Here is a 57,671-nt window from a genome sequence, read left to right on the forward strand (position 1 = left end):
CTTGGAGCGGTATGCACAGAATAGCCAGTAAATGCCCCCAGCGCTGAAAGAATGCTCTCATAGTATCCCCCTGATTTCATTATGCATTGTGAAACTATCGGTTAATGGATGCTTCATAGATATATGACGTTGAAGAGTCGCCGCACCCCTGCAGCTTTAAACTCTTGAAATACTATAATGGACAGATGAAGGTATAAGCCATACCTGATTTTAGGGAAATGCAGTCAGGATAAGTCTCTTTTTTGTTACTTTTATATTTTTATCCATGATAGGAGTATTCATTGTGCTCGTGATATGTTACAACTACATTGGTATATATGTTCATATAAAGACGAAAAAAAAGCAAATGAAATGAGGTAGGCAAATGTATGGTTAACCCGCAATCCGAGCCAAAACATTCCTTTTCTGAGCGAAAACCTGTGCTCACCGTCGTGATTATTGAGCTAATTCTCCTGTTAGCCGTATTTGCTGCAGGGGCTATTGCCACGATAAAACAACTCGACTACACTTCTCCCGTGCTCATTTCCTTTACACCTATCGCAATTGTGCTGATCATCTATCTGACGTTAAGACGCAAGTGGGGAGAGACCGGATTTCGATCTTTGAGAAGTATCCCAGCTGGGCACGCAAAGTATTATATTCCACTACTCCTTGTACTGGGTACAATTTCTCTGAAAGGATTTGGAGAGCTGAGCTTGTCACGGGTGGTCTTTTTTATCTATTTTACCTTGCTCGTGGCCTTTGTTGAAGAAACGATCTATCGGGGGCTTATTTTCAAAACATTGCTTCGAAAAAGTGCAGTGGCCGCAGTCGTCACCTCCAGCATCTTGTTTTCAATTACACATTTGCTGAATGCATTGTCTGGTCAAAATATGACGGATACGATCATGCAATTGGTCTATGCGCTGCTTCTGGGAGCTGCACTGGCATTATTAATGCTGAAGAACGGAAATATCGTACCGCTTATTTTGTTTCATTTCATACATAATCTGATTCAATTCCTCGGGAATGACCTGGAGGACACAGGAACACTTCCCTATGATCTGTTTATACTTGTAGTACTGATTGCATATTGTGCCTGGTTAGTATGGAGCAATCGAACCCATTCGACGATTCCTTCCAATACAAGTGAGCAGGACAATACGGTTGTTCACTAAAGGTATTGCTTGGAAGTAGTATCCTAACGTTTCCCGTCAGCAGTGGGATCATGGTATACTTCAGTCTGGCGGGAAGACAGTTATGTTCGTGATACGAGGTCTGTCTATCCGTACATTAGATTCAAACAGTAGGTGATATAGTGGAGAAGACAGCACAAGGCGTAGCAGAATGGATGGTACAGGAGATTAAATTCACAGGAACACTTCATCAGGAAGCTGCCATAGAATATGTGAAGACCCATTTTGGCGAAGAGTTTGTTTTTGTGAACGAGAACGGCAATACATCATTGTCCAAGGAAGTGAAGAAAGCTTTCCGTAAGCTTCATCGTGGGCAGATTGCCTGGGATCGGGATGCATTTATGTGGGCATGGACCTAATATGTTAAACTGTAATGATATGATTCATTGAATGTGTTGGATATGCATGTCAGAATATTATATAAAAAATGTATAAGATGGATTAGATCTGCATATCCTTTCATAAGACCGTACACAAGTGACCAGTCACATAAGCGTGATAAACCCTGTTGCCACGCGAGTTAATAACATGTATTTCCAAAGCTGTTTGAAAAGAAAATACAAAGATTTGCTTTTTGGCTGAAATAGAGTTATAATAAAAACAAGTTGTAGAGAGTGGAAAACCTAATTCATATATTGTAAAGGGCGATCACTTATAGGTTTATGACTGGTACCTTTTTCAATGTGTGAATTTTTATTTGCTTGCTGCAAAGAACAAAGGAACATGTTAATCTTTATTTGGAGGTGTAATTCACATGCAAAACGGAACAGTAAAATGGTTCAACGCTGATAAAGGCTTCGGTTTCATCGAAGTTGAAGGCGGAGAAGATGTATTCGTACACTTCAGCGCTATTACAGGCGAAGGCTTCAAAACGCTGGACGAAGGTCAACGCGTGCAATTTAAAATTGTACAAGGAAACCGTGGTCCTCAAGCAGAAGAAGTTGTAAAACTGTAATTAAAGCATAGCTGCCTTTAACATGTTATAATGGTAAAGGCAGCTTCTTTTTTTTGATTAGTTATATAAAAGTCGACCCAATAGTTGTCGAGGCAGAAGTTCGGTGGTACGTAAAACTTCCGCTAAGTGTAGGCTTCTGTGAAATAACGTCGGTTAGATGTTTTTCCATAACAAAGGGGGTAGAAGTCATGTATAATCGCAAAAAACCGTTGGAAGAGATTCCACAAGCTGATGCGGCAATCTGGGAATGTACGAGTGATACGTGCAAAGGATGGATGCGGGACAATTTTGCGTTTGATAACGTACCTACTTGTCCGATATGTGCTTCTGAGATGGTCAGCACGACTAGGATGCTACCATTGCTTGAGAATTCGAATAGTAATCTAAAAACGATGCCTAAAGGAAATCGGATTTAACATAGCTTACCCGCCTCTAACGAGGTGTTTTTTTTTAAGATCAAACAGACACCCTCTGCGAAGGTAAGGGTATTAAATATGAAGTTCCCGGCATTCGTTTTAGCGAATGCCTTTTTTTGTCTCTTCATTTACAGAATGAATACTGTAATTGACGTGTATCGTATGAAAAAGATAAAGACCCTTTTTGCTATAAGCAAAAAGGGTCTTTGTTATGCTACAAATTTACCATGATCAGATTTGAGTTTAGATGAACAGGAATGGCAGCAGGAACAGTGTTGCTACCAGAGCCAGTTCGATCCCTGCTCCATAGCCATAACCCCGACCGTATCCATATGGACCGTATGCCGAGGATTTAACTTTCTTTGATGCAACAGCGTTTTTCTTGCTGCCTTTTACCAACTGCTGTTTGGACTTGACTGAACATAGCCGTGGTCCCTCGAAACATCCGTTCAAATAAACTTTGCCATCACGACATTGGCTGAGTGTACCATACATATGCTTACCGTCTTTCATAACAAGACAAACGGAACGTCCAACGTGCGGAGAAACCGTTTCTTCACATACCCGATTAATTCTGTACATGCAAATCCTCCTCATTAGATGCGGTTGCCGCTTGAATTCAACGGTTTGTATATCATAGTAGAGCGAAGAGGAATTGGTATGGACGAGTACCCGGAAAATCGAATAGGGAGGAGCCGTTTTTAAGTCTGTTCCATACACTGGGAGAAGTGAGGAGGGGATGTTGCGTGGATTATCATGACATGCTAGCTCGTTTAGGGGAAGGGAGTGCCCATCCTGGAGGATTTTTGGCAACACTGAAGTTGCTTGATAGCTTATCTCTGCCATTGGGTAGTCATATTCTTGAGATAGGATGTGGCACTGGGAGGACTGCGTGTTACCTGGCTAAAAGTGGATATCAAGTAACAGCCATTGATCTTCATCGCAATATGTTGGATAAGGCAGTTCGACGAGCAAGACGAGAGCGAGTGGATGTTCGATTTATTCAGGCTGATGTAACATCGTTGCCTTTCCCGGAAAACCATTTTGATATGGTATTTGTGGAGTCGGTTACGATCTTTACCCCATGGCGGAGTGCACTTAATGAGTATAGAAGAGTGTTGAAGCCCGTTGGACTTTTGGTAGATCGGGAGATGGTTCTATCCGGCCAGAAGACCGAATTGATGTTTCGCAGACTAAAGCAATTTTACGGTATACGAACCTTGGTAACGGCGACAACATGGAGAAAACGCCTAAAACAGTGTGGCTTCACTAAGATAGAGGTCAAAGAACATTCACGTTCTATGGGAAAATGGGGCGTAGATCATGATCCACATCGTGAGATCGATATGAATTGGTTCGAGGATGAACAAATGCAGCGAATGAGCCAGACCAATGATCGGTTGCTCGCGAAATACGGCAAAAATTTGGGGTATGCCGTTTTTCAGGCCAGAGCACCGTTGGAGATCGAAAAGGAAAAATAGGAAAAAGGCAACTCCACAATAGTTGTGGGTTGCCTTTGGTTTGTTACAGACAGAACGTACTACAGCATATTGTTATCGATAATGCGCCAGTGGTGTTTGAGCAGGGCTTCCAGTTGCTTCTTATCTTTAGCTCGAAAAGCACTTAAAATTTGTCGGTGCTCTTCATTAACTTCGAGCAGTACCTCAGATAGCTTTGGTTTATTATCACTAACATACGACTGCCGGATGAAGCTGTTCTTCAATGTGTTTAACATCTCGATGACCGTGGCGTTACCACATCGCTGAATGTACAGGTTATGAAACTGATATTGGTTCTTGTTGTAGGCAGCAAGATCAAGCTGGCTGATATCTTCATCCATTCGGACAACGAGAGTTTCCATTTCCAAAAGTTCAGAGGGTCTGAGGTGGTCTGCTGCAAGTGTGGCAGCGAGTGCCTCCAGCACACCAATCGCTTGGGAAAACTCCAGTTTTTTGCCTGCATCAAAAGGAGTGACAATAAATCCCCTGCGTGGGATGTATTGCAACAGATTGTCTGAAGCCAGCTGGAAGAGGGCCTCCCGAGTAGGTGTCCGACTGATGTCCAGCTTTTTGCATATTTCAGCCTCGTTGATCTTCTGGTTGGGAAGCAGCGTTCCGTCCTGAATCTTCTGGGCAATGTAATCGTATACGTGATCTTTCAAGGATCGGTATTTGGGTACCTCCATACCGAATCCTCCTTTCTATGTAAAGTTAATAATTAGATGGGTGTGAGGCCGTGCTGGGTGCGCCGTTCAGGAGTTTCAAGTTTTAATCATCTTAACACCGAGGGGGAAGTTGGGCAAGCAAACTTCATATTTCAGAGGATGTAAGTGTCGTGTTATATATATCACATTTTATGGAATTAAAGCGTATAAATGTTTAAATAATGATTGTGATAACTCAGAATGTTTGTTAGTATTACTTACATATAAGTCCATATATTGTCTTATATATATTGTATACAAATTGATCTTTATGCTACTAATTCCAAAAATGAATAGGGGTATGATTTGTGAAAAAAGTACTATTGCCATTGATGCTGCTGTTACTGGTTGTAATCATGTCCGCATGTGGTCAGGAAAAAACGACAGGGAACGGATCAGATGCTACATCGTCTTCTGGAAGTAGTTCTGCGGAAAAAAAAGTAATTGTACTTGGGACCAGTGCGGACTATGCACCCTATGAGTTTCATAAGAACATTGATGGTAAAGATACTATCGTAGGTTTTGACATCGAGATTGCCAAGGCAATTGCGGCTGATCTCGGGGCTGAGCTGAAGATTGAGGATATGGACTTTGATGGCCTTCTTATGGCCCTGGGTACAGATAAGGTTGATTTTGTAATATCGGGCTTAACCCCTACCGAAGAACGAAAGAAAAATGTTGATTTTACGGATATCTACTATTACGCAGAGCAGGCTGTACTTGTTAGAGAAGGAGACGATGCGGCATTAAAGTCAGTTGATGATCTATCGGGTAAGCAGGTTGGTGTACAGAAGAGTTCCATTCAGGAAGGGATTGCTCAGGAAATAGAAGGAGCAAAGCTAACATCTCTGGCCAAAATACCTGAACTGATCTTGGAGCTGCAGACGGGGCGGGTAGATGCGCTCATTTTGGAGAAACCGGTAGCTGAACAGTATGTGAAGAACCAGGAGGGGCTTATTGTTGCGGGTGTGGAGATTGAACAGGCAGAAGATGAGGGTGGTTCGGCCATCGCGGTGAAGAAGGGTAATCAGAAGCTGCTGAATCAGATCAACACTACATTGGAAAAGCTCAAAACGAATGGAGATATTGAACGTTTCGTCATCGAAGCTAATGAGATGCTGGGTGAATAAACCGGACGAGTGAGGGATATGCCGTGAATTTAGATTTTTCATTTCTATTAGATCATTGGCAGGATTATGCACGAAGCGCGTGGGTTACGCTTGAGCTTTCCTTCTTCGGTGTTCTGTTTGGGACGTTGCTTGGTGTGATCATGGCATTAATGCGATTATCCCGAATATGGCCAATTAAATTGGTGGCTTCGGCGTATATTGAACTCATTCGAGGCACGCCGATGCTGGTACAGATTCTTATTATCCATTATGGCCTGACAGTTGTAGGTGTGAACTTGCCGGCATTTATGTCGGGGGTGGTAGCTCTAACGATGAATAGTTCGGCTTATATGGCGGAGGTATTCAGGGCCGGGATTCAAGCGATTGATAAAGGGCAGACAGAGGCTTCGCGCTCCCTTGGCATGACTCATGGTATGACACTTCGCTATATTATACTTCCACAGGCCTTTCGTAACATGCTTCCAGCTATCGGTAATGAATTCATTATTATCATTAAAGATTCTTCGCTTGTCTCCATGATCGGCATAGCTGAAATTATATACACAGCCAGAACGATTCAGGGTGTTACGTTCCAGCCGCTGGCTCCGCTGCTTGTTGCCGCTGGCCTCTACTTTATAATCACATTTACACTGGCCAACTTGCTCTCTTGGTTGGAACGTAGACTGTCTGCTTCCCGATAACTATTGATGGAGGATTCGGTTCGAAGAAAGGCTGGGAGTAGGCTACTGTGGAAATAGTGGGATATAGTCGTAAATGGTGGTGGTATCGCATACATTGATATTGTATTTTGTATACAATATTTTGGAAAGGTGTTGGGTATGTATGTCAGATTCCAAAATGTTAATAGATTGGTCGGAGCGTTATGCTGCACCTAATTATCATCCACTCCCTATTGTGATTGAACAGGCGGAAGGGGTATGGGTGGAAGACCCAGAAGGCCGCCGTTATATGGATATGTTAAGTGCATACTCTGCATTAAATCATGGTCACAGACACCCTGTAATCATACAGGCGCTCAAGGATCAGGCGGATCGGGTTACGCTGACATCACGGGCATTCCACAGCAGCTCAGCTTCTCTATTTTATCAGAAACTCTCACATTTCACGGGGAAATCCAAGATTCTCGCCATGAATACAGGAGCGGAAGCGGTGGAGACCGCGGTAAAGGCGGTACGTAGATGGGCTTATCGTTGCAAAGGTGTACCGGAGAATCAAGCCGAAATTATCGTATGCTCTGGTAACTTTCATGGAAGAACTCTGACGGTTACGTCATTTTCTTCTTCAGTGGAGTATAAAAAAGATTTTGGACCGTTCACACCTGGATTCCGGATTATTCCCTATGGAGATATTGAGGCGCTGAAAAAGGCCATTACGCCAAATACGGCTGGTTTTCTTGTAGAGCCTATTCAGGGCGAAGCTGGAATCGTTATCCCGCCTGATGGATATTTGGCTGAAGCCTTTGCTCTGTGTAAGAACCAGAAGGTGTTGACTGTGGCTGATGAGATCCAGACCGGATTTGGAAGAACGGGTCGCCGTTTTGCTTCCGACTGGGAAGGGGTTGAGCCGGACATCTGGATTATGGGCAAAGCGCTGGGGGGAGGGGTCATGCCAATCTCGGCTATCGCTGCTGATGCGAAGATACTGGATTTGTTTGAGCCGGGCTCTCATGGCTCTACGTTTGGAGGGAACCCACTCGCCTGCGCCGTGGCTATTGCGGCTCTGAATGTTCTTGAAGATGAGAAGCTTGCGGAGCGATCGGAACGTCTGGGGAACTATTTTATGAAAAAGCTTCGTGATATTCGCAGTTCGGCCATCCGGGACATCCGGGGTAAGGGTTTATTTATTGGTGTTGAACTGCATGAATCAGCACGACCTTATTGTGAGCGATTGATGTCTGCGGGTCTACTGTGTAAAGAAACCCATGAAACAACCATTCGTTTTGCTCCACCGCTGACAATTGAAGAGTCCGAGATTAATTGGGCGCTGGAGAGAATTGAGCAGGTTCTGATCGATAATGAAGGAGCTGACCTACATGAAAAATGATGATGATGTCTATGGTGGGATAAAAGATACTTCTATTGTTGCGGATAATACGGATCAGAAAACTGCGCGGCGTAATGTAACCATCATTAAGGTTCCTTTTGGACTCGGGGGAGCAAGAGGCGGCGCGGAGTTGGGGCCGGATGAGTTGATTACAGCTGGACTGAAGAGGGAGATCACGAGTCTTGGGCTAGTTCTTTCCAAAGAAGTACGAGTAGATTGTCCTTCCGAACCGGCTGCCCCTACTGAGCGGAATCGTGTAAAACACTTGAATGAGGTACGTCAGGTTAGTGAGAAGGTGTGTCATGAAGTATCGACTGCGGTAGAAGAGGGGGGCTTTCCCCTTATACTTGGAGGAGATCATAGTGTGGCGATTGGCACTTTGGCCGGATTAACAGCCCACTATTCCAATTTGGGTGTGATCTGGTTTGATGCACATGCAGACTTGAATACGGAAGAACGCAGCTTGTCCGGTAATATGCATGGGATGAGTGTGGCTGCTTCCTTAGGGCATACTGCATACAATCTGTTGCACATTGTTGGAGCAGGCGCGTTTATTGATCCGTCCAAATTGGTCTATATTGGTCTACGTGATCTGGATGAGTATGAGAAAGAGCAGATTAAAGGATTGGGAATCCAAGCATTTACGATGCATGATATTGACCGTATGGGAATACAACAGGTTATTGAACAAGCGATAGCTACAGTGGGGAAAGAGACAGATGGTATTCATGTCAGCTTTGACATGGATTGTCTGGACCCGCGGGAAGCTCCGGGTGTAGGCACCCCAGTACCGGGTGGCTTGAATTACCGAGAGGCACATTATGCATTGGAGATACTTGCTTCCACCAATCAAGTTACGTCGATGGAGCTGGTTGAGGTGAATCCGTTGTTTGACCACAATAGACATACGGCAAGACTTGGTGTGGAACTAATCGCTTCTCTGCTGGGTAAGCGCATATTATAGGTACTAAGAAGCGAAGCGGAGTGTGTAAGCAGTGCCTAAGAAATGAGTTTATTATTTATATAGAAGGAAAAGAAAGCTGGGATCTCCGAAAACCAGGGCTATCCACAATCAATTGTTCACTGCATCGCAGTGGAAGTGGCTTCCCTGGTTACGTTGAGTGGGTAATTATATAAGAAGCTGCCTAATGAGGATGCTTAGAATCATTTCTATAGTTCGGGAGCGCTTCAGATTACACATTGTGTCGATGGGGTAGGTGATTATCAATTTTCAAAAAAAGCTTGCAATGTAAAACTGTACATGATATATTCTAATTCCGGCCAAGAAAACACGAGATACACGGTGCGGCAAACGAATGAATGAGCTTCGAAAGAAACTTAAAAAAAAGAGCTTGCAAAGTTGGTTCGGACATGATATTATATAAGAGTTGCTGAAGAGAACGACATTTGGTAACAAAACAAGTTTGATCTTTGAAAACTGAACAACGAGTGAGTAAACATTCTGCTTGCAGAATGAACGCGAAAGTTGAAACAAGCCTTGGCTTGGATCGACTGGAGCACAATTGAGATTTTTAATCTCGTCAGATTCAAAATGAGCTTATCGCTCTTTTCAATACTTTATTGGAGAGTTTGATCCTGGCTCAGGACGAACGCTGGCGGCATGCCTAATACATGCAAGTCGAGCGGAGTTGATAAGAAGCTTGCTTCTTTGAGACTTAGCGGCGGACGGGTGAGTAACACGTAGGCAACCTGCCCTCAAGTTTGGGACAACTACCGGAAACGGTAGCTAATACCGAATAGTTGTTTTCTTCGCCTGAAGGAAACTGGAAAGACGGAGCAATCTGTCACTTGGGGATGGGCCTGCGGCGCATTAGCTAGTTGGTGGGGTAACGGCTCACCAAGGCGACGATGCGTAGCCGACCTGAGAGGGTGATCGGCCACACTGGGACTGAGACACGGCCCAGACTCCTACGGGAGGCAGCAGTAGGGAATCTTCCGCAATGGGCGAAAGCCTGACGGAGCAATGCCGCGTGAGTGATGAAGGTTTTCGGATCGTAAAGCTCTGTTGCCAGGGAAGAACGCTTGGGAGAGTAACTGCTCTCAAGGTGACGGTACCTGAGAAGAAAGCCCCGGCTAACTACGTGCCAGCAGCCGCGGTAATACGTAGGGGGCAAGCGTTGTCCGGAATTATTGGGCGTAAAGCGCGCGCAGGCGGTCATTTAAGTCTGGTGTTTAATCCCGGGGCTCAACCCCGGATCGCACTGGAAACTGGGTGACTTGAGTGCAGAAGAGGAGAGTGGAATTCCACGTGTAGCGGTGAAATGCGTAGATATGTGGAGGAACACCAGTGGCGAAGGCGACTCTCTGGGCTGTAACTGACGCTGAGGCGCGAAAGCGTGGGGAGCAAACAGGATTAGATACCCTGGTAGTCCACGCCGTAAACGATGAGTGCTAGGTGTTAGGGGTTTCGATACCCTTGGTGCCGAAGTTAACACATTAAGCACTCCGCCTGGGGAGTACGGTCGCAAGACTGAAACTCAAAGGAATTGACGGGGACCCGCACAAGCAGTGGAGTATGTGGTTTAATTCGAAGCAACGCGAAGAACCTTACCAGGTCTTGACATCCCTCTGATCGATGCAGAGATGTATCTTTCCTTCGGGACAGAGGAGACAGGTGGTGCATGGTTGTCGTCAGCTCGTGTCGTGAGATGTTGGGTTAAGTCCCGCAACGAGCGCAACCCTTGATCTTAGTTGCCAGCATTTCGGGTGGGCACTCTAAGGTGACTGCCGGTGACAAACCGGAGGAAGGTGGGGATGACGTCAAATCATCATGCCCCTTATGACCTGGGCTACACACGTACTACAATGGCCGGTACAACGGGCTGTGAAGCCGCGAGGTGGAACGAATCCTAAAAAGCCGGTCTCAGTTCGGATTGCAGGCTGCAACTCGCCTGCATGAAGTCGGAATTGCTAGTAATCGCGGATCAGCATGCCGCGGTGAATACGTTCCCGGGTCTTGTACACACCGCCCGTCACACCACGAGAGTTTATAACACCCGAAGTCGGTGGGGTAACCGCAAGGAGCCAGCCGCCGAAGGTGGGATAGATGATTGGGGTGAAGTCGTAACAAGGTAGCCGTATCGGAAGGTGCGGCTGGATCACCTCCTTTCTATGGAGAATCGTTTCCTGTAACGGAAACATTCAAATAAAAGTCTTCAGGAAGCATGCTTCCGAAGCGAGCTTTACTTCGTAAAGCGTTTAACTCACTCGTTGCTCAGTTTTGAGAGCTCAAACTCTCAAACAGCTTGCTTTTGCATGGAGCTTGTTCTTTGAAAACTAGATATCGAAACGAAAGTAAATGCGAATTAGAACATTCCTTTTTAGCTGAACTTGTGTAAACAAGTTTCAATAAAAACGGTAGATTGCTGGAGCGAGTGATCGAAATGGAGCGACTTTTGGATTTGCGCAAGCAAACCAAGCGGAGCGACAGCTCGAACACGAGCGCAATGGTTAAGCTACTAAGAGCACACGGAGGATGCCTAGGCGCTAGGAGCCGATGAAGGACGTGGCGAACAACGAAACTGCCTCGGGGAGCTGTAAGCAAGCTTTGATCCGGGGGTGTCCGAATGGGGAAACCCAGCTGGGGTAATTTCCAGTTACTCATAACTGAATACATAGGTTATGTAGAGGCATACCAGGGGAACTGAAACATCTAAGTACCCTGAGGAAGAGAAAACAATAGTGATTCCGTCAGTAGCGGCGAGCGAACGCGGAGAAGCCCAAACCAGAGAGCTTGCTCTTTGGGGTTGTGGGACGTCTCACATGGAGTTACAAAGGAACCGGTTAAGCGAAGAGGTCTGGAAAGGCCCGCCAAAGAAGGTAAAAGCCCTGTAATTGAAAGTCTGTTCCCTCCGAGACGGATCCCGAGTAGTGCGGGGCACGTGAAACCCCGTATGAATCCGGCAGGACCATCTGCCAAGGCTAAATACTTCCTAGCGACCGATAGTGAAGCAGTACCGTGAGGGAAAGGTGAAAAGCACCCCGGAAGGGGAGTGAAATAGAACCTGAAACCGTGTGCTTACAAAAAGTCAGAGCCCGTTTTAGGGGTGATGGCGTGCCTTTTGTAGAATGAACCGGCGAGTTACGTTCCCGTGCAAGGTTAAGGTGAAGAGCCGGAGCCGCAGCGAAAGCGAGTCTGAATAGGGCGATGTAGTACGTGGACGTAGACCCGAAACCGGGTGATCTACCCCTGTCCAGGGTGAAGGTGCGGTAACACGCACTGGAGGCCCGAACCCACGCACGTTGAAAAGTGCGGGGATGAGGTGGGGGTAGCGGAGAAATTCCAATCGAACTCGGAGATAGCTGGTTCTCCCCGAAATAGCTTTAGGGCTAGCCTCGGAAAACAGAGTCGTGGAGGTAGAGCACTGATTGGGTGCGGGGCCCGCAAGGGTTACCAAGCTCAGTCAAACTCCGAATGCCATAGACTTACTTCCGGGAGTCAGACAGTGAGTGCTAAGATCCATTGTCAAAAGGGAAACAGCCCAGACCATCAGCTAAGGTCCCCAAGTGTGTGTTAAGTGGGAAAGGATGTGGAGTTGCACAGACAACCAGGATGTTGGCTTAGAAGCAGCCACCATTGAAAGAGTGCGTAATAGCTCACTGGTCGAGTGACTCTGCGCCGAAAATGTAACGGGGCTAAACACACCACCGAAGCTATGGCTTGATGCTTTGCATCAGGGGTAGGGGAGCGTTGTATAAGGGTTGAAGGTGTACCGTAAGGAGCGCTGGACATTATACAAGTGAGAATGCCGGTATGAGTAACGAAAAGATCAGTGAGAATCTGATCCGCCGAAAGCCTAAGGGTTCCTGAGGAAGGCTCGTCCGCTCAGGGTAAGTCGGGACCTAAGGCGAGGCCGAAAGGCGTAGTCGAAGGACAACAGGTCGAAATTCCTGTACCACCGTAAGCCGTTATGAGCAATGGGGGGACGCAGTAGGGTAGTGACGCGGACTGATGGATGTCCGTCTAAGCAGTGAGGCTGATGTGTAGGCAAATCCGCACATCGTAAGGCTGAGCTGTGATGGGGAGCGAAAATTGTAGTAGCGAAGGTCATGATCTCACACTGCCAAGAAAAGCCTCTAGCCAGGTGAAGGTGCCCGTACCGCAAACCGACACAGGTAGGCGAGAAGAGTATTCTAAGGCGCGCGGAAGAACTCTCGTTAAGGAACTCGGCAAAATGACCCCGTAACTTCGGGAGAAGGGGTGCCCCGGTAGTGTGAATAGCACGAGGGGGCCGCAGTGAAAAGGCCCAAGCGACTGTTTAGCAAAAACACAGGTCTGTGCGAAGCCGTAAGGCGAAGTATACGGGCTGACGCCTGCCCGGTGCTGGAAGGTTAAGGGGAGTGGTTAGGAGCAATCCGAAGCTGTGAACCGAAGCCCCAGTAAACGGCGGCCGTAACTATAACGGTCCTAAGGTAGCGAAATTCCTTGTCAGGTAAATTCTGACCCGCACGAATGGCGTAACGACTTGGGCGCTGTCTCAACGAGAGATCCGGTGAAATTTTAATACCTGTGAAGATGCAGGTTACCCGCGACAAGACGGAAAGACCCCATGGAGCTTTACTGCAGCTTGATATTGAATTTGGGTACGATCTGTACAGGATAGGTGGGAGCCTTTGAAGCGTGAGCGCCAGCTTGCGTGGAGGCAACGTTGGGATACCACCCTGATCGTATCTAGGTTCTAACCTGGTACCGTAATCCGGTGCGGGGACAGTGTCAGGTGGGCAGTTTGACTGGGGCGGTCGCCTCCTAAAGAGTAACGGAGGCGCCCAAAGGTTCCCTCAGAATGGTTGGAAATCATTCGAAGAGTGCAAAGGCATAAGGGAGCTTGACTGCGAGACCTACAAGTCGAGCAGGGACGAAAGTCGGGCTTAGTGATCCGGTGGTACCGCATGGAAGGGCCATCGCTCAACGGATAAAAGCTACCCTGGGGATAACAGGCTTATCTCCCCCAAGAGTCCACATCGACGGGGAGGTTTGGCACCTCGATGTCGGCTCATCGCATCCTGGGGCTGAAGTAGGTCCCAAGGGTTGGGCTGTTCGCCCATTAAAGCGGTACGCGAGCTGGGTTCAGAACGTCGTGAGACAGTTCGGTCCCTATCTGTCGTGGGCGTAGGAAATTTGAGAGGAGCTGTCCTTAGTACGAGAGGACCGGGATGGACGTACCGCTGGTGTACCAGTTGTTCCGCCAGGAGCACCGCTGGGTAGCTATGTACGGACGGGATAAACGCTGAAAGCATCTAAGCGTGAAGCCCCCCTCAAGATGAGATTTCCCAGTATGTAAGACCCCTTGAAGACGACGAGGTAGATAGGCTGGGGGTGGAAGTGCAGCAATGCATGGAGCTGACCAGTACTAATCGGTCGAGGGCTTATCCAAATATGCAAGTGATAGTTCGCATGTTTCGTTTCGAATCTAGTTTTCAGAGAACGAACTCTGAAATGTAAGCACCGCGTTTGGTGGCGATGGCGGAGGGGTTCCACACGTACCCATCCCGAACACGACCGTTAAGCCCTCTAGCGCCGATGGTACTTGGACCGCAGGGTCCTGGGAGAGTAGGACGCCGCCAAGCGATTTCCCTTTGGGGTATTTTTTTTGCCCCCCTTGTCAAGGAATAAGGGATATATATTAGGGCCCTTAGCTCAGTTGGTTAGAGCGCACCTCTGATAAGGGTGAGGCCGGTGGTTCGAGTCCACCAGGGCCCATAGCAAGACCACAACAAAAAAAACCAGAGTATGGGGCCATAGCTCAGCTGGGAGAGCGCCTGCCTTGCAAGCAGGAGGTCAGCGGTTCGATCCCGCTTGGCTCCACCATTCCCTGATAGCTCAGTTGGTAGAGCACTCGACTGTTAATCGAGTTGTCACAGGTTCGAGCCCTGTTCGGGGAGCCATATGGAGAGGTGTCCGAGCTGGCCGAAGGAGCACGATTGGAAATCGTGTAGGCGTCACAAGCGTCTCGAGGGTTCGAATCCCTCTCTCTCCGCCAGATAATTTTTTTAGCAAGGCCCGTTGGTCAAGGGGTTAAGACACCTCCCTTTCACGGAGGTAACAGGGGTTCGAATCCCCTACGGGTCATAGCAATACCTATTGCTTTAAAAAGGGATGAGAATCCCAAAGGTTCGTCGGAGGATATACCTCGTGAGCAGCTGCTTCGCAGTCTCGAACGAAGTGAGAGTATCCCCTACGGGTCATATTATGGAGGCTTAGCTCAGCTGGGAGAGCATCTGCCTTACAAGCAGAGGGTCGGGGGTTCGATCCCCTCAGCCTCCACCATATTATCTTTTTAACGACGCGGGGTGGAGCAGCCCGGTAGCTCGTCGGGCTCATAACCCGAAGGCCGCAGGTTCAAATCCTGCCCCCGCAATTCACTTTCCTCGAGAAAGTATTATGGAACCGTGGTGTAGTTGGCCTAACATGCCTGCCTGTCACGCAGGAGATCGCGGGTTCGAATCCCGTCGGTTCCGCCATTTTTAATTAAATATACACCATGCCGGTGTAGCTCAACTGGTAGAGCAACTGACTTGTAATCAGTAGGTTGGGGGTTCAAGTCCTCTCGCCGGCACCATTTTTAGTATTTACATCTGAATTTGTAATTGAATGTATATTATAGATGCAGTTGTTAATACTAAGATACTCTTAGTGGATGAATGGCTTACTCTATGGCGATCGTGGCGAAGTGGTTAACGCACCGGTTTGTGGATCCGGCATTCGGGGGTTCAATTCCCCTCGATCGCCCCATGATTTTTTTAATGGGGATTAGCCAAGCGGTAAGGCAACGGACTTTGACTCCGTCATGCATAGGTTCAAATCCTATATCCCCAGCCATTTCATTATTTTGAGTCATTAGCTCAGTTGGTAGAGCACCTGACTTTTAATCAGGGTGTCGAAGGTTCGAGCCCTTCATGACTCACCATTATATTTTGCGGTCGTGGCGGAATTGGCAGACGCGCACGGTTCAGGTCCGTGTGGGCTAACCCCCCGTGGAGGTTCGAGTCCTCTCGACCGCACCATATGTTTTGCGGAAGTGGCTCAGCGGTAGAGCATCGCCTTGCCAAGGCGAGGGTCGCGGGTTCGATTCCCGTCTTCCGCTCCATATTTGCGCCCTTAGCTCAGCTGGATAGAGCGTTTGACTACGAATCAAAAGGCCGGGAGTTCGAATCTCTCAGGGCGCGCCATTATTTTCATAAGTATCGGGATGTAGCTCAGCTTGGTAGAGCACCTGGTTTGGGACCAGGGGGTCGCATGTTCAAATCGTGTCATCCCGATTTTTTTTATTATGCGGGTGTAGTTCAATGGTAGAACTTTAGCCTTCCAAGCTAATAGCGTGGGTTCGATTCCCATCACCCGCTTCCTAGATATATTGAAAGAGCTCTTGCTTATTGCAGGGGCTCTTTTTGTATTAGTCATTTAAACTCTTAATTAGTGAACTCTAAATTAGCTTACTGTATAAGTATCTTAATTCACTTAATTCAAGGAACGACAAAAGCTCCGCTTTCTACGATGCACGCAGGAAGAGGAGCTTGCGATGTTTCATTAGTACGATGAGGAATAATTAGTATCTTTCAAGAATCGTCTGTGTCTTCAAGCCATCGGCCGGAATTAGCCAGTTGTTGTTCTCCAGCAATTGCAGCAGTTGGGTACGCAGGCCCGATACGGCTACAGCATCATCTGTTTTGAAAGAGACCTCTACGATATTTTCAGTACCTGTACCTGCTGCATTACGGATCGGCCATACTTCGAGTGTAAGTTCTTGACCATTCCATGTACCTTCATAACGTTGGAATGTGATCGGGCCATATGCACGGGATTGCGTCAGCTGTTGCTTGCCCCAGTTGGAGGCAGACCAGTTTTTCAATTTGCCAGGGAGCTTGTCCAGTAACATGTTCAAGGCTTCTTGCTCTGTAGGAAGATGAACACCTGTTGCATTGGTATCGACCTTTTTCGTGTTGGAGAAGCTTAGTGTTTGTTTGCCATATCCCCAATCGATCTCAGCCTCGTAATTATCATCCGATTTATCGAATCCTTCTTGGTTAGCCAATGTCAGCGCTGCGTTGATATCACCATTGATGACAGGGTATCGTTTTTTGTAGGTCAGTTCGTAGTTGTTTTTATCATCCTTCTTGCGAAAACGAACATTCCATCCTTGCTCATCCAGTCCGAGCGCATTGGTGTCAAAGTACTCTACGTTAATGTTTCTTGGCGTGGAACTCAGGCCGAGGGTCTGAATGACTTCACTGCGTGGTGTCCCATCTGTATTCAATACGAGTTCCGGCTTGGCTAGAAACTTTACTTCATAAGCAGGAACAGCATTGGCAGCAGCTGAAGCCTGGGGTGCTCCCAGAAACGTCAATCCACTTCCCAATGTTACGATGCTCAGCATGAATGAGGCAGTTACCTTTTTCCACTTTTTCAAAACCAATCACTCTCCTAATCTGGATTAACGTACAGCTCCCACTTTATCGTCCGAGTATCTGAACGCGATTAACGGGGAACGCACATTGCGTTAACCCTGCATAGATTTGATGAATGGCAAACGATAGTTTATAGAGGATCAGGGGAATTCGCTATGGAAACAGGGAAGCCGTAGCTCACCTCTCGCAGCACTTCTTTGAAGCGATTTACTTGAACTGAAGGATGGCGGTCCTTGTTATGTACGGTATATATATGGCGCGGTGCCTGCTCTCCCGGAATGGGAAGAACCTGAATGAGCCCGTGCTGCTCCTCCCACTGTACTGCCATTCGTGACATGAACGAGACAGGCCCCCCAATTAACACAAGCTGTTTGATGGCTTCCAGGGAATCCATCTCCACCGTACTCCTCAAACGAATGTCATGTTGCGCGAGCCATTGGTTGGTTAGTCGCCGAGTACTGGATTCGTTGCCATGTAGGGCAAATGGGATCTGAGCAATATGCTCAGGCGTCAATGGTTCCTTCTGGGCCAACCCATGCTGTGGAGAGCAGATTAATACCAAGTCATCCTCACATAACGTCTCAGCTTGCAGCGCGGGTCCGACAAACGGCTCAGAAGAGATCACCCCCAGATCAATCTGATGCCGAATTAACATCTCGCGAATAACGGGTGATGGTTTGACGGATAAGACGATACGAATGCCCGGAAATTCCTGAGAAAAGGTGTTAAGTATGCTGGGCAACAGATATGTAGCAGGTACATAGCTTGCCCCAATGTGCAGAGTGCCCCGATATAGACTGTCATATTCTTTTACTATCCGCCTTGCCTCTTGGGTCAGGGCATTGATTTTGACGGAATAGTGGAGCAGGGCTTGTCCGGCCTCCGTTAGAAAGGTCTTCCCACTGCGCGATTCGAATAATCGCACGCCCATCTCTTCCTCCAATGACTTCATATGAAATGTAACGGTTGGTTGTTTGATCCCCAGTAATTCTGCCACGCTTGTCATGTGATGATGCTTATCGATTAGTTCAACAATTTGCAGTTTGATCAGATTCAATGTCCCAACACTCCTCTCACTTCTACTAACCCCAATATATAAGATGATCTAATGTTTTTCATAAAGACGGAGAGTACAGAACCAATCTGAAGAAGCGAAGCCAAAAGCTTTCTGGAAGAAAGCTACTTCGGAAGCATATGCTTCGCCTTTATCCCCGGATTTCTCCCTTTAAAAAGGGAGTATAAGAAATCTGGGGATAACAGCGATCGGAAGATGGTGCTGTTATCGAAGCGAAAACATGAAAATTAATTTAGTTCACCTACTATAGATTTAATCTATGAACATCAACAGAATTCATCTAAAAAGTTAATTCCAATTTTACATACAAGACATACAACTCGCGAAAGCGGACGTTAGACTGAGAACAGTGCAAGAGAGGAATTAACAAAAGAGATCAAGTAACAGAAGACAGGCAGGGATGCTTATGAAATTAGAGATAACGGGAATTCAGAAATCATTTAATCAAACACCCGCACTGCTGCCGACAGATCTAACGCTTGAACATGGCAAGTTCACGACACTGCTTGGCCCATCAGGCTGTGGCAAAACAACACTACTCCGCATGTTGGCCGGGCTGGAACAGCCGGATGCGGGGGAGATACGTGCAGATGGTGAGTATATCTACTCTGCGGCGAAGCGGATTGATATACCAACACACAAGCGTAATCTGGGCATGGTGTTTCAGGATTTTGCATTATGGCCGCATATGACCGTATATGAAAATGTAGCGTTTGGCCTGAAGGCCGGAAAACAGAAATTCGATCTGCGGCAAAAGGTGAACGAAGCCCTTGGCATGGTTCGCCTGCAAGGTATGGAAGATCGTTATCCGCATCAGCTGTCTGGTGGACAGCAGCAACGGGTTGCTTTTGCCAGAGCCGTAGCCGTCAGACCTGGTGTGATCCTGTTCGATGAGCCACTAAGTGCACTGGATGCTGTACTTCGGGAAGAGATGCGGATTGAGATGATGTCCTTAGTACGGGATATGGGACTGACTGCGCTGTACGTCACGCATGATCAGATTGAAGCGATGTCGATGTCGGATGAGATTGTGGTGATGCAGAAGGGGCGGATATTGCAAAAAGGAAGCCCGGAAACGATCTACTCAGCGCCAAGTGATCCGTATGTCGCTTCGTTTATCGGAAAGTCCAACTGGCTCACGCCTAATCAATCGATGGTGCGTCCAGAGCATGTCACCTGGAACAAAACAGGTCATGACGATCTGTGTTATCCGGGAACTGTACTCAGCGTCAGCTATGTAGGTGAACGCTATGAAGTGCGGGTGCAGATGGAAGGGCTCGGCGTATGGACAGCCTATATGAACCAGAGAGTACGCGTAGGGGAGAAGGTTCAGCTCAATGTTGCTCCCGAGCGGATATGCCGCATGGATGGACAGGATGGCGAAACTGTGAATCACCGAGAAGTGATCGCAGCAGCTAATTAGGGATGAATATGTGTGAATGCAATCAAAAGCACTACAGGTTGAACAACTTAATCAGGAAACCAGGGGAGATGGATGAATATGTTGGGGATGAAAACACGGAAAAAGAGTGCAATGCTGTTATTAACTGCGGTAATGAGTATCAGTTTGTTCGGATGTAGTACGGGGAACACAACCACAGGCAATGCGGCACAACCCGCGGGTGAAGGAAACACAGCAGCGGCGGCGGAAACAACGAAACCGGCTGGCGGCAAGTTGGTATTGTACAGTGCTGGCCCACAGAAACTGGCCGATAACATCGTGAGTGGATTTACAGACAAAACAGGGATCGAAGTTGAAATGTTCCAGGGAACAACAGGCAAAATCCTGGCTCGTATGGAAGCTGAGAAATCCAATCCGGTAGCAGACGTTGTAATCCTGGCCTCCTTGCCTTCAGCACAGGCTTTGAAAGCCGATGGTTTGACGATGCCTTACCCCGAAGCAGCCAATGCGGACAAGCTGAACAAGGACTGGTCGGATGCAGAAGGCAACTATTTTAGCAGCAGTGCTTCCGCACTGGGTATTGTGTATAACACCAAACTGGTATCTACCCCGCCAACAAGTTGGGCAGATCTTGCTACGCCTGCGTGGAAAGATGCCGTGAACATTCCCGACCCTACATTATCAGGATCAGCACTCGACTTCATCACAGGATACCTGAGTGCGAATGGTGAAAAGGGATGGGATCTGCTGAGTGCTTACAAAGCCAATGGAGTAGCGATGGCGGGAGCCAATCAGGAGGCACTTGATCCCGTTATTACAGGTGCCAAAAGCATCGTAGCCGCAGGTGTGGACTACATGGCGTATTCCTCCAAGGCAAAAGGTGAACCACTGGATATCGTATATCCGGAAGAAGGCACGGTAATCAGCCCAAGACCGGCAGCAATTCTAAAATCCAGTCCGAATGTAGAGAATGCCAAAGCGTTCATCGACTACTTGTTGTCTGACGAAGCACAGAAGCTTGTTACAGATGCTTATCTAATCCCGGGCCGCGAAGATATTGAAGCGACTAACCGTGCCAATGTGAAGGATATCCCACAACTTAAAGTGGATTGGAACTGGATGAGCGAACATGGCGAAGAGACAGCAGCGCGTTTTTCCGAGACGTTTAAATAAGAGTACTTTTGCATAAATCCAAAGAACGTCTTTCAATAAGCAAGGTATAGATCGAAATACTTCATTCTATTCGTCTAAATCATACCTGCTGTCTGTGGAAAGTCATGTGAGGTGAACGTAGTGAAACCTGTTGTTATGGACAACAACCGTATTTTTCGGAGAGTGGGCGTGATTCTGGCCCTCTTTCTGCTGACCATAAGTATTGGCGTGCCGCTCTTGCTGATTTTCTGGCAAAGTGTCTATGTGGACGGACAATGGGACTGGATGGCACCGATTCGCACAATTACGGGACATCATCTGTCGGGTGTACTGCTGAATTCCGTCTGGCTTAGCATCTGCGTGGTGGCGGTAACTACATTGTTGGCACTGCCGCTCGCCTGGATGATGGCAAAGACCCGGATGGGAGAACATCGCTGGGTCGATGTAATCCTGATGATTCCATTCATGACTCCGCCGTATATCGGCTCCATGGGATGGATTCTGTTTATGCAAAAAGGGGGATACCTCCAGCAGTGGATACCCTCTTCTGCAAATTGGAGTGAAATGTTCTTCAGCTTCTGGGGTATGGTGCTCATCATGAGCTTGCACCTGTTCCCCTTCCTGTACTTGCTGCTTCGGGATGCATTGATTCGCATCGGCGGCAATCTGGAAGAAGCGGGGGCTGTGCACGGTGCACGTGCAGCGTACCGTTTCAGACGCATTATTTTACCCTTATTGTTGTCGTCCTACGGCATGGGGATCATGCTGGTCTTTGTCAAAACGATTGCGGAATTCGGTACACCGGCAACCTTCGGGCGCAAGATTGGCTATTATGTCATGACCTCTGAAATTCATAAGTACATCTCCAGTTGGCCGATTGATTTCGGCAAGGCGACTTCGCTGGCATCTGTGCTGCTGTCCGTCTGTCTGGTGATGTGGTATATGCAGTCTGCCATGAGCCGGAAGTTCACGTATCGTCTGGTGGGTGGCAAAGGGCAACGTTCGAAGCGATATTCTCTACGCGGCGGAGCAGGATGGTTGTGCGGGGTGTATCTTGCGATCCTGTTGATCCTGTCGGTAGGTATTCCGTATTTCTCCATCATTGCCGCTTCGACCATGAAGCTGCGGGGATCGGGAATTGCTTTTGATAATCTCACCTTGGATCATTACAAAGAGCTCTTATCTTGGGGATCAGTGAGTATGAAGGCCATCGGGAACAGTCTCGGTCTATCCCTCGCGGCTTCAACCGTTGCTGTTGTTATTGGTACGGGTTTTGCGCTCGCGATCGGCAGATCATCTTCATTCATGCAGCGTGTGATTGACTTGTTCAGTCTGTTGCCTAATACGGTGCCGGGTATCGTGATGGTAGTGGGTCTGATTCTCTTCTGGAACTCACCCTGGATGCCTGTCACGTTGTATAACACCTATGGCATGGTTGTTCTCACGTACGTTGTTCTCTTCTTGCCTTACACCGTGCAGTATGTAAAATCGAGCTTTACCCAGATTGACGGAACATTGTTCCAGGCTGGGCAAGTGTTTGGCGGGAAGCCGCTGTATATTCTGCGGCGAATCCTGATCCCATTGATTCTGCCCGGCATGCTGGCGGGCTGGATGATGACCTTTACGATTGCTACCCGAGAGCTGGTAGGTTCGTTGTTGATTCTCCCGCCGTCCATGCAGACGTCGGCGACGTATATTTTTGCCCAGTTTGAACAAGGTCAGGTATCACTCGGAATGGCGATGGCCGTTGTGACTGTAGGCATGACGGTGCTGATGCTGCTTGGAATCGAAATGCTGAATTCAAAGAGAAAGTGGAATGCATCATGATCAAACTGAACGTATGGGGCGGTGCAGGCGAACATGGACGTTCCGCCTATCTCCTGAGCGGGAGCCGGTTCCACCTTTTGCTGGATTGTGGTGTCAAAAAAGAAGGCACGGGCCAGTATCCGCTGATTGATCCGGAGATTGTACCACAACTGGACGCGGTCCTCTTGTCTCACGCCCATGAAGATCATTCCGTCGCCATCCCACTGCTGTATAAGATGGGCTACCAGGGTGAAGTGTGGACGACAAGGGAGACGAAGGAGCAGTTGGGTACGTATTTTCGGGCATGGCGCAGCAGCATGGAACGTGCAGGACATGTAATACCATATGATAAAGCTGATGAGCAGCGTATTCGATACAGGTTTCTGGAAAACGAAGCAGACCGGGGCCATTGGTTTGAAATCATACCTGGGGTGGCGGCAGTCTGGGGGCGTAGCGGGCATCTGGCGGGTTCGGTCTGGTTCGGTCTGGAGATGGAGGGCAAGCGGATTCTGTACTCCGGTGATTATACGTCCGAGTCCATGCTTCTACAGGATGACGATGTGGCTGACGGATTCCGGTGGGCAGACCTGAATCGCGATAGCTGTGTATGGGTTGTTCCTGCTCCGGTTCAAAGCCTTCAGGATATGTCCAACTCCAACGCGCCCAATGTAAAAACGGATGCGAACAGCGAACAGGTCAGCGAAATGGTACTTGGTCAAGCTATGGGACAGATACTGGTTGATCAATCAGCATATGCTCAGACCCTTGCTGATACAGGATCTACCGGATCAGAGACAGCACTAGGCTCATCTGCATTGTTACACAGCCACAACCTTACCGAACAAATGCACATGAGAGAGCGTATGGATGCCATAGCATCCATGTCTGACTCATCCCAGGTTAAGCTTGATCTGGCGATCGTAGATGCTGCCTATGGTACGGACCAGGATACGCAGGCCGATAAACTGCAGCAACTGGAGAGCGCGATCAGCAGTACGCTTGCTCGGGGTGGCAAGGTTTTATTGCCTATGCCTGCGGTGGGCCGCGGCCAGGAGATTATTCTGTGGGCGCAGCAATGTTTTCAGGACATCCCCATGATTGTGGAACAGAAACTGGTGCATGGGATGACACAGTTACATCGTGTTCCCTATTGGCTCAGGACGGAAGAGCGGATTGGGGAAGTTTCGCCTGCGGACAGCATCGATCATTTTCTGAGCGGAGAAGGTTGGGCAAAGACATCTACCGAAGAAGAGCGTCTGCAGTTGCTGGAACAACATCATGTTTCCCTATGGTTTGTGCCGGACGGCATGATGCAGTCCTCGCTTGCACGTTGGTACTATGAGAAATGGGCATCGGATGAGAAAAATCTGATTCTGCTCACCGGGCATGTTGCCGCCGGAACATTTGCCGATGAGTTATTGAAAAATCCAGAGGCACATGGCGAATGTGAAGTTAGGAAATTGCGTTACAAAGTTCATCAGGGTTGGAGGGATGTGGAGCAGATGTTGGGCCGGATATCGGCACGGCATACCGTGCTTGTGCATACTGACCTTGCGGAGACGGAACGGTTGAGACAAGGTTTGCTTGATGAATATTCATCTGCGCAAGCTGATATCCAGGCGTTGTCTCCAGGAGATGAGTTATCCTTTTAATAGTTGCACATCTGATTTTAGTACATCCGAGGCGCCTTTGTGCGCCTCTTTTTGTCTTTTCAATTGAAATGTATTGCAAGATAGACATGTCTTATTGAATCGATATATTACCTGATTTGGTGAGGATATGGACTTGATATTTTCCTTGCCCTGTAGTGCCTTTGGAGGTGTGTTTGTTATCACTAATCTGCTGCAAGTCGAGGGAGTGAGAACGTCTTCCACTTCGAGATTCCATGGTCCAGTTCACATTCGGATTTTCTTCCATTACGTTCAGTGTTATATTACCGCTCGTTGAAACAAGGTGAATGTTGGAGAGAATACGGTCCGCATTTATGTCAATCGAGCCACTAGTCCCGTCAACCCATATGTTGGATTGGATATGGTTGATCTGGACTTTTCCGGATGAACTGTTAATACGCAGATCACCTTCATAATGAAGTGGGACTCTAACCGTGATTACAGGTGTGTTCGCCAGATTAAAGATCCGAACCATATGTTTACTTGCAGAGATCCTTACGTCTCTGTGTCCGCGGACCATATTAAAAACGGGTTTATGATCATATGCGTTACTTGATACTTCCAGAGAGGTAATATCGGGTACAGTCTCCACGGTTATTGGAGTACTCCCATTATCTATTGAGATGAGGTCAATGGAATTCAGGGATGCCTTTTGTGTGTCGGTAATGGCGCTACTGGATAAGCTACAGGATGTTAAAACAAAGAGCAGACAGAAGCATAAGGAAATAACTTTTGTCATCAGATCACCTCCGGTATGAATTTGAATTTTGTATGACTTCATGTTATATGATGACGTAACGTCAGGATCAAGGTGTTTTCCGAAAAAATAGGGGTTGAAGTTGACGTAACGTCATTATGTATAATGGTCACGAATTCAGTTATATAGGGCAAAGGAGGGGAATAATCATGAAAACGGAAGATATTCTCATATATAGTTGTGTTATTATCGGTGCAGGTATAGGACTAATCATGAATCATGTATTTCCAGGTGTGTTAATTGGGCTGGGGGTAGGCTATCTGTTGAAATATACGATGATAGACGGGAAAAAGAAAAATGATATATGAGCTGTAGGAGGTGTATAACGCATTGTATATTCATATTCATGAACTCGCGCACAGAACGGGAATGACAGTGAGAACATTACGATATTACGACTCGATCGACCTCTTAAGTCCTTCCTCCAAAACGGAAGGGGGGCACAGATTATATGTGGAAGACGATTTAAAGAAGCTACAGCAGATTCAATTTTTCAAAAATATGGGCTATTCGCTAAAAGAAATTCGGGAGATGCTCACCGATGAGTCATGGAATTGGGAACAGTCTCTAAGGAATCAACTTTCCTATATTATAGAAGAACAACAGCGGTTGAATTCTATGGCCTCATCTCTGAGAGAAATGTTAAACAGCCTTATAATGGAGCAAGGTAATAAGCAAGATACGCTTGAGAAGCTGATTCAGCTCTCCAAGCCAAATATGGACAGGCTACGATCATATAAAGAAAACAGCTTTAGCCATGATGAGCTGGAATTATGGGAGAAACTGCCCCGCATGCAAGGTAATGATCCCGATTCTCTGGAATGGATTGCACTGATTGGCCAGTTGAAAAGTCAGATGAATAATGCCCCTAATGACGATAAAGTCCAGAATGTAATTCGTCGTATGCTGGAGAAGCAGCAGGAACAATTTGGGGGAGAAGACGCTTTTTTGGATAAACTGTGGGATGCCAGAAAATCTACTCAAGCATCCAATGAGCTTGGATTTTATCCGTTGGAGCCAGAACTGCTCAATTATATGGAAGCGGCTTATGATATTTTTATGGACAAGAGTGGACCTACTCATGAAGGCTGAATTACTGTTTTATATTGGGGGACTTGCACTACTGGATACATTAAGTCCTGCGCTGATCGGTGTAACGTTATATTTAATGATTCAAGAGAACCGGCGTTTTGGCTCACGGCTCATGATCTACGTAGTGACCGTCATGTTTTTATACTTGGTTCTGGGCGGTTTACTGATGGTAGGATTGGAGCTGTTACAAGCAATCTTCACGTCATTTTTTCAACATAAAGTTGTGAGCTGGGCCCTTTTGATCGTAGGAGGAATACTCTTTACAGGGAGTTTCTGGGTCAAACCGAAGGCAGGTGGAAGAAAGAAATATCAAGTTCCCCGTTCCACGGGGTTCAAGGGATTACTTGTCATGGGCATCTCTACATTTTTGTTGGAAGCAGGAACCGCTCTTCCCTATTATACTGCGGTAAGTCTGATGATCACGGAGGGACTTCCAATAACGGGATGGATACTCATTCTTATTGGATATAATCTAATCATGATCACGCCACCCCTTGTGATCTATGTGTTGCATACATGGCTGGGTTCCAGGATACAGGGGATCGTGGAAAAGCTGCAAAGAAAACTGGAGGAACAGTCCGGGTCAGTTCTCTCCTGGATGATGTGCATTGCAGGGCTGGTTCTGATCTTTAGTGTGCTCGATTATATATAGTGTCTACTGACGAATGAACAGGTTTTCGCTGAGGGCGAGAGCCTGTTTTGGCGTGCCGATCTGTCTACAAATCGGAAAACGTAGGAAAAGATACATAGAGAGTGGTTAACCTTTATCGTATGTAATTTAATTTCACATATAGTTTGACTTGTGAAATTTTATATCATATACTGGGTAAAATGTTGGCAGATGACGTGATCATCGGGTCTTGCAGGAGGTTGGAAATGGATGGATACAGGCAGCTATCCGATGTGGGAGAAGTATCGTTTGAAGCAGGAGCATCTGGTCATCGGACTAATGTCAGGGACATCTCTGGACGGAACGGATGCAGCGCTGGTGCGTATTCAAACCGATATGAGCGGTGCATTACAGGAGATCGAGCTGGTTGATTTCGTCTGTGTGCCGTATTCGAATGAATTAAGAGACGTACTGATCCGGTTATGTTCACCGGGGACTGCTCGTGTCGACGAGCTGACAGCCGCGCATTTTGGTGTATCGGAGTGGTATGCGCATAGTGTTACGGAATTGATGCAGTCTGCCGGTATCTCAACGCAGCAGGTGGATGTGATTAGCATGCATGGACAGACGGTATGGCATGCTCCTGTAGCATCTGCGTTTCCAGGTCCATCGGGAGCAAGTATTGAAGTGGTATCGACATTGCAGATCGGTGAATGTGCTGTCGTTCGAGAACGGACAGGACTGCCAGTGATTGGCAACCTGCGAGCAAGGGATATGGCGGCTGGTGGGGAGGGTGCTCCGCTTACGCCTTATGCGGATGCTCTGATGTTCCGCAGTCCGACGGAAGGGCGGCTAGTGCAGAATATCGGCGGTATTGGAAATGTAACGGTGCTTCCATGCGAGCCATCTACCGAAGGTATTTCGGCTTTTGATACGGGACCGGGCAATATGGTGATGGATGCCATTGTGCGGCAAGCAACGGACGGGCGGCAGCATTATGATCCGAGTGGAAGCATTGCCGCACAGGGGAAGGTCGATCAGGGTCTGGTAGACCTGTGTTTGGAGGATGAGTATTTCAAACGACTCCCGCCGAAAAGTACCGGGCGGGAAGTATATGGCGCCGCGTATGCAGTGAGACTGATGGAGATGGCCGCAGCACGTTCCTTAACGCTGGAAGATACGCTGGCTACTGCCACCTGTCTGACCGCGGAGACCATCGTACGTGCAGTGAAGGATTTTATCCTGCCCAAAGTGCACATATCGGCCATGCTCGCCTGCGGTGGTGGCACTTCAAATGCCACCTTAATGGAGATGATCCGTCATAGACTTCCAAAGGAGATCCGTTTGGAACGAACAGCAGATTACGGCATACCGGATGATGCTCGGGAAGCCATTGGATTTGCTTTACTTGGCCATGAGGCACTTATGGGCAGAACCAATACACTCCCGGCAGTAACCGGCGCGAGACATGCCGTAATCTCAGGCAACCTGACACTTTAGTAAGACCTGACCTTCGAATGGAGTTCAGTTATGGAAGGACAAGGAATTCAATTAGACGCGAGTGAAATTATAAGATAAAATGCTTGTACATGAATGCAGTATGGAAAGGAGGAGCGAATGGAGAGCATGAAAGGTGGACTTGTACGTTTACGCGCATTAATGGATGACCTGACCCCATCGGAGCGGAAGATCGGAGCTTATATTCTCGATCACCCACAAGAAACCGTCCAGTCCTCGGTGGCACAGTTATCCGAACGTAGCGGGGGCAGCCCGGCAGCTATTATTCGTCTCTGCAAATCGCTCGGGGTAGCAGGTTTCCAGGAACTGAAGCTTAAGATTGCTGGAGATTTACAGACGGATGAGCAATATAATTATACGGAGATTCGTCCCCAGGACTCCATGGAGAGCATTATTCAGCATGTGTCCGCAAATAATATTCAGTCAGTGAAGGATACGGTTCATATTCTGGACCCACGTCTGGTGGAAAAGGCTGTGGACGTGCTTCATCGGGCAAACCGGATTTTTTTCTATGGGGTAGGGGCCTCGAACCTGATTGCGCTGGATGCACATTACAAGTTCATGCGAATCAATCGCACAAGCTTTTCGTTTGCCGATCCACATATGCAGATTTCGTCTGCAACGACGCTCCGCGAAGATGACGCGGTGGTATGTATCTCGTATTCAGGAGAGACATCGAATGTAATCTCCTGTCTGAAGCATGCTCACGAAGGCGGTGCAGCGACAATCAGCATTACCAAGTGGGGCAGCAATACACTCAGCAGTATGGCGGATGTGCCTCTGATGATTACGTCCACCGAAAGTGATATTCGGAGTGGAGCAACATCGTCACGGATTGCCCAGTTGAACGTGATCGACATTTTGTATCTGGCGATTGCCAGTCGCGACTATAACCAGTCGGTGGAATATTTGGAGAAGAGCCGGCAGGCTATTCTGGAGCATAAATGAAGTAGAATCATATGAATCCCCTTTCTGTTTATCATACAGGAGGGGATTTTTTGATGCCAATAATATCTGCTTTTCGTATAAAAAAAAGCCCAAAAAGAGCCCAGACTGATGTCAGGCTCTTTCAACTTCAAGGACTATGAGCCCTGCTTGGTTCAGGAAGGACCGGCAATGGCGCTGCGGACAAATCCGTCAGCCAGATCCAGTCTTCGCTGTGCTTCCACCGCATCCACACCAGCCATCAGCATGACGATTGCCGTTTTTACATGACCGTCTGCACCGGCAAAGGCCTGTTCAATATCTGCCTCATTCGCTCCGGTTGCCAGATGGATCATGCGTTTGGCCCGATGGACAAGCTTTTCGTTCGAAGGATTCAGATCGACCATGAAATTACGGTAAACCTTGCCCAGACGAATCATGGCAGTAGTGGTGAGCATGTTCAGTATCATTTTCTGGGCGCTGCCTGCCTTCATACGTGTTGATCCCATGACAACCTCCGGGCCGACAACGGCCTCGATGCTCACATCTGCCAAAAGGGTCATCGGCGTACCTGCGTTGTTACTCAGGCTGATCACCGTAGCTCCAATCTCCCTGGCGTGTCTCATCGCACCCAGCACATACGGCGTTCGCCCACTGGCTGCAATGCCAACCACGACATCGTTTTTGTCTAATCCATGTTCATCAAGGTCCGCCGCTCCCAACTCCTCACTGTCTTCAGCACCTTCAACGGGGTCCTTCACTGCCCGGAATCCTCCTGCAATAATACCCTGCACCATGGAGGGAGGGGTTCCGTAGGTAGGCGGACATTCCGAAGCATCAAGTATCCCCAATCGTCCACTGGTGCCTGCACCTACATAGAATAGCCTGCCGCCAGACTGAAAGGCCTCCAAGATCCGATCCGCCGCTTGGGCAATGACCGGAATCAGGGGCTGAATAAGCTCTGCAATCCGTTGATCTTCCTTATTGATCAGTTCCATAATTTCTGCCGATGGCAATTCATCTATATGATCCGTTAGTGGATTGGGTTGTTCCGTTACTAATGAGTTCAGCATGTGATTCATCTGTACGGCCTCCTTCTCTCTTTTAGAATGATACATTCAGGGAACGGCATCTTCTTGCCAATAGTGCTGCACCTACCGATGGAGTAGGGGCATCTTCACGATATACAAATTCCAACTCTCCATAATATCCCGATAACTTCTGGATAAATGTATTCCGGAAAAGTGCTGCATATCGAAACAGCGACCCGGACAGGACAACCTGAGTCGATGCAAATTCGGGATGACGGGCAATCAGCGCTTTGGCGGTATCCGCCAATTGTGCGGCCTCATCGATGATCAGTGCCCGGGCAGCCTCGTCCCCGGATTCAGCTGCCTCTATAGCAAGGCGGGCGATGGATGCTGTCTCGCTTTTGCCCCAATTCGTCTGATAGACCAGCGACTTTAGCTCCGATATATCCGGAAGGTTCAGTTTCTTTAGAAGAAGCGGGGTTAAACGGGTTGGAGGAAGAACACCATCATAGCTCTGCATGACCACTTGGAGTGCACGTTGTCCAATACGATAGCCGCTCCCTTCATCTCCTAGCAGATGACCCCAGCCTCCTGCACGGTATCGTTCTCCTTCTAGCGTGAATCCGTACACGATGGACCCTGTTCCAGAGATGCACAATACACCGTGAGTATGTCCGAGAGAGGCCATCAGGGCAATCTCTCCTTCGGATACAACCCAGACAGGGCAGCTTTCTGATCCCTGTCGATTACGACTCTTCATATAGTTATTTACTGCGTCGGCTATAAGTTGCCGTTCTTGCACGGTATCTACACCTGACATACCGAGGCATATACCTTCACAATTTGTCGATAGATCACTTTTTAGATTGAATAGCTGTTCCAGCACTCGTTGCAGTTCGGAAAGGGCCTGTTCCAGGGGTACGCTGTGAGGGTTCGTGGGACCTCCGCTGAGCCGGGCGAGAATCTCGCCAGATTCAGAAATGATTGCTGCATCAGTATTGGTACCGCCTCCATCTACGCCAACATATACTCGCAAAGTGGCTCACCTCGATTGCTTGAGTTTTCTTTTTACATAGTATAGAGGCATAAAATGAAAAAGTAAAATTAAATTTTATATTAAAAAATAATGTTGAATTTTTATTTCAGAGCTCATATAATGAACTCAATCTACAATTTTGGAAGGAATTAATACTGTTAATGTCAACTAAGTTGACGTTATATTGCATTTAAGAGATTAATCCTGCGTACGTTCAGGTCTAATCCATAAGGGAGGTGCATTTTCCTTACTGCCACGCTCAGTAGTCTGTTAAGCCGTTTAAGGATGGATGATTTCAAAAGGGGTAGCATGGTTAGGCAATGCAATTATCGGGAGACGACACGCGAAGGAGATGAAGGGATGAAAAAGAAGGGTCTAGTGTGGGCAATGTTGTTGATGATGGTCATGGTTACTGCCTGCGGGAATAGCGGGGGCGCTGCTTCAGATGATCCCAATGCAGAAGATACGGTGACCGTATGGACGTATCCAGTACATGGAACATATGAAGATGAACTGAAGGATCTAATCGTTGATTTCAATAAGGAACACCCGAACATTACCGTGAAGACGGAAATGCTCTCCTGGGCGGAAGGGCCCAAAAAATTCGATGTCGCTCTGAATGCCGGGAACCCGCCGGATCTTTACTTTCATAGTGTAGACGGCACGTATGTGAATACAGGATTGGCACTTGAGCTGGACAGCTACCTGACACCTGAGATCAAGGACGATTATCTGCCAGGAACGCTTGAGTTAGGCCAGATTCAGGGGAAACAATATGGAATGCCTTTATATCAATTCCAATGGGCTTGGGGTGGTAACAAACGGATCCTGGAGGAAGCGGGCATTGACTGGAAATCGATTCAGCAAAATGGCTGGACCTGGTCCGAATTCAACGATGCCGCAGCCAAATTGACCAAAACGCTCGATGGCGGGGCTAAGCAGTATGCGTTGGTTACGGATGGTACTTCGCTCGATTTCATTGAATTGTTATCCAGGAACAACGGCATGATCGATGTTCTTGATAAAGACGGCACGTTCCAATGGAATGATGGTCGCATTCTGGATACTCTCTCTTTTATCAAAAACCTGATGGATCAAGGGTATATGCCGAAGGAAACGGCAGCTCTCGCTCCAGCGAAACGGACGGATATGTTCTACGCAGGGGAAACGGCGATCATCTCCAAAGCGATTCCTTATTATGATGTGATGATTCAGAACCGCAACAAGGATATCGATGATGGCAAGGTACAGGGGGAAAAGATTGATTTTGTCCTGTTGCCTGTACCGCATAACGATGATCAACCTGCGGCAACAACGATGGGCGGCGAAGGGTATGTAGCCTTCAAACAGAAGAAGGACAAAGGCGAGCAACATGCCAAAAATACGTTCCTGGTGATGGAAGCGCTCAGTGGTGCCAAAGCAGGGAACTCCGCCAATGAATTGGCTCTCCCATTCGTAAGACAGTCCCAGGTGGATCTGTTTAAAGGAAAAGAACTTGGTCAAGCCGATAATCTGGCTGCTGCGAAAGTCATGGCAGAGGATATTGCGATGCCGGTTGTACTGGAACTGGATATCGACAAAGCATCACAGCAAAAACAATTCAAGGAACAGGTAGTGAAGCCTAACATTCAGGCGCTGTTCTCGGGTGAGAAAACACCTGAGCAGATCGCAGAAGACTTCAAGAACAAAGGCCAGCAGATGTTCGGACAATAACGTGGACAATCAAGCATAATGTATAACCACACTGATTAGGAGAGGAGGATTCGCCATGCAGACCGCCCTTGCGCCAAAACCGTCTGCGCCCCGGACTTCCCGGGCTGCCCGGTTTTGGCGAGATTACGGGTGGGCGTATTTGTTCATTTTGGCGCCTGTCCTGCTGTTTCTCATTTTCACACTGTATCCCGTACTAACAGCTCTCGTGATGAGCTTCCAGAAATACAACATTATGAATTCGACGTGGGTTGGATTGGATAACTACGAGCGACTGGTGAAGGATGAGACGTTCTGGAAGTCGATTAAAAATACGGTGATCTTCACTGTAGGTACAGTCCCAGTCAATATTCTCATTACATTTGTACTGTCCTATTTCATCTATCAGATGAAAAGTAAATGGCAGACTTTTTTCAAAGCTACGATGTATCTGCCTGCGGTAGCCTCCGGGGTAACGATCTCCATTGTATGGCTGGCGATCTTTGATCCAACCGATTCGGGACTGCTGAACCGCTTCCTCAGCCTGTTCGGCCTTGACCCGGTGATCTGGCTGGGCCAGTCGGGAACGGCACTCTTTTCCCTCATTCTCATGAACTGGCTCGGATCGCACGGGGCGGGCATTATTCTGTATCTGGCAGCCATGGGCGGTATTCCGAAATCGCTGTACGAAGCGGCGGATATTGATCATGCCAGCGGCTGGACCCAGTTCAGCAAGATTACATGGCCGCTACTCAAACCAACAACGCTGTATCTGCTCGTTACAGGTGTGATCACGTCTTTCCAGGTGTTTATCTCGGTATATCTGATGACACAGGGTGGACCAAACTTTGCGACAACAACGATCGCTTATCTGATCTACGAGACGGCATTCAAATTCTATGAATTTGGATTGGCTTCGGCACAGTCGTTCGTATTGGCGATTATCATCATTGTCATTTCCGTCATACAGTTCAAATATTTCTCCAGCGATATTGAGTATTAGAGGTAGTTCAACTGAAAACCGACCTTTTTGAACACGTACGATTAGAGCACGTTGCATTAAGCATCCGGGGGTGAATGAAATCCATGAAATCAACACAGAAAAAGACACTGCTCGTTGTTGCATCCATTCTGCTGGTGGTCTGGGCATTGGTGACGGTCATTCCGATGTACTGGATGCTCGTCGGTTCGGTGCAGGATAGCGCGATGTCGGCGTCGTTTAAACCACAGATGATCCCGGAGCAGTTGTCGTTATCGCCATATGAGCGCTTTTTTGCCAAAACTGATGCCTGGCGCTGGCTGTACAATTCGCTGCTCATCTCGATCATACTGACCGTAACCAATGTATTCTTCGCCTCCCTGGCGGGATATGCATTTGCCAAACTGAAGTTTCCGGGTAGTCAGGCGGTATTCTGGACCCTTCTGGGGACCATGATGATTCCAGCACAGGTGACGTTAATTCCTTTGTACATTCTGATGGTCAATGTGTTTGATCTGGGGGATACGTATACAGCTATTATTCTGCCTGCTGCCGTCAGCGTAGGGAACATATTCCTAATGAAACAGTTCATGTCAACGCTGCCCACATCACTGATCCATGCGGCGCGTATTGATGCATGCAGCGAGTTCGGCATCTTCTGGAAAGTGATCCTGCCGATGGCGAAGCCGGGGATCGCGGTGCTGGCGATTTTCACGTTTGTCGCTTCGTGGAACGAATTCTTCTGGCCGTTCCTGATTACCAATTCGAATGAGATGCGTACGATTCAAGTGGGGCTGGCCTCGTTCGTGTTTGCCGAATCAACCGATTTCGGCGCAATGATGGCGGGAGCAACAATAGGTGCGCTGCCCATGATCATTCTATTTTTCTCACTGCAACGTTACTTCCTTCAGGGCATTACGATCGGTGCGGTAAAAGGTTAATTCCTATATATGTTCAACTAGACATTTACACAATAACGGAGAGGACAGAAATAACCTGAAGAAGCGAAGGCGTTCGCCTTAAAGCTTTCTAAAAGAAAGCTACATCGGAAGCATAAGCTATCACCGGATTTCCCCTTTCTATAAAGGAATTAAAGAAATCTGGGGGTAACAGCGATCGGAAGGTTGTTCTGTCATCGGAGTGCCAGTGTAAATAATCGTTAGTTGAACTTATATAGTTCAGGACAAGCGACAACGTAAAGGGGGATCTACCTATGGCACGCGTGGAGTTTCGCCAAGTGCGCAAAGAATTCAAAGACGATCATAAAGGAACGTTCACGGCTGTGGCCGGCTCGGACTTTGTTATAGAAGATAAGGAATTCGTAGTGTTTGTGGGTCCTTCGGGCTGTGGCAAGACAACGTCACTGCGGATGATTGCCGGACTTGAAAAGCAAACAAGCGGTGATATTGTGATTGGTGACCGGCTCGTTAACGATCTGCATCCGAAGGATCGGGATATCGCGATGGTGTTTCAGGACTATGCACTCTATCCGCATATGACCATCCGTGAAAATCTATCCTTTGGCCTGAAAAATCTGAAAAAGCCAAAGTCCTATATTGATGAACAGGTACAGAATGCGGCCTCCATTCTGGGACTGGAAGCGATGCTGGAACGCAAACCACGTGAGCTGTCTGGTGGTCAGCGCCAACGTGTGGCAGTGGGACGTGCGATCGTCCGTGATCCACAGGTGTTTTTATTCGACGAGCCACTGTCCAATCTGGATGCCAAGTTGCGGGTGCAGATGCGAGTGGAATTGGGAGAACTGCATAAACGTCTTGGTGCGACGATTGTGTATGTGACGCATGATCAGGTGGAGGCCATGACCCTTGGAGAGCGCATCGTGGTTATGAATCATGGCGATATTCAGCAGGTGGCTTCACCGAAAGAACTGTATGCGAGTCCGCGGAATATGTTCGTTGCCGGATTTATCGGTTCCCCGGCAATGAACTTTATTGATGCACGGATTGACGGTACACAGGTTGTCATCGAGGGGGCCTCATTCACTTTGCCAGCGGATGTACTTGCTCGTCTTGAGAGTTATCAAGGCAAGCCGGTAATTATGGGGCTGCGCCCAGAGCATATTTTTGGTGATGATGTCGCTCCGAATATCCCGACAGACCATATGCTGCAGGCGCGGGTTCAGGTTGTAGAGCATCTGGGCTCCGAGAATTTGGTGTATTTCCATTCCGGTACCCGTACGGTTACGGCCAAGGTACACCCGGAAACACATGCTTATGTAGGAATGGACAAAAATTTTGTGCTGGACTTGCGTAAGGCACACTTTTTCGATCCAGAGACAGAGCTTGCGATTGGACGGGAGTAATAGACCGGGCCGGGTGAAGAGGAACGGTAAGAAAGGGGAGAACAAAGAATGCGTAAGCTGAGTGAAGTGTTGGTCAAGTCGGGCGCAGAAATCTATCGGGACATTATTTCAGTGGCTCTGTACAGTGTCGTTAGCTCCATCGTATTGGTTCCCATTCTGATGTTTGCTCCGCTGCCGATTGCGGTGCTGCTTCTGGCCTTGATATATATGCCCCTCCTGTTCGGGGTCTGTTATGCCATGCATCACAGGCTGGAACGCATGGAACGCCGCAATGGGCTTAAGGATATCTGGCTCGGAACGGTGAAGGGAATAATCCCGGGAGGATCAGTGGGTGTGCTTTTCGCAGTGCTTGGTTTCATTCTATGGTCAACCTGGTGGTATTACGGTGGACAGGGTGGGATTACAGGTACAGCGGTAGGCGTATTCCAGACGTTCTTTGTTCTCATGGTTGTGATGTCACAGTTCTATACCTGGCAGCTTGTTTTACAAAAAAACATGGGCATCCTTCAGGCGATGGGGGAAAGTGTAAAGCTGTTCTTCCGTCACCCGGGGTACACGATGAGTGCCTGTTTTCAAGCCATGTGCCTGACTGCTTTGCTGATGCTGACTGTTGTTGGTTTCGGAGCACTGTTTGGAGGTATGTTTGCTATCTATCAGCATAAGGTGGCTCTCAATGTGCTGGAGCCTGAAGAGGAACCTGTCGTAACAGGCGGTAATGATCACCAGCATACAGGGTGGATCAGCCAGGGGAATGTGTAATGAGCCAGATGAATGGAACCGGGCAGATGCCGGCTGTAAAAACGGGGGTTGACCTTCTGTCGAGAGGGTTATCGCATCCATGGTTAACAGGTGCTCGAATCGGTCTAATTACGAATCCGACTGGAATTACAGCGGATTTTGTATCGACCATAGATGTGTGCGCGGGACTGGCTAATGCCGAGCTTACAGCGCTCTATGCCTGTGAGCACGGACTGGATGGAGAACTTCAGGCGGGTGTCAGATTCGGAGACATGCATCATCCACGTCTGGACATTCCGGTGTTCAGTCTGTATGGGGATCACAAGAGACCTACGCCTGCAATGCTGGCAGGAGTCGATACGGTCCTGTTTGACATTCAGGATGTGGGCGTCCGTTATTACACGTATGCCTCAACCTTGTTCCATATGATGGAAGCCTGCGCTCTATCAGGCAAACGAATGCTGATTCTGGACCGTCCCAATCCATTGGGAGGGGACGTCGTGGAGGGCGGTGTGCTGAACGCTGGGTATGAATCACTCGTGGGTGCCTGGCGTGTACCTATACGTACCGGATTGACGGTAGGTGAACTCGCCCTGATGGTCAACAGCGAGATGGATGTACCTTGTGAATTGGACGTGGTTGCCATGGAAGGATGGCAGCGCGCTATGGAGTTTGCGGATTGTGGGCTTCCCTGGATGCTGCCCTCTCCCAATATGCCCACGCTGGACAGTGTGAGGGTATATGCGGGTACGTGCCTGTTCGAAGGCACGAATGTATCGGAGGGCAGGGGCACGACCCGCCCATTCGAGTGGATTGGGGCACCCTGGGTTGAGGGGAAGCGTTTGGCGGAACGATTTCGGGAATACAAGCTGGAAGGTGTGCATGTGCATCCAGTGTACATGTCGCCAACATTCTCCAAACATGCAGGTGAACTGTGTGGTGGCGTAAGGATCTTTGTAACGGACAGCAGGAAATTCCGGGCGGTAGAGACGGGGCTAGTGCTTGTGCATGAACTGGTGTCACTCTATCCGGAGCAATTCTGCTGGCTGGAGCCGCCTGAGCCGGGTTCGAGGTACTTTATCGACCTCCTGACAGGGGGGAAGGTCGTCAGGGAGACCATTCATGACCGTACGGAATTCGTTTGTTTAATGGAAGCGTGGAAGGTACAGGCAGCAGAATGGAAGGAGCGGCGAAAGCCGTTTTTGTTATATCCATAAACGGATGTTGGTTATCGGAGGGAGGCATGAAATGATTGGGCAAAAAAAGTTATACCAGTCTCGTCTGAAACAGATGACCTTGCGTGAGAAAGTTGGGCAAATGCTGCTTTGTGGCTTCCATGGCACTGAAGCTACTGGCGATGTGGAATCCTTTCTCAGAAAGTATCCAATCGGTGGCGTGATCTATTTTGCGCGCAACGTAGAGTCGCCAGAGCAGGTAGAACGGTTATCTTCGGGGCTACAACAGATTGTCAAAAGCAGCGGACATGTGCCGCTCTGGATATCCATTGATCAGGAAGGTGGCATGGTAGCTCGAATTACTGAAGGAATCGCTCTGATGCCTGGACAAATGGCCATCGCCGCTGCCGGTTCCATCGACGATGCGTATCAGGCGGCATATATCAGTGGGTTGGAGCTGAAATCCATGGGCATTAATATGAACTTTGCTCCAGTACTGGATGTGAACAATAATGCGGCCAATCCGGTCATTGGTGTACGATCATTTGGTGAATCTCCACAATCCGTTGCAGAATATGGGGCCAGGACCATTGCGGGAATACAGGACGCCGGGATTGCAGCGACAGCCAAGCACTTCCCGGGTCATGGGGATACGGACACCGATTCTCATCTGGACCTGCCGATCATCACTCATGATCGTGATCGGGTAGAGCGCCTGGAGTTGATTCCATTCCGCGCCGCCATCGCCGAAGGTGTCGATGCCATGATGTCAGCGCATATTTATTTCCCTGCACTGGAGCCAGAAGGTCTGCCCGTAACGCTATCGCATACCGTATTAAGCGGTCTGCTTCGCCAGGAACTGGGTTATCGGGGCATGATCGTGACAGATTGTATGGAGATGGATGCCATTGCGGTGAACTATGGCACGGTCGATGCAGCTGTGATGGCGGTAGAGGCCGGAGCGGATCTGGTATTAATTAGCCATACGGCCAAACTTCAGGCAGAGGCATTTGAAGCGTTGCTAGCAGCTGTGGAGAGCGGACGGATTAGCGAAAGTCGTATCGATGAATCAGTGACCCGCTTGCTGATGTACAAGGCGAAACATGGGTTGCTGGAGAATGAATTGCACGGTGCAGGCGATGAGGAAGTGATTAGTACATTCTCAAATATGTCCTCCCCGGATTCATCAAAGGATCTTTCACATTCCGGCGCGTCTGAGCGCAACAGTTCATTACACCAAGAGGTTGCCCGCCGAATTAGCGAGAACAGTATTACGCTGGTACGCGATCAGCTGAATATGCTGCCTTTGAAGCCGGAACGCACGCTGGTCATAACGGTTGCCACGTCCGTGACGACGATTGCAGACGAACAGCTGAGTCAGACGTTCACCTTGGGCTCAGCTTTATCCAAGTATGGTCTGGATGTTGTTGATCGGGTGGTTACGCCCGAGGAAGTTGCCATTCGTTCCGCACGTCTGCTTCAAGCAGCGGAAGAGGATGGGGTTCGACAGATTGTGGTAGGTACCTACAATGCGGGAAGTCCTTCCGGTGATCCACAGTGTCGACTGATCGGCTGGTTGCAGCAACTGGGCAAGCCATTGGCAGTGGTGGCATTGCGAAGTCCCTATGATCTGCTCGCGATTCCGGGTGCACAAGTCTATGTAGCGGCTTACGAGAGCCGGCCACTTGCCATGGATAGCGTTGCTCAGGCGCTGATGGGACACATTCCTTTTGCAGGGAAGCTTCCTGTGACGATAAAGTAGACGGATGTTGAACGAACGGATGGATGGTTGCCTGGCAATGATGAGAATACGAGTTGCTCTGCCTTTTGCAGGATGGGAAAGAGATGAATGCTGGTTGAGTGAAGTGGAATCATGGGCCGTAAAAATAAAAACATATGCAGAGCAAAGAGACGATCCTTGATAGGACCGTCTCTTTGTTATGTGTATACAAATAATTATACATTATTGCAATTGCAGTGCTTGGGCTGTCTTGGCTTCAACTTCATCCAAAAGTGAAGTCATGTCCATACCTGCGTGGTTACCGAGCAGGATAATCGTGATATCATCGGACAGATTACGTGAAAAGGCTGTAGCGAACCCACCGCCACTACCGTTATGGAAGACGGTACGGTTGTTGCCGTTCTCTTTGAGAATCCAGGCGTAACCATAGTTTTTATCGGAGTATGGCTCATACATCTGTTCAATCGTATCCTGGCTTAGAATCTTGTCCGTATACAGTGCACGGTCCCATTTCAGCATATCGTCTACTGTGGAATAGATGGTGCCCGATCCGGATTGAGAAACATAATAAGGAGCAGTTACCCAGGCGTTATCTTGTTGAACAAAACCACTAATTGTATGCACTTTACGGGAAGCCTCTCCCGAATTTTTCATGCCAAGTGGCTTCAGTAGCGTCTGCTGCACATAATCGGCGTAACTCATGCCGGATACCTGTTCTACGACGTATGCAAGCAGAACATACCCGCTGTTGCTGTATAGATATGCACTGCCTGGTTCAAACTTCAGCGTTTTGTGGCGAATCTCTTCTACAGTCTCTTCCATGGAAGTTCCTTCACCCCGACCAAATGCGGATGGCAGACCTGAAGTCTGGGATAACAGCATATGCAGTGTGATCTGGTCTCCCTTAGGAATGCCGGAGATATACTTGGAGATTGGATCTTGCACATTAATCTTACCTTCCTCCACGAGACTCAGAATGGACGCGGCCGTGAAGGATTTGCTCAGCGATGCGATTCGGGTCTTCTGATCCGGACGATTCAGCGTCTGTTCATCGGCAAGGCCGTAGCCTTGTCTTAACAGGACTTCACCATCGCGGGCAATCAGCGCCATACCTGGATAGTTGATCTCGCGCAGATACGTATCTACGCTGGCAACTTCGCTGTTCAGCAGGCTGACTTGATCCGTGACCATATTCACACTCATCTGACCCGTGGCTGTTCGTTGGACCTTAATGTCTGCCTTGATTGCATTGGCCATGGCCCGAACAGGCACCATCAACGTACCGTTAATGGTACGTGAATTCACACCTGTAGCAAGTTCAACCTGATTTACCCTAATGGAATTACTGCCAGCCTGATGCACCAGCTTGTCTCTGCCAACGGTAATGGTAGCTGTCTTGGTGTGATTATCCCATTTCAAGGTGCCTTTAACGGATGTGACGACATCCCGCAATGGAACAAACGTTGAGCCTTTGATGATAAGTGGTGCGTTCCTCCAGGATTGCTGCTCACCATTCACTTCAATGTGAACTGCTTGCGTTGTCTGGGCTGCGGCTGCCGTGATACCGGCTTGTCCCAGAATCGGGCCTGCGCACAGGATGAACGCTAACAGGATACGAAACATGGATGAATATACTGTGGAAACAGGTTGTTGCATGTGTGACTTACGTAAGATGTGAATCCTCCCCTTCCAATCGTTTCATGAATAGACAACTTATGAGCATTGTAAACGATCTCGCCTGGAGGGTCAAAACGATTAACGGATATAATTCATATCATCTGATCAGATTATTTAGATTAAATTTGTACCAATTTAGTATATATACATAATATTTTTACAGCGATTGTCCGATAAAAGGATGGGTGAAGATTATGATGGGGGATAGTTAAATGAAGAAAAGGATTCGAAACTGGTTTACTTTAACCGTAAAAAAACGTCTGATCGCTGCATTACTCCTGTTCCTGATTGTACCGAGCATTACCGTCGGTTGGTTGTCTTATCAAAAGGCTGCTGACCAGGTTAAGCAGGAAATTATTCGTTCCGCTCAGGCCAAAACGGAAATGCTTAGTCTGCAGATAAATCAAATGTTGGAAATGGAGAAGGATAACGCGGCACAGATGGCGGCGGGTATGACTTCAAACGATATTATTAATCAATCCCCTGCGCTGCAAAGGCAGATGGATCGGATGTCTCAGAGTCATAAGGAATTGGGGGTACTCACCGCAGGTGCGGAAGATGGCAGCTGGATGAAATCCCCACAATCCGAGGAACAGAATTATGATCCTCGTGAACGTTCATGGTATAAGATGGGCATGTCTCAGGATGTCCCTGTAATCTCGGATACCTTCCAATCGGCTTCTACGGGTGAGTGGGTTGTGACCGCAGCGGTCAAGCTGGCTGATGGCAAAGGGGTATTCGGGGCCAATGTCAGTCTCAATCATCTGAAAGAATCCGTTGATCAGATTCGCATCGGTAAAGAGGGAAAACTGTACATGCTGGATAACGGGGGTAAATTCCTGTTCCATTATAATATTGAATCCGGTACACAATCAGATGAAAGCTATATTAATGAGATGTATACGAAAGACAGTGGAACCGTGAAGTATACATATGAGGGTCATGAAGTGGAAGCAGTGTATTTCACCAATCCGGTGACAGGCTGGAAAATTGTTGGCGAGATGGTCCCTTCGGAAGCAACGGAAGCCGTCATGCCTATTCTGATCCGGTCGATTACGATCGTGGCATCTGCAATGGTTATTGGGTTGATTCTGCTTGTTTTTATTATCCGCAGCATTCATCGGCCATTACTACAACTAACACAGGCAGCATCGCAAGTAAGTGCAGGCGACCTAACCGTTCGTGTAGGCTTGCAGCGCAAGGATGAGTTCGGACAGCTTGGAGAGAGCTTCGATATGATGACGACTTCACTGCGTAGTGTACTTGGAGAGGTGCATGATACTTCAAGCCAGCTGGCGGCATCTTCTGAAGAGCTCATGGCAAGTTCCGAGCAGACATCCAAAGCTACAGAGCAGGTGGCTGAACTGATGCAGGATGCAGCTGCAGGAACAACTTTGCAGAACAATAGTCTCGCTGCTACAGGCCAACTCGTTGGCGAAATGTCCATTGGAGTCAAAGAGATCTCATCCAGTGCTGAGGACACCGCTCGTATCGCTCTCGATGCTTCCACCAAGTCGGAAGCGGGTATGGTTACCGTGGAAGAAGCGGTTACCCATATTCAGCAGGTGAATGACGAGAGCAAGGCCATGTCTGTGGTCATTGAGGATCTGCGCGCGAAAAATGAAGAGATTCTTGTGATTGTGGCCGAGATTACGGCCATTGCCAAGCAGACGAACATCCTCGCATTGAATGCGTCCATTGAAGCTTCAAGAGCTGGCGAGCAAGGAAGAGGATTCGCTGTTGTAGCCAACGAAGTGAAAACATTGGCTCACAGTTCAGGCGCTTCAGCAGAGCGCATTAATGAGCTTATGCACGAAATGCAGGAGAAAACCAATGCAGTGCAATCGACCTTTGCCCGTACGGGAGAAGGTATGGTGAAGAGTTCGCAGATGGTTACCCAAGCGGGCGAAGCATTCCAGAACATTCGTACTGCGGTTCAGTTGGTGGCAACACAAGCTGGAGAAGTATCCGCGGCTTCCCGTCAGATTGATGGCGGCATGAGTCATATCAACAAGGCGGTAAGTGATACAATGGTTCTGTCGGACAGAATTGCCTCTGGAACAGAAGATGGATCGGCGGCAGCTCAAGAGCAATTGGCCACAATGGAAGAGGTTGCGGCATCTTCGGCAGCATTGTCACGTATGGCTGAAGATCTGCAAAGCATGATTGAACGGTTTAAGTTGTAAAACTGATGATACTGGAACAATAAGTGAAGATACATTGTTTAGGGAAGGTGCTGAAATGCCCTTTCTGCGATGAGACTGCAGGGTTACGACCCTGCGGTCTTTTTTTGTTAAACAAGGGGTGACCGTGATGTCTTTAAACACAGAGTCTTTTCAAAAATGTTGACATATTACAAACGAAGTAATAATATGTCTATAAATAAACAAACATAAATATATTAAGTTAAATATTATTCGGTTGAAATGACCATGACAATAAAAGGAGTTTTACCATGAAATCATCAGAAACCTGGTTGCAAACCGCTTCATTGGAAGAGATCAAGCGTGGTTATCTGGAGGAAGGTCCCGTCTATGTATGCGTCTGCTGTGGATACAGGACGGAAGCGGGGATTATCTACCCCGAAGAAGGGGTGCTCTATGAGGCAGCCCGTTATATGCGTGTGCATATTGAAAAGGTGCATGGGTCAGTATTTGAGTACTTGCTGGAGCTGGATAAAAGCGTAACCGGATTGTCTGATGTCCAGCGTGGTTTGCTGGCTCAGTTTCATGAAGGCAAGAAGGATGCTGAAGTACAGAAAGCCCTGGGTATTGGGAGTGCTTCCACGATCCGGAATCATCGGTTTGTATTGAAGGAGAAGGAGCGGCAGGCCAAGATATTCCTGGCATTAATGGAACTTCTCAAAAGCAAGGATACCCAGGCTCCAGCCGAATGGGTGTCACCGGTGACAAGACATGAGCATACGATCCATCCTGGCTCATTTGATATTACAGAACAGGATCGGCAGAAGGTGCTGAATAAATATTTTCCGGAGGGTACTGGCGGTCCACTGACGACGTTTCATATGCAGCAAAAGCATAAATATATCGTGCTCACCGAGATAGCCAAACGATTCGATCCAGAGCGTCAATATTCCGAAAAACAGGTCAATGAGCTGCTGAAGGAAGTTCATGAGGATTACGTGGAAATAAGGAGGTATCTCATCGACTATGGTTTGCTCAAACGTGAGTCAGACGGCAGTCAGTATTGGTTGGGAAGCCGCGCAGATGAACAGAGTGCCGGAGATGGAAAACAGGAACGCAAAGAAAAGGGGGAGCAGGAGAAGATGAATCGTCGCAAAGAATTGCAGGAACAGGCGAAGGAAGTCAAAACGGAAGCAGGTGTCTACCAGATTCGGAATGAACGTAACAACAAAGTCTATATCGACAGCACGCTTAACTTGAAAACCATTAACGGACAACGGTTTATGCTACAGATGGGTAGCCATCTGAATCGGAGGTTGCAGGCTGAATGGAATGAATATGGAGAAAATGCGTTTGTGATCGAAGTCTTGGAGACATTGAAGCCAGATGATAACCCATATTACGATCCCAAAGATGCACTCGCCAAATGTCTGAACCGTTGGTTTGAACAGTTAGAGCCTTATGGAGATCAAGGGTACCACGGAGATAAAAAGCCATCTGCTGAATAAGCGGGACAGGTTCCTCTCTAAAATGCCTGACCTATTATAACCCAAAGCCCCTTTGCCAATATGATGGCAAAGGGGCTTTGGGTGTTACAGACTACCTATTATATAAGTTGAACTAAATCTTTTACACGATAACGATTACAGCTTGAATTGTTCCACCAGCTTCTGCAGCTTGTGAGCCAGATGAGCAAGGGAATCAGCAGAGGAAGATATCTCCTGCATGGAAGCCACTTGCTCCTCCGTAGCAGCGGAGATGTTCTCTGTTCCATCGGCATTGGTTTCCGATATCGCGTGGATCTGATCAATGGATTGCACTACTTCGGCTGTACTTGCAGACATCTGCTGTGAGGCGGCTGCAATGTTCTCAAGCTGATGATTGACGACCCCGACAGCCTGACTAATCTGGGCAAAAGCTTCATCTGCAAACTGAACAGCACGAATGCCATTGCTTACATCCTGTTGCCCGATCTGAACATTGTGATTGGCCAATGAAATCTCCTGTTGAATCGCTCCAACCATCTCTACAATCTTCTGGCCGGACAGGCTGGATTGTTCTGCGAGCTTGCGAACTTCGCTGGCAACAACGGAGAAGCCACGTCCATGCTCACCTGCACGTGCTGCTTCAATAGAAGCATTGAGAGCAAGCAAATTGGTTTGTGCAGCGATATCTGTAATGACAGATACCATCTCACCAATGGATGTGGAATGCTGTCCAAGTCGTCCAGCAGTATCCGCCATACCTTGTACAAAGCGACTAACGGAACTCATCTCGGATACGGCCGTCTGCATCGTGGCATTTCCTTTATCCGCGAGCTCACTGGCTTGCATGGCAGCTTCGGATACTTGCTGTGTGCTGTTCGTTACCTGCCCCACACCTCCAGCAAGCTCATTCATCTGCTGTGCCGTATGCTTCAGGCTGCTGGTTTGTTTCTCAAGTCCAGCTGCAGATTCTTCCGTGATCAGGGCAACTTGCTCTGTGGCTTTGGTTGTCTCGGATGAATTGACTGCCAACTGTGTGGAAGAGGTGGTTAACTCGTCAGCCGTGTGTCGCACGTCCTGAATAACGGTTCGCAAGGATTCACTCATCTTATTGAAACTGGTGCTCAGCTTGCCGAATTCATCCTGTCCCAATACAGCAACCTCGATGGTCAGGTTACCATTACTAATCTCGTCAGATGCCTTCACCAAGCGGTTCAGCGGTTTGGTAATGGATTGCACAATCCAGAAAATAATGATGGAGCTTACAGCGATCGCAATCGCAATAACGATAAGTGTGGTGTAGAAGATAGGCCGGACAGATGCCGTTACTTCACCACTATCAATGACACCGACCACGGTCCAGCCTGTCGTTTCATTAGTGGAGAAAAAGGCGTGTTCCTGGTTTCCGTTTAGCGTATAAGTCAGACTTCCGTTCTTCTGTGCAAAAATATCTTTATAGGGTTCCATGGTTCCTTCGGTTCCCGGTTTTTCGGTAGGATGTACAATGATTTTGTTGGCATTATCAATGATATAGACATAACCCTTCTCACCGATCTTTGTGGAATTAACCGTCTGGGAGAGGGCCTCAAGCGAAAGACTTACAGAGACGACACCGTGTCCATCTGCCGAGGTCTGAGCTACCGAAGCAACAACATTGCCGGTATTGCTTGATATGTAAGGGGTGATTACGGTAGGGACATCCTTGTTCTGCGTAGCAGCCTGATACCACGGGCGTTCGCGCGGGTCGTATCCTTCTTTGTTCACCGCAGTTACAGGGGAGTTAATATACACGCCTTGATCCGTGCCGATGGAGGCAAGTTCCACGTCATCATGGGTTTCCTTATACGCGTCAAGCAAGGTACGTATGGTATCCGTCTCGTCACCTTGGTTCGGTCCAACATTGCCTGCATCCAGCTGACTTGCCAAGAAATCAACATTCTTACGTGTTGCGCCAATGATCTGATCAATGGTCTGGTTGAGCACAGTAACATTGCTAATTGCGTTCTCATACATTTTCTCTTCGACCTTGGCCTCGGCGGTTTGGAACGAGATAATGCCCAGACTGATTGTGGGAATGAGTAGAACAATGGCAAATGACAGAATCAGTTTCTCTCTCATCTGCAGCGTTCTTCTGGCCCTTTGTTTATTAATCTTCTTCATACACATTCCCCCTCTGTGTAACCCATCCCTATGTCTGGTGGACAAGTCAATCTGGTAAAAGATAGTTCATTCCATCCTTTCCAGATGTTTCTGGTGCTATCGCATGACAAAATTCGAGTTTATTCAACATTATTTATGAGTTTTATGAAAATACTTTTCGGTTTTATAGGTATTTAGGATTACATCTGTTCTATAAAAAAGAATCTGTCTCTCCCTTAGTGCACATCTTGTGGTATATTTCTAAATTAATGTGAAATGAAATTTTGCAAATTGCGAAATCCACAAGGCATGTAACTGATCATGTTGAATACACAAAGAAGTTGTTTTCATGAAGAATGGACCTAGATGGATCTACATCCATATATATCGGTTGATGGAGACAAAAATTGGAGAGGGGTTGTACCGCAGTTGGACCAAAGTACATTACAGATATCTGGACAGGAGAACATGAAAGAGGTCCAGGATCATGCTACATTCATGCAGGGGGTCAAAGATTGTATCCCAACCTTGCTTGGTTATTTGAGTATTGGTTTTGCAGCGGGTGTCATTGAAATGACCGCAGGTCTGAGTCTGGCGGAAACGGCGCTGCTCAGCCTGATTCTATATGCAGGATCGGCCCAGTTCATTGCGGCGGGCATGCTCGCATCGAATGGGTCAGCAGTAGCTATCATATTCACCATATTTTTTGTGAATCTTCGTCATTTGCTACTCAGCGCAGCTGTATCACCGTATTTTCGGCATCTGACCCCGCTTAAAAATATGTGGATCGGTTCATTGCTTACGGATGAGTCTTTCGGCGTGGCGATGACACGGGCGATTGGTAGGGAAAGGCTTAGCGAACGGTGGATGCACGGTCTGAATATTACCGCATATCTGAACTGGTTCGTGGCTAATATGGCGGGAGCGTACTTTGGACGCTGGATCACCAATCCGGAACGACTGGGTCTGGATTATGCCCTGCCTGCGATGTTTATTGGACTGGTTGTACTCCAATTGGTGCATCGTAAAAACAAAAAAATACATATCAATGTGGCGATCATCGCTGTGGTCTGTGTAATCTTCGCCAGCATGGCTTCACTAGGCAGCATGAGTGTCATTGTGGCTGCGGTCATTGCGGCAACGTTGGGAGTGTTCATGGAACGATGGAAGTAAGATGGGATGTATTCTGGATTATTATGGGGTCGGCGCTGTTAACATTTATCCCGCGTGTACTGCCACTGATGCTGTTCAGCAAGATACAGATTCCCATGTGGTTGTTGCGTTGGCTGGAGTATGTACCCGTAGCGGTCATGGCAGCATTGATTGGTCAGGAACTGTTCATGTCGGACAACCAGTTGGTGCCGATTACGCATAATGCAGCTCTGTGGGCTTCCCTGCCGACGATTGCAGTAGCGATCTGGACACGCAGTCTGCTTGGAACCGTACTGGTCGGTATTGTGGCTATGATGATTTTGCGATATTGGATTGGTTAATAGCTTGGTTGTATTATAACATCCGGTAATTCCTTCGCTTGATCGGTTAATACTGTTCTATAAAGGATAGATAGTCTATCTGAGCGAAGGGAGCTGGATTCATGAGTAAACTGAAGCGCAAGCTGTTAATTACGGGAGCTGCCGGAGTCATTGGTCGCAGTCTGTTGGAGGGGCTGAAAGCCAAGGGTACGTATGATATCGTTGCAGCGGATCTGCGTGAGGATGAGGAAGCTGGCATTGTAGCCATGGATGTGACAGATGGAGAACACCTGAAAGAACTGATGAAAGGGGTTCACACGGTTCTGCACATTGCATGGGCTAAGGATGAGGAAGATTTTCTGGGCAAAGTTCTACCGATCAACGTAACCGGGGCCTACCATGTGTATGAAGCAGCACGGTTGAACGGTGTTCAGCGAGTGATCTTTGCAAGTTCCAATCATGCGACAGGATTCTATCCTACAGGTGAGGATATTGAAGTGGATGATCCGTACCGACCGGACAGCTTCTACGGACTTAGCAAATGTTATATTGAACTGCTGGGACGTTATTATGTCGACAAATATGATCTGTCCTCCTTCAATATTCGGATTGGAAACTTCTCTGGTGATACATACCCGCACTCGCAGCGCTCGGCTCATATTTGGATCTCACCAAGAGACATGGTTCAGCTCGCTGAATGCTGTATTGAAGCGGATTCGGATATGAAGTATTTGAATCTGTATGGAACCTCGGCGAATACGGATAACTATTATGATATTGGCTATCTGGCTCAGAAGATTGGATACATTCCACAGGATGATGCGGCCGAGCTGTGGGAAGAGGCAAAACTTAGGGGCGTACCTGATAAACAGGATGAGACCGCCTTTCAGGGCGGAGGCCATGTGGAGAAGGAACCGAAGGATTCTTAAGAAGGCCACACTTTGTGATGAAAACGCTATTTTCTATTGTAGCCGAAAGGGATAAAATGGAGACTGAGGTGTTCAGTGTTTCCATTTTGCACAAGAGGAAGGAACGATTTCAATCATGAGTACAAGTCCATCCGTTATATTGTTTCAGGGAGACTCGATTACAGATGGGGGAAGATCACGCAATGATGATCCGAATCATTTTCTCGGACACGGATATGCGTATCTGATCTCCAGCAAACTGGGTATGGAACTGGCGGGCAAACATAAGACCTTCTATAACAGAGGCATCAGTGGGGATCGGGCATCTGATCTGTACGCACGCTGGAATGAGGATACCATTAGTCTAAAACCGGACCTGATCAGCATCCTGATTGGGGTGAATGATGCTTGGCGCACGATGAATGGTGAACCTAGCGGGGTAACGGATCGTTTCGGACGAGCATATCGCCATTTGCTCGAAGAAACACGGGAAGTGATGCCGGATACGGGGCTGGTATTGATGGAACCGTTTATCCTGAATACCGGAGCGACCGCGGAGAAATGGGATGCCTGGGAAGCGTATATCGGTCAATATCAGAAACTGGCTCAAGGTCTTGCTGAAGAATTCGGAGCGGTGTGGGTGCCATTGCAGCAGACGTTTAATGATGCTCTGAAGCATGCGGATGCAGCGTACTGGTTATGGGATGGCGTCCATCCAACCGCGGCAGGTCATGAGCTGATTGCACGCCAATGGTTGTCTGTTGTACAGAATTCTCCGCTTGCAATTGTGTAACAAACAACGGACAGTTGCGATATGGACAGCAGCATTAAAGGGTTTCAGGATTAGTTGAAGATATAAAATAGTTAAGAATATGAGATAGCTATCAAAAGCCTGTGTTGACAGGCAGAATGCAACGGAGAACCTGACGAGGGTTCTCCTTTTTTTTGGGTTTTGGAAGGAGAAGGGCATAACGCGGTGGAATGGATTCTAATGGATAATTCTTCAAAAGTGCTATCATATCCGGTAAAATGAAATCGATTACATTATAATATATAGGTATGACAATCCATTAACGAAGAGTGGTGAATCCAGTGGAAGATTCCATTCACGAAGTCGAAAATGAAAATATAAACCAACGTGGAAATGAGAGCAAAGCAGCAGGCTCCCTACGTGCCGACAGACTTCGAGAGCAGTTGCTCCGACCTGAATTGGCTACGTTATACACGGACTTGAAGGCTTATGGTGAACGCGCCTTGTTGGAACCCTTGCCCTCCTTGTCGTTCCGTCTATATCGCCAGTTCAGTGATACGGGTGAGCGGAAGGCTTATGAGCAGGCTTATTTCGATCGAAGGGGCAGGCTGGCTGCTGTGGCGATGCTCGCATTGGACACGGCGAGGCCGTATGCACTGCAAACGCTGGAGGAAATGTTGTGGGACGTGTGTGGCGAGTATACGTGGTGTTTGCCCGCACATCTGGGTACGGGAGAGGTCGATCAGGTGAATGGGAACATCGATCTGTTCGCCGCAGAGACAGTACATATGCTGGCAGAGATGGTGACCATTCACGCCGATCGGCTGGATCGTCTTGTCATAGAGCGGATCAGGTGTGAAGCAGAACGGCGAATCTTCGGCCCGCTTTACCGGGATCAGCAGAAGTTCCACTGGCAGACAGCGGATCACAATTGGTCGGCGGTCTGTGGTGGCTGCTGCGGCATGGCCGCATTGTTGCTGCTCAAGGATGAGTCCACAATAAGGGAATCAATCTCCCATACGGTCAGCTGTATGAACGCATTCCTGAGTGGTTATGGCGAGGATGGCGGCTGTGCTGAAGGCATTGGATATTGGGTATATGGATTCGGTTATTTCACCTATTATGCCGAGATGCTTCGTGAGTACAGTAAGGGCGAACTGGATCTGCTGACGGGTTCCAAAATCGCAGCCATCGCAGCCTTCCCGCTGCGAGTGCATCTGTCGGGCGGCACATTCGTGAACTATTCGGACAGTGCGGAGCAGGAAGAGATTCCTTCCGGATTACTCTCGCTGCTCGTGTCCCGGGTGGGGTTGCAGGTAGATCTACCGCTTCATATTCCACTGCTTACTGATGATCCCTGTCATCGCTGGGCACATCTAGTGCGGAACGTAATGTGGAGCAATCCGGCAGTATATGGTGATGAAGGAGCCTCTGGACAGGTTGAACGAGGATTTATTTTTCAAAATCTGGGCTGGATGGTTGCGAAGGGTGTGCTTGATTCTCCAGGTAACCAACGTTCCAGCGGCGCGCCCCTTCATGTGGCTGTTTCCGTTAAAGGCGGACATAACGATGAACCTCACAACCATAATGATCTGGGTCAGTTCATTATCCATTGCGGGGGTGAGAATATCCTGTGTGATCCGGGAGCAGGGTTGTATACCCAAGCGTATTTTGCACCAGGCAGAGAGCACCTGTTCCACATCTCGTCATCCGGGCATAACGTTCCGCTCATTGAAGGCCAGGAGCAAAGCTCGGGCCGGCAAGCGCAAGCCCATGTGTTAGAGGCAAGACTGGCAGCGGATAGCGGTGAGCTGAATACAACATTGGATCTGACATCCGCATACCCTGGAGCTGCTTCACTGGCTCGTTATACACGTCAATTTCATTGGAAGATGGCTTCTGAAGGTAGCGGGAGTGGGGCGGAATTGCGTCTAATTGACCGTTTTCAATGGAAGAGTAGGATGGTGCTTTCGACAGAACGATTCTCTTCGGTAGATGATTCAGATGCAGGATATTCGAGCGTAGTGGAGCGCTGGATGAGCAGAGTACAACCTGAGGTGGTGAAGAGCGGTAACCTTCGCTGGCAAGGTGTGCATGGAACGGTCCATATGGCGTATGATGCGAACCAGTGGCAGGTTTTTACGGAGGTTATGAACACAGTTGATCATGACAATGTTCCCGTCACATTCTATCGGACGTCACTATCATGGACAGGTGTGATTGATGAGACGGATGTTCGGACAGAATGCCCTAATTCGCTTGAAACGGTATGTGAGGTACGCTTCATCATTGAACCGAAAATGGGAGAAACCGAGGTGAGCATGTATGAGTGAATATACATCTGTGTCCACGTATCCATGGAAAGATGAACTCAAACGTTACCGGACGTTGGCAGAACAAGCGGGCCCCGCTCCGGCAGACGGCTGGAATCAGGATCGCAAACTGGAACTTGTGGAGAGTATTGTGCGCGCTTACACCCCGTATCAGGACAGCGATGGTGCAATCATCGATCCGTTCTCGGGTGTCGAGAGATATTACTCTACCCCAGCCTATGTGATGGCTGCGGCAGTCCTGGTTGATGCCGGACGTACAGATCTGCTTGATTCTGCCGCGGCGGCCCTGTCACAGAGCATTGATGCCGTGGTCAAACGTAGCGCACCTGACAATCACCCTGATTTTTTCCCGGTACTCATGATGAGAGCTTACATGTTGTTGAAGTCACATCTGCCTGAACAAGCCAAGATCTGGGCAGAGGCGCTCAAGACGATCCATCCTGAACAAGATTATGTATTTACGATGAGCAACATGAATAATCCCAATCGCATGATTAACTGGAACGCCATTATGATCTCTGGCGAATACCTGCGGTGGCATGAACAGTTGGCAAGTGAAGATACAGCGTGGATGGATCGTTATCTGGAAGCTTATCATCTGCCTCGATTTACGGCACTTGGTTTGTATCAGGATGGGCCGCTAGACCGTCCGAACTGTCCATTTTCCTATGATATTGCCACCCGTTATCATCTGGGCGTGATGCTTGAGGCGGGTTATGAGGGAGCCACTGCCAATAGGTTACGTGAGCAGCTGCGCCATGGTGCCTTCAGCTCGCTACTGACGCTCTCGCCGCTAGGTGAGATTCCACCGCGTGGTCGCAGCTCTCAGCACCAATGGAATGAAGCGGCCGCCGCTTATGTATGTTCTACACATGCAACGCAGGCTCTGGAGGCGGGAGATCCGGTGATGGCTGGTGCTTTTGCACGTGCGGCTAATCGGTGTTTTGCCGCTGTAGAGCGTTGGAAAATGGATGATGGGCGCCTGAAAATCGTGCGCAATGAATACGCGCCAGAAGATCGCCACGGGTATGAGATCTATACCAACCACACGTGTTACAACCTGTGGACAGCAGCAGCACTGGCCCACGCCTGTCTCAGTGATCCGGGAGACCAAGTGAGCCAGGTGTACCTTCCTTCCGAGGTGGGCAGCCGAGTGTTGCAGACCGATGGGTGGTTCGAAACCGTGATTGCATCCGTACCTGGTCAGCAACTGGTAGTACACACAGCGATGAATGATCCGTATACGATCCCTGGTTTGGTACGAATTCAGCAGACAGGGTTACCTGGTCTGATTGGTCCGTCCGCTGCCAGCCATGTGCAGGCCGGATTCACGGAATTTGCCGAAGGGGTGGTCCGTCCGCTCAGCTATTGTCCTGCCTGGAAGACACCAGATGGGGTATGGCATAGCCTTGCAGAGGGTATTCCATCGGGTGGTGCGTATGATCGGGATGTTGGATTAGACCCTGCTCAGGGAGGTGGGTCAATCGTGTATGAAAAAGTGGGCCAGGATACGTCGAATCAAGTAGAGGGACATTTGGCGGAAAGAGCTGCGGAAGAGGGGATAAACGCCTCAGAGAATTCTTTTGCTGTGACATGGGTTGGTCCCTTGCCTGGTGTTGAAACCTTGCGCACTCATTATGTGCAGCAGGCAGACTTGCTGACCATAACGTATGAATTCCAAGGGGAAATTGTGGCGGCAGGTGCACTCATTCCGTTGATGTTCCATGATGGTCGTGAACAGGCGGTGATTACCCATACGGATCAAAGTGTGCGCACTACGTATCGGGGGGCATATGTCGAATCTACAGCGCTGGATCAGGAAGCCATTATTCATCTGGAGGATCAGGTCGTGGCTTCCCGTAATGGGTTGCTGAAAGAAGCGCGGATTGAAGTGAACGGAGCACGTAGTCTGACCTTTACGGTCCGATTGGGTGAGGTTACACAGGAAGGCGTTTAGGTCGAGGATCATTAGATCTGAAACATCGCAAAACACTCGAAGCATAGTTAAACGTGTTATTCGTGGATGATTGGTGATATTTAGCTGATCGATATTGTAGTGACGGCATAAGACACTAGAGATAAGTTGAGATCGATCTGGAGCATCAAGCAGAGATGTCCGGTATTGAATCGGGGAGGGATATGTTTATGAACACATCAACGTCGGTAAAATGGCTGGAGGAAGCGTGGCAACAGGGAGCTGCCAAGACGATTCGGAATGCAAAGCGGATCAAGGATACATTTCCGCACATTGCCCCGCAAGGGACGTATGACCAGAATGATCCGGAATGGTGGACAGCAGGTTTCTGGCCTGGCCTGTTATGGTTGGTCTATGGGGATGCACCGGAAAGTGAAGCGGTCGCTCCGCTGCATCGCATTGCCGAAAGTTGTGAGCGGCAACTGGAAGGTTGTCTGCGTGATCCCGAATCGGTGGATCACGATCTGGGGTTCATCTGGCTGCTTACTGGCGTAGCCAACTACCGCCAGACGGGCAGCATGGATGGACGGCGGCGCGGCATGCTCGCCGCCAACCTGCTCGCTGCCCGGTTCCATGTGCGCGGTGAGTTCATCCGCGCCTGGAACTTCAGCTCGTCAGCAATGGATACGCGCGGCGTAGCCATCATTGACAGCATGATGAACTTGCCGCTGCTCTACTGGGCGTCCGAGCAGAGCGGCGATCCTCGCTTCCGCTGGCTGGCGGAAGCACATGCGGACACCGTGGCGCGCGAATTCATCCGCGCTGACGGGTCCATCTGCCACGTGGTGGAGTTCGATCCACACACGGGGCAGAAGCTGCGTGAGCATGGCGGACAGGGCCATGCTCCAGGTTCCGCCTGGGCGCGGGGCACCGCCTGGGCGCTGCACGGGTTTGCGCTGTCTTTCCGGTATACGGGCGAAGCCCGATATCTGGAGACAGCGGAGCGTGCGGCCGATTTCTTCCTCGCCATGCTTGGCGAAGAGATCGTGCCGGTGTGGGATTTCCGCGCACCTGCGGAGCATCAGGTGGCGTGGGACTCGTCCGCTGCGGCGATTGCCGCAAGCGGGCTTATAGAGCTGGCGAAGCTGTCGCCACGCGGGGAAACCTATGCCGCCGCGGGAGAGCGAATCGTCCGCGGCTTGCATGAGCACTATAGCTCCGGTGACTCGGCAGCGGAAGAAGGGCTGATCATGCAGGGAACGGTGCATTACCCAGAAGGGCGAGGGTTGAATGTGCCGATTATATACGGCGATTATTTCTATATGGAAGCACTGGCGAAGCTGCGTGGGCGTGAGGGGTTATTCTAAAAAGAGAAATGGAGAACTGAGAATGTTGTAATCCATCATCACCTGTCCGCATAAGGCTGTCTCCAGTACCAGGAACGCTATCCCTTCTATTGGAGACGGAGTATACCCAAGCTTGAGCTTTGAATAGACAATCGAGGTGAGCGGACAGGCGGATGGTGTACATAATCGAAGGAAAACAAATGAATATCTGGCGTATGAATATCTCATTCATACGGGTCCGGTTGGGGTGCAGAATTAGCTATGCTCTACTGAAAGAATCACTTTTCACTTCGAAGATGTGCGTCTCAGGATAACAAAGTCGGCAGATGATTGATCCGGATATCGCTGCGGAATAATCTCATGCACCTTGAAATCCGGGTAGTCGTAGAGATAATGGAACAGATTACGATCCTGGATGGTATCGACCCCGGGGGTGCCGTTTTCTTTCAAACGGGTGTAAAGCACCACCCATGCCGTTGAAGAGTGCAGAATATCATACAGGGTATTGCGAAAATCGGTTTCATCCGTGATGTGATATAACACATCCAGACAGACCGTCAGATCGGCTTGCAGAAAACCACGGTTAATCCACAGGCCTGGTGTATACAGCATGAAGCTCTTGGACGGATCTTTGGCAAACTGGGAAGCACAGCGTTTTATCGAAGAAGCGGCGACATCAACGCCCAGGTAGTCCTCATAATTCATGTATTGCAACTGGTTGCCATCCCCGCATCCAAACTCAATGACTCGATGAATACCTTCACGTTGAATCAGTCCATTCACGACTTCGGCCTTGAATTCAGCCAATACTCCGTATGAACCTCTCCCGGAAGTTTCACCTGAGCGATATGTTTTCTCCCAATACCCGATGTAATCAAAAGGTTGACGCATAGGTTTCCTCCAATTCTGTTAAAAGAAGTTCAAAACAGTCGATATACATAGGTTATGCACGTTAAACGCAGGTATGAACGGTTCAAACCGGAATAGAAGAAGAATTAATTTCCATAGAATTTCCTGAAAATTCCCTGAAAGTCTAAACATCTGGAAAGGAGTTGCCGACATTAAACATAAGGAAAAAAATGATGATAATCGGGGGGAAATGATGTTAAAGCCAAGATTGACCAAGTACATGGTGATGATGCTGGTGTTGATGCTGAGTATTTCCAACGTAGGCTTGGCCGCTGCGGCAGATAAAGAACTGTCCAAAATTGTGGTTTCCAAGAATGAGATGTCGCTCGAAGTTGGTGATTCCAGTTCCGTTACGGTAACAGGTGTGTATTCTGATAATACGTCGGCAAACGTAACGATCAGTTCATCCTGGAGTACCAGTGATACTTCGATAGCAACTGTATATAATGGCGCAATTACAGCCAAAAAAGAAGGTACAGCAACGATTACCGCAGCGTACCAGGGCCAGAGTCAGACCGTTCAAGTGA

General features: G+C 48.4%; 46 protein-coding genes, 17 tRNA genes and 3 rRNA genes (2 of these 66 cut by a window edge). 55 read left to right on the top strand and 11 right to left on the bottom strand.

Annotated features, from left to right (window positions below):
• Positions 1–61, bottom strand: partial view of a phosphatase PAP2 family protein gene (locus MKX40_RS01610; protein WP_339239143.1) — the 5' portion only. It extends 611 nt beyond the left edge of the window; only the first 61 of its 672 coding nucleotides appear in the window; the start codon lies at positions 59–61; the stop codon falls past the left edge of the window.
• Positions 62–368: 307 nt separating this feature from the next.
• Between MKX40_RS01610 and MKX40_RS01615 the strand changes: the two genes are divergently transcribed.
• The 4 genes from MKX40_RS01615 to MKX40_RS01630 all read left to right on the top strand — a co-directional run bounded on the left by MKX40_RS01615 (position 369) and on the right by MKX40_RS01630 (position 2,546).
• Positions 369–1,157: a type II CAAX endopeptidase family protein gene (locus tag MKX40_RS01615; protein WP_339239144.1), complete on the top strand. Its 789-nt coding sequence runs from the start codon at positions 369–371 to the stop codon at positions 1,155–1,157.
• Between the two features lie 140 nt (positions 1,158–1,297).
• Complete coding sequence (locus MKX40_RS01620; RefSeq protein ID WP_036607962.1) at positions 1,298–1,534, top strand: hypothetical protein; 237 nt, start codon at positions 1,298–1,300, stop codon at positions 1,532–1,534.
• A 395-nt stretch (positions 1,535–1,929) separates the two neighbouring features.
• On the top strand, positions 1,930–2,130 hold the full coding sequence (locus tag MKX40_RS01625; protein WP_024633772.1) for a cold-shock protein: 201 nt from the start codon (positions 1,930–1,932) through the stop codon (positions 2,128–2,130).
• A gap of 188 nt (positions 2,131–2,318) precedes the next feature.
• On the top strand, positions 2,319–2,546 hold the full coding sequence (locus MKX40_RS01630; RefSeq protein WP_017691121.1) for a cold-shock protein: 228 nt from the start codon (positions 2,319–2,321) through the stop codon (positions 2,544–2,546).
• Between the two features lie 243 nt (positions 2,547–2,789).
• Here MKX40_RS01630 and MKX40_RS01635 read toward each other — a convergent pair whose 3' ends face one another.
• A complete protein-coding gene (locus MKX40_RS01635) occupies positions 2,790–3,128 on the bottom strand; it encodes a hypothetical protein (protein WP_339239146.1) in 339 nt (112 codons plus the stop codon).
• A 164-nt stretch (positions 3,129–3,292) separates the two neighbouring features.
• Here MKX40_RS01635 and MKX40_RS01640 point away from each other — a divergent pair, with 164 nt between their 5' ends.
• Positions 3,293–4,027 (top strand): methyltransferase domain-containing protein, encoded by a 735-nt coding sequence (locus tag MKX40_RS01640; protein WP_339239147.1) that lies wholly within the window; start codon positions 3,293–3,295, stop codon positions 4,025–4,027.
• A gap of 59 nt (positions 4,028–4,086) precedes the next feature.
• On the opposite strand, the gene MKX40_RS01645 is transcribed toward MKX40_RS01640, so the two are convergent.
• Entirely contained in the window at positions 4,087–4,731 is a 645-nt protein-coding gene (locus MKX40_RS01645; RefSeq protein WP_339239148.1) for a GntR family transcriptional regulator, read from the bottom strand.
• Positions 4,732–5,057: 326 nt separating this feature from the next.
• Between MKX40_RS01645 and MKX40_RS01650 the strand changes: the two genes are divergently transcribed.
• The 24 genes from MKX40_RS01650 (at position 5,058) to MKX40_RS01765 (ending at position 16,286) form a co-directional block, all read left to right on the top strand.
• Entirely contained in the window at positions 5,058–5,879 is an 822-nt protein-coding gene (locus tag MKX40_RS01650; protein ID WP_339239149.1) for a transporter substrate-binding domain-containing protein, read from the top strand.
• A gap of 23 nt (positions 5,880–5,902) precedes the next feature.
• The gene (locus MKX40_RS01655; RefSeq protein WP_339239150.1) at positions 5,903–6,559 is read left to right on the top strand and encodes an amino acid ABC transporter permease; all 657 of its coding nucleotides are present in this window, start codon (positions 5,903–5,905) and stop codon (positions 6,557–6,559) included.
• Between the two features lie 142 nt (positions 6,560–6,701).
• Entirely contained in the window at positions 6,702–7,922 is a 1,221-nt protein-coding gene (locus MKX40_RS01660) for an ornithine--oxo-acid transaminase (RefSeq protein WP_339239151.1), read from the top strand.
• On the top strand, positions 7,912–8,886 hold the full coding sequence (rocF, locus tag MKX40_RS01665) for an arginase (RefSeq protein WP_339239152.1): 975 nt from the start codon (positions 7,912–7,914) through the stop codon (positions 8,884–8,886). Before MKX40_RS01660 ends, rocF begins: the two co-directional genes overlap by 11 nt.
• Positions 8,887–9,500: 614 nt before the next feature.
• Positions 9,501–11,052: ribosomal RNA gene (locus tag MKX40_RS01670) — 16S ribosomal RNA — on the top strand.
• 339 nt (positions 11,053–11,391) lie between these two features.
• Positions 11,392–14,317: ribosomal RNA gene (locus MKX40_RS01675) — 23S ribosomal RNA — on the top strand.
• A 76-nt stretch (positions 14,318–14,393) separates the two neighbouring features.
• A 5S ribosomal RNA gene (gene rrf, locus MKX40_RS01680) occupies positions 14,394–14,510 on the top strand.
• Together the 16S, 23S and 5S rRNA genes with 17 tRNA genes alongside form the textbook arrangement of a ribosomal RNA operon.
• A 59-nt stretch (positions 14,511–14,569) precedes the next feature.
• Positions 14,570–14,643, top strand: a tRNA-Ile gene (locus MKX40_RS01685).
• A gap of 32 nt (positions 14,644–14,675) precedes the next feature.
• A tRNA-Ala gene (locus tag MKX40_RS01690) sits at positions 14,676–14,751 on the top strand.
• A 1-nt stretch (position 14,752) separates the two neighbouring features.
• A tRNA-Asn gene (locus MKX40_RS01695) sits at positions 14,753–14,828 on the top strand.
• A 3-nt stretch (positions 14,829–14,831) separates the two neighbouring features.
• Positions 14,832–14,923, top strand: a tRNA-Ser gene (locus MKX40_RS01700).
• 17 nt (positions 14,924–14,940) lie between these two features.
• Positions 14,941–15,012 (top strand) — tRNA-Glu (locus tag MKX40_RS01705).
• 122 nt (positions 15,013–15,134) lie between these two features.
• Positions 15,135–15,210 (top strand) — tRNA-Val (locus tag MKX40_RS01710).
• Between the two features lie 17 nt (positions 15,211–15,227).
• Positions 15,228–15,301, top strand: a tRNA-Met gene (locus tag MKX40_RS01715).
• 25 nt (positions 15,302–15,326) lie between these two features.
• A tRNA-Asp gene (locus tag MKX40_RS01720) sits at positions 15,327–15,404 on the top strand.
• 22 nt (positions 15,405–15,426) lie between these two features.
• Positions 15,427–15,502, top strand: a tRNA-Thr gene (locus tag MKX40_RS01725).
• 97 nt (positions 15,503–15,599) lie between these two features.
• Positions 15,600–15,675 (top strand) — tRNA-His (locus MKX40_RS01730).
• 12 nt (positions 15,676–15,687) lie between these two features.
• Positions 15,688–15,762, top strand: a tRNA-Gln gene (locus MKX40_RS01735).
• Between the two features lie 12 nt (positions 15,763–15,774).
• Positions 15,775–15,850: transfer RNA gene (locus tag MKX40_RS01740), tRNA-Lys, on the top strand.
• Between the two features lie 9 nt (positions 15,851–15,859).
• Positions 15,860–15,947: transfer RNA gene (locus MKX40_RS01745), tRNA-Leu, on the top strand.
• Between the two features lie 8 nt (positions 15,948–15,955).
• Positions 15,956–16,030, top strand: a tRNA-Gly gene (locus MKX40_RS01750).
• Between the two features lie 5 nt (positions 16,031–16,035).
• Positions 16,036–16,112: transfer RNA gene (locus MKX40_RS01755), tRNA-Arg, on the top strand.
• A 16-nt stretch (positions 16,113–16,128) separates the two neighbouring features.
• Positions 16,129–16,202 (top strand) — tRNA-Pro (locus tag MKX40_RS01760).
• Positions 16,203–16,215: 13 nt separating this feature from the next.
• Positions 16,216–16,286: transfer RNA gene (locus tag MKX40_RS01765), tRNA-Gly, on the top strand.
• 203 nt (positions 16,287–16,489) lie between these two features.
• Here MKX40_RS01765 and MKX40_RS01770 read toward each other — a convergent pair.
• Both MKX40_RS01770 and MKX40_RS01775 read right to left on the bottom strand, forming a co-directional pair.
• Positions 16,490–17,350 (bottom strand): hypothetical protein, encoded by an 861-nt coding sequence (locus MKX40_RS01770; protein ID WP_339239153.1) that lies wholly within the window; start codon positions 17,348–17,350, stop codon positions 16,490–16,492.
• A gap of 128 nt (positions 17,351–17,478) precedes the next feature.
• Positions 17,479–18,405, bottom strand: a complete 927-nt coding sequence (locus MKX40_RS01775) for a LysR family transcriptional regulator (RefSeq protein WP_339239154.1) — start codon at positions 18,403–18,405, stop codon at positions 17,479–17,481.
• A gap of 424 nt (positions 18,406–18,829) precedes the next feature.
• Between MKX40_RS01775 and MKX40_RS01780 the strand changes: the two genes are divergently transcribed.
• The 4 genes from MKX40_RS01780 to MKX40_RS01795 all read left to right on the top strand — a co-directional run bounded on the left by MKX40_RS01780 (position 18,830) and on the right by MKX40_RS01795 (position 24,435).
• Positions 18,830–19,846, top strand: a complete 1,017-nt coding sequence (locus MKX40_RS01780) for an ABC transporter ATP-binding protein (RefSeq protein ID WP_339239155.1) — start codon at positions 18,830–18,832, stop codon at positions 19,844–19,846.
• Between the two features lie 78 nt (positions 19,847–19,924).
• Positions 19,925–20,998, top strand: coding sequence for an ABC transporter substrate-binding protein (locus MKX40_RS01785; protein WP_339239156.1), 1,074 nt, complete (start codon positions 19,925–19,927; stop codon positions 20,996–20,998).
• 135 nt (positions 20,999–21,133) lie between these two features.
• Positions 21,134–22,804, top strand: a complete 1,671-nt coding sequence (locus tag MKX40_RS01790; protein WP_339242870.1) for an iron ABC transporter permease — start codon at positions 21,134–21,136, stop codon at positions 22,802–22,804.
• Positions 22,801–24,435 (top strand): MBL fold metallo-hydrolase, encoded by a 1,635-nt coding sequence (locus MKX40_RS01795; RefSeq protein ID WP_339239158.1) that lies wholly within the window; start codon positions 22,801–22,803, stop codon positions 24,433–24,435. The genes MKX40_RS01790 and MKX40_RS01795 overlap by 4 nt, the downstream gene beginning before the upstream one ends.
• Positions 24,436–24,526: 91 nt before the next feature.
• On the opposite strand, the gene MKX40_RS01800 is transcribed toward MKX40_RS01795, so the two are convergent.
• Positions 24,527–25,192: a DUF4097 family beta strand repeat-containing protein gene (locus MKX40_RS01800; protein ID WP_339239159.1), complete on the bottom strand. Its 666-nt coding sequence runs from the start codon at positions 25,190–25,192 to the stop codon at positions 24,527–24,529.
• Positions 25,193–25,359: 167 nt separating this feature from the next.
• Between MKX40_RS01800 and MKX40_RS01805 the strand changes: the two genes are divergently transcribed.
• The 5 genes from MKX40_RS01805 (at position 25,360) to MKX40_RS01825 (ending at position 29,378) form a co-directional block, all read left to right on the top strand.
• The gene (locus MKX40_RS01805; protein WP_339239160.1) at positions 25,360–25,518 is read left to right on the top strand and encodes a hypothetical protein; all 159 of its coding nucleotides are present in this window, start codon (positions 25,360–25,362) and stop codon (positions 25,516–25,518) included.
• A 22-nt stretch (positions 25,519–25,540) separates the two neighbouring features.
• Positions 25,541–26,302, top strand: coding sequence for a MerR family transcriptional regulator (locus tag MKX40_RS01810; protein WP_339239161.1), 762 nt, complete (start codon positions 25,541–25,543; stop codon positions 26,300–26,302).
• Positions 26,292–26,954: a GAP family protein gene (locus MKX40_RS01815; RefSeq protein WP_339239162.1), complete on the top strand. Its 663-nt coding sequence runs from the start codon at positions 26,292–26,294 to the stop codon at positions 26,952–26,954. The genes MKX40_RS01810 and MKX40_RS01815 overlap by 11 nt, the downstream gene beginning before the upstream one ends.
• Positions 26,955–27,182: 228 nt before the next feature.
• Positions 27,183–28,412 carry an anhydro-N-acetylmuramic acid kinase gene (locus MKX40_RS01820; protein ID WP_339239163.1) on the top strand — a complete coding sequence of 410 codons (1,230 nt, stop codon included), beginning with the start codon at positions 27,183–27,185 and terminating at the stop codon, positions 28,410–28,412.
• A 126-nt stretch (positions 28,413–28,538) separates the two neighbouring features.
• Entirely contained in the window at positions 28,539–29,378 is an 840-nt protein-coding gene (locus tag MKX40_RS01825; RefSeq protein WP_339242872.1) for a MurR/RpiR family transcriptional regulator, read from the top strand.
• Positions 29,379–29,530: 152 nt separating this feature from the next.
• On the opposite strand, the gene murQ is transcribed toward MKX40_RS01825, so the two are convergent.
• Together murQ and MKX40_RS01835 are read right to left on the bottom strand one after the other, a co-directional pair.
• Complete coding sequence (murQ, locus tag MKX40_RS01830) at positions 29,531–30,436, bottom strand: N-acetylmuramic acid 6-phosphate etherase (RefSeq protein ID WP_339239164.1); 906 nt, start codon at positions 30,434–30,436, stop codon at positions 29,531–29,533.
• A gap of 22 nt (positions 30,437–30,458) precedes the next feature.
• Positions 30,459–31,421, bottom strand: coding sequence for a BadF/BadG/BcrA/BcrD ATPase family protein (locus tag MKX40_RS01835; RefSeq protein WP_339239165.1), 963 nt, complete (start codon positions 31,419–31,421; stop codon positions 30,459–30,461).
• A gap of 360 nt (positions 31,422–31,781) precedes the next feature.
• On the opposite strand from MKX40_RS01835, the gene MKX40_RS01840 reads away from it, so the two are divergent.
• The 7 genes from MKX40_RS01840 to nagZ all read left to right on the top strand — a co-directional run bounded on the left by MKX40_RS01840 (position 31,782) and on the right by nagZ (position 40,087).
• A complete protein-coding gene (locus MKX40_RS01840; protein WP_339239166.1) occupies positions 31,782–33,134 on the top strand; it encodes an extracellular solute-binding protein in 1,353 nt (450 codons plus the stop codon).
• Between the two features lie 55 nt (positions 33,135–33,189).
• On the top strand, positions 33,190–34,113 hold the full coding sequence (locus tag MKX40_RS01845) for a sugar ABC transporter permease (protein ID WP_339239167.1): 924 nt from the start codon (positions 33,190–33,192) through the stop codon (positions 34,111–34,113).
• An 83-nt stretch (positions 34,114–34,196) separates the two neighbouring features.
• Complete coding sequence (locus MKX40_RS01850) at positions 34,197–35,030, top strand: carbohydrate ABC transporter permease (RefSeq protein ID WP_105601619.1); 834 nt, start codon at positions 34,197–34,199, stop codon at positions 35,028–35,030.
• Between the two features lie 272 nt (positions 35,031–35,302).
• A complete protein-coding gene (gene ugpC, locus MKX40_RS01855) occupies positions 35,303–36,412 on the top strand; it encodes a sn-glycerol-3-phosphate ABC transporter ATP-binding protein UgpC (RefSeq protein WP_339239168.1) in 1,110 nt (369 codons plus the stop codon).
• A 48-nt stretch (positions 36,413–36,460) separates the two neighbouring features.
• Complete coding sequence (locus MKX40_RS01860; RefSeq protein ID WP_339239169.1) at positions 36,461–37,171, top strand: hypothetical protein; 711 nt, start codon at positions 36,461–36,463, stop codon at positions 37,169–37,171.
• Entirely contained in the window at positions 37,171–38,367 is a 1,197-nt protein-coding gene (locus MKX40_RS01865; RefSeq protein ID WP_339239171.1) for a DUF1343 domain-containing protein, read from the top strand. The genes MKX40_RS01860 and MKX40_RS01865 overlap by 1 nt, the downstream gene beginning before the upstream one ends.
• Positions 38,368–38,398: 31 nt before the next feature.
• Positions 38,399–40,087, top strand: a complete 1,689-nt coding sequence (nagZ, locus tag MKX40_RS01870; protein WP_339239172.1) for a beta-N-acetylhexosaminidase — start codon at positions 38,399–38,401, stop codon at positions 40,085–40,087.
• A gap of 201 nt (positions 40,088–40,288) precedes the next feature.
• Here the strand turns inward: nagZ and MKX40_RS01875 are convergent, their stop codons facing one another.
• Positions 40,289–41,722 (bottom strand): serine hydrolase, encoded by a 1,434-nt coding sequence (locus tag MKX40_RS01875; RefSeq protein WP_339239173.1) that lies wholly within the window; start codon positions 41,720–41,722, stop codon positions 40,289–40,291.
• Positions 41,723–41,955: 233 nt separating this feature from the next.
• Here MKX40_RS01875 and MKX40_RS01880 point away from each other — a divergent pair, with 233 nt between their 5' ends.
• A complete protein-coding gene (locus MKX40_RS01880) occupies positions 41,956–43,929 on the top strand; it encodes a methyl-accepting chemotaxis protein (RefSeq protein ID WP_339239174.1) in 1,974 nt (657 codons plus the stop codon).
• Positions 43,930–44,198: 269 nt separating this feature from the next.
• Entirely contained in the window at positions 44,199–45,395 is a 1,197-nt protein-coding gene (locus MKX40_RS01885) for a DUF2087 domain-containing protein (RefSeq protein ID WP_339239176.1), read from the top strand.
• Positions 45,396–45,530: 135 nt separating this feature from the next.
• Here MKX40_RS01885 and MKX40_RS01890 read toward each other — a convergent pair whose 3' ends face one another.
• A complete protein-coding gene (locus MKX40_RS01890) occupies positions 45,531–47,531 on the bottom strand; it encodes a methyl-accepting chemotaxis protein (RefSeq protein WP_339239177.1) in 2,001 nt (666 codons plus the stop codon).
• A 447-nt stretch (positions 47,532–47,978) separates the two neighbouring features.
• On the opposite strand from MKX40_RS01890, the gene MKX40_RS01895 reads away from it, so the two are divergent.
• The 7 genes from MKX40_RS01895 (at position 47,979) to MKX40_RS01925 (ending at position 56,256) form a co-directional block, all read left to right on the top strand.
• Positions 47,979–48,683: an AzlC family ABC transporter permease gene (locus tag MKX40_RS01895; RefSeq protein ID WP_339242875.1), complete on the top strand. Its 705-nt coding sequence runs from the start codon at positions 47,979–47,981 to the stop codon at positions 48,681–48,683.
• A complete protein-coding gene (locus tag MKX40_RS01900) occupies positions 48,674–49,003 on the top strand; it encodes an AzlD domain-containing protein (protein ID WP_062837141.1) in 330 nt (109 codons plus the stop codon). The genes MKX40_RS01895 and MKX40_RS01900 overlap by 10 nt, the downstream gene beginning before the upstream one ends.
• A 110-nt stretch (positions 49,004–49,113) precedes the next feature.
• Positions 49,114–49,911: an NAD(P)-dependent oxidoreductase gene (locus MKX40_RS01905; RefSeq protein WP_339242877.1), complete on the top strand. Its 798-nt coding sequence runs from the start codon at positions 49,114–49,116 to the stop codon at positions 49,909–49,911.
• A gap of 115 nt (positions 49,912–50,026) precedes the next feature.
• The gene (locus MKX40_RS01910) at positions 50,027–50,683 is read left to right on the top strand and encodes an SGNH/GDSL hydrolase family protein (protein ID WP_339239179.1); all 657 of its coding nucleotides are present in this window, start codon (positions 50,027–50,029) and stop codon (positions 50,681–50,683) included.
• Positions 50,684–50,982: 299 nt separating this feature from the next.
• Positions 50,983–52,974 (top strand): heparinase II/III family protein, encoded by a 1,992-nt coding sequence (locus MKX40_RS01915; protein ID WP_339239180.1) that lies wholly within the window; start codon positions 50,983–50,985, stop codon positions 52,972–52,974.
• Complete coding sequence (locus tag MKX40_RS01920) at positions 52,967–54,931, top strand: glycosyl hydrolase (RefSeq protein WP_339239181.1); 1,965 nt, start codon at positions 52,967–52,969, stop codon at positions 54,929–54,931. Before MKX40_RS01915 ends, MKX40_RS01920 begins: the two co-directional genes overlap by 8 nt.
• 188 nt (positions 54,932–55,119) lie before the next feature.
• Positions 55,120–56,256, top strand: a complete 1,137-nt coding sequence (locus MKX40_RS01925) for a glycoside hydrolase family 88 protein (RefSeq protein ID WP_339239182.1) — start codon at positions 55,120–55,122, stop codon at positions 56,254–56,256.
• Between the two features lie 264 nt (positions 56,257–56,520).
• On the opposite strand, the gene MKX40_RS01930 is transcribed toward MKX40_RS01925, so the two are convergent.
• Positions 56,521–57,126, bottom strand: a complete 606-nt coding sequence (locus MKX40_RS01930; RefSeq protein WP_339239183.1) for a class I SAM-dependent methyltransferase — start codon at positions 57,124–57,126, stop codon at positions 56,521–56,523.
• 211 nt (positions 57,127–57,337) lie between these two features.
• Between MKX40_RS01930 and MKX40_RS01935 the strand changes: the two genes are divergently transcribed.
• On the top strand, positions 57,338–57,671 hold the start of the coding sequence (locus tag MKX40_RS01935) for an Ig-like domain-containing protein (RefSeq protein ID WP_339239184.1). The gene runs 2,039 nt beyond the window's last position; 334 of the gene's 2,373 nt are visible here — the first part of the coding sequence; the start codon lies at positions 57,338–57,340; the stop codon falls past the right edge of the window.

This window comes from Paenibacillus sp. FSL R5-0517 (assembly GCF_037974355.1).
Lineage (GTDB): Bacteria > Bacillota > Bacilli > Paenibacillales > Paenibacillaceae > Paenibacillus.

What these genes read in the sequence shown, in the direction of transcription:
- MKX40_RS01630 (WP_017691121.1), top strand. Translation starts at nt 2,319, where the DNA reads ATGTATAATCGCAAAAAACCGTTGGAAGAGATTCCACAAGCTGATGCG.
- ugpC (WP_339239168.1), top strand. Translation starts at nt 35,303, where the DNA reads ATGGCACGCGTGGAGTTTCGCCAAGTGCGCAAAGAATTCAAAGACGAT.
- MKX40_RS01820 (WP_339239163.1), top strand. Translation starts at nt 27,183, where the DNA reads ATGGATACAGGCAGCTATCCGATGTGGGAGAAGTATCGTTTGAAGCAG.
- MKX40_RS01805 (WP_339239160.1), top strand. Translation starts at nt 25,360, where the DNA reads ATGAAAACGGAAGATATTCTCATATATAGTTGTGTTATTATCGGTGCA.
- MKX40_RS01645 (WP_339239148.1), bottom strand. Translation starts at nt 4,731, where the DNA reads ATGGAGGTACCCAAATACCGATCCTTGAAAGATCACGTATACGATTAC.
- MKX40_RS01895 (WP_339242875.1), top strand. Translation starts at nt 47,979, where the DNA reads ATGAAAGAGGTCCAGGATCATGCTACATTCATGCAGGGGGTCAAAGAT.
- MKX40_RS01925 (WP_339239182.1), top strand. Translation starts at nt 55,120, where the DNA reads ATGAACACATCAACGTCGGTAAAATGGCTGGAGGAAGCGTGGCAACAG.
- MKX40_RS01845 (WP_339239167.1), top strand. Translation starts at nt 33,190, where the DNA reads ATGCAGACCGCCCTTGCGCCAAAACCGTCTGCGCCCCGGACTTCCCGG.
- MKX40_RS01780 (WP_339239155.1), top strand. Translation starts at nt 18,830, where the DNA reads ATGAAATTAGAGATAACGGGAATTCAGAAATCATTTAATCAAACACCC.
- MKX40_RS01785 (WP_339239156.1), top strand. Translation starts at nt 19,925, where the DNA reads ATGTTGGGGATGAAAACACGGAAAAAGAGTGCAATGCTGTTATTAACT.
- MKX40_RS01860 (WP_339239169.1), top strand. Translation starts at nt 36,461, where the DNA reads ATGCGTAAGCTGAGTGAAGTGTTGGTCAAGTCGGGCGCAGAAATCTAT.
- MKX40_RS01875 (WP_339239173.1), bottom strand. Translation starts at nt 41,722, where the DNA reads ATGCAACAACCTGTTTCCACAGTATATTCATCCATGTTTCGTATCCTG.
- MKX40_RS01660 (WP_339239151.1), top strand. Translation starts at nt 6,702, where the DNA reads ATGTCAGATTCCAAAATGTTAATAGATTGGTCGGAGCGTTATGCTGCA.
- MKX40_RS01885 (WP_339239176.1), top strand. Translation starts at nt 44,199, where the DNA reads ATGAAATCATCAGAAACCTGGTTGCAAACCGCTTCATTGGAAGAGATC.
- MKX40_RS01790 (WP_339242870.1), top strand. Translation starts at nt 21,134, where the DNA reads ATGGACAACAACCGTATTTTTCGGAGAGTGGGCGTGATTCTGGCCCTC.
- MKX40_RS01900 (WP_062837141.1), top strand. Translation starts at nt 48,674, where the DNA reads ATGGAAGTAAGATGGGATGTATTCTGGATTATTATGGGGTCGGCGCTG.
- MKX40_RS01880 (WP_339239174.1), top strand. Translation starts at nt 41,956, where the DNA reads ATGAAGAAAAGGATTCGAAACTGGTTTACTTTAACCGTAAAAAAACGT.
- MKX40_RS01865 (WP_339239171.1), top strand. Translation starts at nt 37,171, where the DNA reads ATGAGCCAGATGAATGGAACCGGGCAGATGCCGGCTGTAAAAACGGGG.
- MKX40_RS01825 (WP_339242872.1), top strand. Translation starts at nt 28,539, where the DNA reads ATGAAAGGTGGACTTGTACGTTTACGCGCATTAATGGATGACCTGACC.
- rocF (WP_339239152.1), top strand. Translation starts at nt 7,912, where the DNA reads ATGAAAAATGATGATGATGTCTATGGTGGGATAAAAGATACTTCTATT.
- MKX40_RS01625 (WP_024633772.1), top strand. Translation starts at nt 1,930, where the DNA reads ATGCAAAACGGAACAGTAAAATGGTTCAACGCTGATAAAGGCTTCGGT.
- MKX40_RS01815 (WP_339239162.1), top strand. Translation starts at nt 26,292, where the DNA reads ATGAAGGCTGAATTACTGTTTTATATTGGGGGACTTGCACTACTGGAT.
- MKX40_RS01920 (WP_339239181.1), top strand. Translation starts at nt 52,967, where the DNA reads ATGAGTGAATATACATCTGTGTCCACGTATCCATGGAAAGATGAACTC.
- MKX40_RS01615 (WP_339239144.1), top strand. Translation starts at nt 369, where the DNA reads ATGGTTAACCCGCAATCCGAGCCAAAACATTCCTTTTCTGAGCGAAAA.
- nagZ (WP_339239172.1), top strand. Translation starts at nt 38,399, where the DNA reads ATGATTGGGCAAAAAAAGTTATACCAGTCTCGTCTGAAACAGATGACC.
- MKX40_RS01910 (WP_339239179.1), top strand. Translation starts at nt 50,027, where the DNA reads ATGAGTACAAGTCCATCCGTTATATTGTTTCAGGGAGACTCGATTACA.
- MKX40_RS01795 (WP_339239158.1), top strand. Translation starts at nt 22,801, where the DNA reads ATGATCAAACTGAACGTATGGGGCGGTGCAGGCGAACATGGACGTTCC.
- MKX40_RS01930 (WP_339239183.1), bottom strand. Translation starts at nt 57,126, where the DNA reads ATGCGTCAACCTTTTGATTACATCGGGTATTGGGAGAAAACATATCGC.
- MKX40_RS01840 (WP_339239166.1), top strand. Translation starts at nt 31,782, where the DNA reads ATGAAAAAGAAGGGTCTAGTGTGGGCAATGTTGTTGATGATGGTCATG.
- MKX40_RS01800 (WP_339239159.1), bottom strand. Translation starts at nt 25,192, where the DNA reads ATGACAAAAGTTATTTCCTTATGCTTCTGTCTGCTCTTTGTTTTAACA.
- MKX40_RS01635 (WP_339239146.1), bottom strand. Translation starts at nt 3,128, where the DNA reads ATGTACAGAATTAATCGGGTATGTGAAGAAACGGTTTCTCCGCACGTT.
- MKX40_RS01890 (WP_339239177.1), bottom strand. Translation starts at nt 47,531, where the DNA reads ATGAAGAAGATTAATAAACAAAGGGCCAGAAGAACGCTGCAGATGAGA.
- MKX40_RS01850 (WP_105601619.1), top strand. Translation starts at nt 34,197, where the DNA reads ATGAAATCAACACAGAAAAAGACACTGCTCGTTGTTGCATCCATTCTG.
- murQ (WP_339239164.1), bottom strand. Translation starts at nt 30,436, where the DNA reads ATGAATCACATGCTGAACTCATTAGTAACGGAACAACCCAATCCACTA.